The organism is Burkholderia sp. AU4i (genome assembly GCF_000466765.1).
In the GTDB taxonomy this organism is placed as follows: domain Bacteria; phylum Pseudomonadota; class Gammaproteobacteria; order Burkholderiales; family Burkholderiaceae; genus Burkholderia; species Burkholderia cepacia.
The window spans coordinates 57546-115216 of the sequence record NZ_ASSI01000063.1; the positions used below are offsets into that span (position 1 = coordinate 57546).

General features: G+C 68.8%; 50 protein-coding genes (1 of these 50 only partly in view). 27 read left to right on the plus strand and 23 right to left on the minus strand.

Translation table 11 applies throughout. The features are described from left to right. Window positions 1-169 precede the first annotated feature (169 nt). Window positions 170-2353 (plus strand): FUSC family protein, encoded by a 2184-nt coding sequence (locus tag L810_RS15310; protein ID WP_021159196.1) that lies wholly within the window; start codon window positions 170-172, stop codon window positions 2351-2353. Window positions 2354-2508: 155 nt separating this feature from the next. Then, complete coding sequence (locus L810_RS15315; protein ID WP_021159197.1) at window positions 2509-2721, plus strand: hypothetical protein; 213 nt, start codon at window positions 2509-2511, stop codon at window positions 2719-2721. 144 nt (window positions 2722-2865) lie between these two features. Here L810_RS15315 and L810_RS15320 read toward each other — a convergent pair whose 3' ends face one another. After that, complete coding sequence (locus L810_RS15320; protein WP_042974866.1) at window positions 2866-3975, minus strand: DmpA family aminopeptidase; 1110 nt, start codon at window positions 3973-3975, stop codon at window positions 2866-2868. A gap of 64 nt (window positions 3976-4039) precedes the next feature. After that, window positions 4040-5446 carry an APC family permease gene (locus tag L810_RS15325; RefSeq protein ID WP_021159199.1) on the minus strand — a complete coding sequence of 469 codons (1407 nt, stop codon included), beginning with the start codon at window positions 5444-5446 and terminating at the stop codon, window positions 4040-4042. A gap of 125 nt (window positions 5447-5571) precedes the next feature. Here L810_RS15325 and L810_RS15330 point away from each other — a divergent pair, with 125 nt between their 5' ends. Then, window positions 5572-6372 carry a helix-turn-helix transcriptional regulator gene (locus tag L810_RS15330; protein WP_021159200.1) on the plus strand — a complete coding sequence of 267 codons (801 nt, stop codon included), beginning with the start codon at window positions 5572-5574 and terminating at the stop codon, window positions 6370-6372. Window positions 6373-6475: 103 nt separating this feature from the next. Here L810_RS15330 and L810_RS47275 read toward each other — a convergent pair whose 3' ends face one another. The 3 genes from L810_RS47275 to L810_RS15345 form a co-directional block, all read right to left on the minus strand. Then, complete coding sequence (locus L810_RS47275; protein WP_021159201.1) at window positions 6476-6664, minus strand: hypothetical protein; 189 nt, start codon at window positions 6662-6664, stop codon at window positions 6476-6478. 13 nt (window positions 6665-6677) lie between these two features. Beyond that, window positions 6678-6983 carry a Panthothenate synthetase gene (locus L810_RS15340; protein ID WP_021159202.1) on the minus strand — a complete coding sequence of 102 codons (306 nt, stop codon included), beginning with the start codon at window positions 6981-6983 and terminating at the stop codon, window positions 6678-6680. A gap of 188 nt (window positions 6984-7171) precedes the next feature. Beyond that, window positions 7172-8611 carry a cytochrome P450 gene (locus L810_RS15345; RefSeq protein WP_042974882.1) on the minus strand — a complete coding sequence of 480 codons (1440 nt, stop codon included), beginning with the start codon at window positions 8609-8611 and terminating at the stop codon, window positions 7172-7174. Between the two features lie 87 nt (window positions 8612-8698). On the opposite strand from L810_RS15345, the gene L810_RS15350 reads away from it, so the two are divergent. Both L810_RS15350 and L810_RS15355 read left to right on the plus strand, forming a co-directional pair. Then, window positions 8699-9634 carry a helix-turn-helix transcriptional regulator gene (locus tag L810_RS15350; protein ID WP_021159204.1) on the plus strand — a complete coding sequence of 312 codons (936 nt, stop codon included), beginning with the start codon at window positions 8699-8701 and terminating at the stop codon, window positions 9632-9634. Between the two features lie 131 nt (window positions 9635-9765). Further along, window positions 9766-10596 carry a GntR family transcriptional regulator gene (locus tag L810_RS15355; RefSeq protein ID WP_021159205.1) on the plus strand — a complete coding sequence of 277 codons (831 nt, stop codon included), beginning with the start codon at window positions 9766-9768 and terminating at the stop codon, window positions 10594-10596. 17 nt (window positions 10597-10613) lie between these two features. Here L810_RS15355 and L810_RS15360 read toward each other — a convergent pair whose 3' ends face one another. Beyond that, window positions 10614-11858: a serine hydrolase domain-containing protein gene (locus L810_RS15360; protein WP_021159206.1), complete on the minus strand. Its 1245-nt coding sequence runs from the start codon at window positions 11856-11858 to the stop codon at window positions 10614-10616. Between the two features lie 314 nt (window positions 11859-12172). Here L810_RS15360 and L810_RS15365 point away from each other — a divergent pair, with 314 nt between their 5' ends. The 4 genes from L810_RS15365 (at window position 12173) to L810_RS15380 (ending at window position 15950) form a co-directional block, all read left to right on the plus strand. Beyond that, window positions 12173-13057, plus strand: a complete 885-nt coding sequence (locus L810_RS15365; RefSeq protein ID WP_021159207.1) for a LysR substrate-binding domain-containing protein — start codon at window positions 12173-12175, stop codon at window positions 13055-13057. Window positions 13058-13248: 191 nt separating this feature from the next. Beyond that, window positions 13249-14181, plus strand: a complete 933-nt coding sequence (locus tag L810_RS15370; protein ID WP_021159208.1) for an AEC family transporter — start codon at window positions 13249-13251, stop codon at window positions 14179-14181. 127 nt (window positions 14182-14308) lie between these two features. After that, entirely contained in the window at window positions 14309-15244 is a 936-nt protein-coding gene (locus L810_RS15375) for a DMT family transporter (RefSeq protein ID WP_021159209.1), read from the plus strand. Window positions 15245-15575: 331 nt separating this feature from the next. Next, window positions 15576-15950, plus strand: a complete 375-nt coding sequence (locus L810_RS15380; RefSeq protein ID WP_021159211.1) for a COG4315 family predicted lipoprotein — start codon at window positions 15576-15578, stop codon at window positions 15948-15950. Between the two features lie 130 nt (window positions 15951-16080). On the opposite strand, the gene L810_RS15385 is transcribed toward L810_RS15380, so the two are convergent. Together L810_RS15385 and L810_RS15390 are read right to left on the minus strand one after the other, a co-directional pair. Continuing rightward, complete coding sequence (locus L810_RS15385; protein WP_021159212.1) at window positions 16081-17598, minus strand: CoA-acylating methylmalonate-semialdehyde dehydrogenase; 1518 nt, start codon at window positions 17596-17598, stop codon at window positions 16081-16083. A gap of 49 nt (window positions 17599-17647) precedes the next feature. Beyond that, window positions 17648-19006: an aspartate aminotransferase family protein gene (locus L810_RS15390; RefSeq protein WP_021159213.1), complete on the minus strand. Its 1359-nt coding sequence runs from the start codon at window positions 19004-19006 to the stop codon at window positions 17648-17650. A 105-nt stretch (window positions 19007-19111) separates the two neighbouring features. Here L810_RS15390 and L810_RS15395 point away from each other — a divergent pair, with 105 nt between their 5' ends. Next, entirely contained in the window at window positions 19112-20065 is a 954-nt protein-coding gene (locus tag L810_RS15395; RefSeq protein ID WP_021159214.1) for a LysR family transcriptional regulator, read from the plus strand. Window positions 20066-20177: 112 nt separating this feature from the next. Here L810_RS15395 and L810_RS15400 read toward each other — a convergent pair whose 3' ends face one another. The 3 genes from L810_RS15400 to L810_RS15410 are packed head-to-tail and all read right to left on the minus strand — an operon-like array spanning window position 20178 to window position 22274. Then, window positions 20178-21434 carry an MFS transporter gene (locus tag L810_RS15400; RefSeq protein WP_021159215.1) on the minus strand — a complete coding sequence of 419 codons (1257 nt, stop codon included), beginning with the start codon at window positions 21432-21434 and terminating at the stop codon, window positions 20178-20180. After that, on the minus strand, window positions 21431-21766 hold the full coding sequence (locus L810_RS15405; protein ID WP_021159216.1) for a hypothetical protein: 336 nt from the start codon (window positions 21764-21766) through the stop codon (window positions 21431-21433). Before L810_RS15405 ends, L810_RS15400 begins: the two co-directional genes overlap by 4 nt. 37 nt (window positions 21767-21803) lie before the next feature. Continuing rightward, a complete protein-coding gene (locus L810_RS15410) occupies window positions 21804-22274 on the minus strand; it encodes a MarR family winged helix-turn-helix transcriptional regulator (RefSeq protein WP_021159217.1) in 471 nt (156 codons plus the stop codon). Between the two features lie 168 nt (window positions 22275-22442). On the opposite strand from L810_RS15410, the gene L810_RS15415 reads away from it, so the two are divergent. Beyond that, window positions 22443-22934, plus strand: a complete 492-nt coding sequence (locus tag L810_RS15415; protein WP_021159218.1) for a 2,4'-dihydroxyacetophenone dioxygenase family protein — start codon at window positions 22443-22445, stop codon at window positions 22932-22934. A 102-nt stretch (window positions 22935-23036) separates the two neighbouring features. Here L810_RS15415 and L810_RS15420 read toward each other — a convergent pair whose 3' ends face one another. Further along, window positions 23037-24185, minus strand: a complete 1149-nt coding sequence (locus tag L810_RS15420) for an epoxide hydrolase family protein (RefSeq protein WP_021159219.1) — start codon at window positions 24183-24185, stop codon at window positions 23037-23039. A 77-nt stretch (window positions 24186-24262) separates the two neighbouring features. Next, window positions 24263-25234, minus strand: a complete 972-nt coding sequence (locus L810_RS15425; protein ID WP_021159220.1) for a GlxA family transcriptional regulator — start codon at window positions 25232-25234, stop codon at window positions 24263-24265. Between the two features lie 136 nt (window positions 25235-25370). Between L810_RS15425 and L810_RS15430 the strand changes: the two genes are divergently transcribed. From L810_RS15430 to L810_RS15440, 3 genes are all read left to right on the plus strand, one after another. After that, window positions 25371-26171, plus strand: coding sequence for an SDR family NAD(P)-dependent oxidoreductase (locus tag L810_RS15430; protein ID WP_042974883.1), 801 nt, complete (start codon window positions 25371-25373; stop codon window positions 26169-26171). A gap of 338 nt (window positions 26172-26509) precedes the next feature. Continuing rightward, window positions 26510-28312, plus strand: coding sequence for a sensor domain-containing diguanylate cyclase (locus L810_RS15435; protein WP_021159222.1), 1803 nt, complete (start codon window positions 26510-26512; stop codon window positions 28310-28312). Window positions 28313-28441: 129 nt separating this feature from the next. After that, window positions 28442-28738, plus strand: a complete 297-nt coding sequence (locus L810_RS15440) for a hypothetical protein (RefSeq protein ID WP_021159223.1) — start codon at window positions 28442-28444, stop codon at window positions 28736-28738. A 21-nt stretch (window positions 28739-28759) separates the two neighbouring features. Here the strand turns inward: L810_RS15440 and L810_RS15445 are convergent, their stop codons facing one another. From L810_RS15445 to L810_RS15455, 3 genes are all read right to left on the minus strand, one after another. Continuing rightward, entirely contained in the window at window positions 28760-30127 is a 1368-nt protein-coding gene (locus L810_RS15445) for an MFS transporter (protein ID WP_021159224.1), read from the minus strand. An 87-nt stretch (window positions 30128-30214) separates the two neighbouring features. Then, the gene (locus L810_RS15450) at window positions 30215-31564 is read right to left on the minus strand and encodes an MFS transporter (protein WP_021159225.1); all 1350 of its coding nucleotides are present in this window, start codon (window positions 31562-31564) and stop codon (window positions 30215-30217) included. Between the two features lie 180 nt (window positions 31565-31744). Further along, window positions 31745-32704 (minus strand): MBL fold metallo-hydrolase, encoded by a 960-nt coding sequence (locus tag L810_RS15455; protein WP_021159226.1) that lies wholly within the window; start codon window positions 32702-32704, stop codon window positions 31745-31747. Between the two features lie 177 nt (window positions 32705-32881). Here L810_RS15455 and L810_RS15460 point away from each other — a divergent pair, with 177 nt between their 5' ends. Then, complete coding sequence (locus L810_RS15460; RefSeq protein WP_021159227.1) at window positions 32882-34531, plus strand: IclR family transcriptional regulator; 1650 nt, start codon at window positions 32882-32884, stop codon at window positions 34529-34531. Window positions 34532-35368: 837 nt separating this feature from the next. Here L810_RS15460 and L810_RS15465 read toward each other — a convergent pair. Further along, window positions 35369-35851: an Lrp/AsnC family transcriptional regulator gene (locus L810_RS15465; RefSeq protein WP_021159229.1), complete on the minus strand. Its 483-nt coding sequence runs from the start codon at window positions 35849-35851 to the stop codon at window positions 35369-35371. A 284-nt stretch (window positions 35852-36135) separates the two neighbouring features. On the opposite strand from L810_RS15465, the gene L810_RS15470 reads away from it, so the two are divergent. The 4 genes from L810_RS15470 (at window position 36136) to L810_RS15485 (ending at window position 40767) form a co-directional block, all read left to right on the plus strand. Continuing rightward, on the plus strand, window positions 36136-36783 hold the full coding sequence (locus L810_RS15470; RefSeq protein WP_021159230.1) for a LysE family translocator: 648 nt from the start codon (window positions 36136-36138) through the stop codon (window positions 36781-36783). Between the two features lie 120 nt (window positions 36784-36903). Next, the gene (gene kch / locus L810_RS15475) at window positions 36904-38079 is read left to right on the plus strand and encodes a voltage-gated potassium channel protein (RefSeq protein WP_021159231.1); all 1176 of its coding nucleotides are present in this window, start codon (window positions 36904-36906) and stop codon (window positions 38077-38079) included. Between the two features lie 125 nt (window positions 38080-38204). Then, complete coding sequence (locus tag L810_RS15480; RefSeq protein WP_021159232.1) at window positions 38205-38636, plus strand: YqaA family protein; 432 nt, start codon at window positions 38205-38207, stop codon at window positions 38634-38636. A gap of 139 nt (window positions 38637-38775) precedes the next feature. Beyond that, a complete protein-coding gene (locus tag L810_RS15485) occupies window positions 38776-40767 on the plus strand; it encodes a methyl-accepting chemotaxis protein (protein WP_021159233.1) in 1992 nt (663 codons plus the stop codon). Window positions 40768-40817: 50 nt separating this feature from the next. On the opposite strand, the gene L810_RS15490 is transcribed toward L810_RS15485, so the two are convergent. Beyond that, window positions 40818-42470 (minus strand): acyl-CoA synthetase, encoded by a 1653-nt coding sequence (locus L810_RS15490; protein ID WP_042974869.1) that lies wholly within the window; start codon window positions 42468-42470, stop codon window positions 40818-40820. A gap of 167 nt (window positions 42471-42637) precedes the next feature. Here L810_RS15490 and L810_RS15495 point away from each other — a divergent pair, with 167 nt between their 5' ends. The 7 genes from L810_RS15495 (at window position 42638) to L810_RS15525 (ending at window position 52457) form a co-directional block, all read left to right on the plus strand. Next, the gene (locus L810_RS15495) at window positions 42638-43393 is read left to right on the plus strand and encodes a Crp/Fnr family transcriptional regulator (RefSeq protein WP_021159235.1); all 756 of its coding nucleotides are present in this window, start codon (window positions 42638-42640) and stop codon (window positions 43391-43393) included. Between the two features lie 238 nt (window positions 43394-43631). Next, the gene (locus L810_RS15500) at window positions 43632-46799 is read left to right on the plus strand and encodes an efflux RND transporter permease subunit (RefSeq protein ID WP_021159237.1); all 3168 of its coding nucleotides are present in this window, start codon (window positions 43632-43634) and stop codon (window positions 46797-46799) included. A 39-nt stretch (window positions 46800-46838) separates the two neighbouring features. After that, entirely contained in the window at window positions 46839-48068 is a 1230-nt protein-coding gene (locus L810_RS15505; protein ID WP_021159238.1) for an efflux RND transporter periplasmic adaptor subunit, read from the plus strand. Between the two features lie 5 nt (window positions 48069-48073). Then, entirely contained in the window at window positions 48074-49585 is a 1512-nt protein-coding gene (locus L810_RS15510; RefSeq protein WP_081712861.1) for an efflux transporter outer membrane subunit, read from the plus strand. A gap of 28 nt (window positions 49586-49613) precedes the next feature. Continuing rightward, a complete protein-coding gene (locus L810_RS15515) occupies window positions 49614-50309 on the plus strand; it encodes a heavy metal response regulator transcription factor (RefSeq protein WP_021159240.1) in 696 nt (231 codons plus the stop codon). Further along, window positions 50306-51772: a heavy metal sensor histidine kinase gene (locus tag L810_RS15520; protein ID WP_021159241.1), complete on the plus strand. Its 1467-nt coding sequence runs from the start codon at window positions 50306-50308 to the stop codon at window positions 51770-51772. Before L810_RS15515 ends, L810_RS15520 begins: the two co-directional genes overlap by 4 nt. A gap of 97 nt (window positions 51773-51869) precedes the next feature. Continuing rightward, entirely contained in the window at window positions 51870-52457 is a 588-nt protein-coding gene (locus L810_RS15525; RefSeq protein WP_021159242.1) for a LysE family translocator, read from the plus strand. 36 nt (window positions 52458-52493) lie between these two features. Here the strand turns inward: L810_RS15525 and L810_RS15530 are convergent, their stop codons facing one another. After that, window positions 52494-53339, minus strand: coding sequence for a helix-turn-helix transcriptional regulator (locus L810_RS15530; RefSeq protein ID WP_021159243.1), 846 nt, complete (start codon window positions 53337-53339; stop codon window positions 52494-52496). 170 nt (window positions 53340-53509) lie between these two features. Between L810_RS15530 and L810_RS15535 the strand changes: the two genes are divergently transcribed. After that, a complete protein-coding gene (locus L810_RS15535; RefSeq protein WP_021159244.1) occupies window positions 53510-54304 on the plus strand; it encodes an SDR family NAD(P)-dependent oxidoreductase in 795 nt (264 codons plus the stop codon). Between the two features lie 27 nt (window positions 54305-54331). Here the strand turns inward: L810_RS15535 and L810_RS15540 are convergent, their stop codons facing one another. The 4 genes from L810_RS15540 to L810_RS15555 all read right to left on the minus strand — a co-directional run. Further along, window positions 54332-54706 (minus strand): hypothetical protein, encoded by a 375-nt coding sequence (locus L810_RS15540; protein ID WP_042974870.1) that lies wholly within the window; start codon window positions 54704-54706, stop codon window positions 54332-54334. 212 nt (window positions 54707-54918) lie between these two features. Continuing rightward, window positions 54919-55989, minus strand: a complete 1071-nt coding sequence (locus L810_RS15545) for an AI-2E family transporter (protein WP_042974872.1) — start codon at window positions 55987-55989, stop codon at window positions 54919-54921. Between the two features lie 124 nt (window positions 55990-56113). After that, window positions 56114-57223, minus strand: coding sequence for an NADH:flavin oxidoreductase/NADH oxidase (locus L810_RS15550; protein WP_021159246.1), 1110 nt, complete (start codon window positions 57221-57223; stop codon window positions 56114-56116). 141 nt (window positions 57224-57364) lie between these two features. Beyond that, window positions 57365-57671: the final stretch of a type 1 glutamine amidotransferase domain-containing protein gene (locus L810_RS15555; RefSeq protein ID WP_021159247.1), read on the minus strand. Its footprint extends 380 nt past the window's final position; the window shows 307 of its 687 coding nt (coding positions 381-687); its start codon lies beyond the right edge, outside the window; the stop codon is at window positions 57365-57367.

Here is a 57671-nt window from a genome sequence, read left to right on the forward strand (position 1 = left end):
TTTTCCTCCACTGGATGCGACAGATTGTTACTCCGGCTGCAACTATCGTTTCCCGGCAGCTGCGTTAATGCGCGGGCGCCGCGCTCCTACAATCGGCGCCTCATCAGTCGAACGGACCCGTTCGGACGTGCCGCGCACCTCGCCGGCCCCGTACCGGCCCCCTCTTTTCATGAAGCCACAACCTGCGATCGAGCGACCTTCCATCGAACCGGCACGATGGAGAGCATGGCTCGATCCACTCGGCGACGCGGCACGTGACTGGGCCGCAAGCGACGGGCTGATCTGGCTGCACCTCGGGAAAACCGTGTTCGCGGCGCTGCTTGCGATGGGCATCGCGATGCGCCTGGAGATGTCGCAGCCGCGCACCGCGATGACGACCGTGTTCGTGCTGATGCAGCCGCTGTCGGGGATGGTGTTCGCGAAGAGTTTCTACCGCGTGCTCGGCACGGCAGCCGGACTCGTCGCCGCGCTCGCGCTCGGCGGGCTGTTCGCGCAGCAGCCCGAGCTGTACATGGCCGGCATCACGCTGTGGATCGGCAGCTGCATCGCGCTCGCGGTGCGCAACCGCCACTTCCGCTGGTACGGCTTCGTGCTCGCCGGCTATACGGCCGCGCTGATCGGCCTGCCGGCCGTGATGACGCCGCAGACGCTGTTCCAGTCCGCGCTCACGCGCGCCGCGGAAGTCGCGCTCGGCATCGCCTGCTCGGGCGCGGTCAGCGCGCTGATCCTGCCGCTCAGCTCCGCGAAGGCGCTGATGCGCTCGCTGGGCACCCGCCATGCGACGTTCGCGGCGTTCACGGCCGGCGCACTCGCGGGCGACGTCGCCCGCGGCGATTTCGAGCGGCGCTTCGCGGATTTCGTCGACGACATCGTCGGCTTCGAGGCCAATCGCGCGTTCGCGTCGTTCGAGGATCCGCACATTCGCGCGCGCAGCCGCCGGCTCGCGCGGCTGAACAGCGAGTTCATGAACGCGTGCACGCGGCTGCATGCGCTGCACCAGCTCGTCAAGCGGCTGCGCGCGAACGGCTCGGACGCGGTGCTCGATGCGCTCGCGCCGCATGTCGATGCGCTCGCGCAGCGTTTCGCCGCGCTGCGCGACGAGCGGCAACGCGGCATCGCGCCGGCCGCCGGTGCACTGCTCGATCTGCGCCGCTTCCACAGCGCGTTGCCGAAAGCCGCGCGCGCCTCGCGGCGAAACATCGAGGAACATGCGCCCGGCGGCCTGCTCGACTTCGATACCGCGATCGAGCTGCTGTACCGCTTTATCGGCGAATACCTCGGCTACGCCGACACCTATGCGTCGCTCGATCAGGACGACCATGCGTTCGAGCGCTCGGTCACGCATTACGCGGTGAAGACCAATACGTTTTTCGTCGGCTTCGCATTCCTGCGCACGGTCGTCGCCGTCGGTGCGATGAGCGTGTTCTGGATCGCCTCCGAATGGCCAAGCGGCCCGCTTGCCGTGACCGCCACCGCGATCGCGTGCGCGCTCAGCTCGACATCGCCGCGTGCGCCGAAGTTCGTGGCGCAGATGAGCGTCGGCGCGGCATTCGCGACCGCCGTCGGCTACCTGTTCCTGTGCTACGTGTATCCGAACATCGACGGCTTTCCGCTGCTGTGCGCGGCGCTCGCGCCGGTGCTCGGCGTCGGCGCGTTTCTCGCGATGCGGCCGGGACTGTCCGGCTACGGGATCGGCTTCGCGGTGTTCTTCTGCCTGCTCGCGGGCCCCGACAACGCGATCGCGTATACGCCCGAGGTGCTGATCAACAACGGCCTGGCCGTCGTCATCGCGATGCTCGCGTGCTCGCTCGTGTTCGCGGTCGTGTTCCCGACTCACATGCCGTGGCTCACGGGCCGCATCGCGCACGACCTGCGCCGCCAGGTCACGCTGGCGTGCGACGGCGCGCCGGACGGCCTCGCGCAGCGTTTCCAGTCGAGCACCCACGACCTGATGGCGCAACTGCGCACGCTGCTCGTGCGGCGCACGCGGCAGCATCGCGACGCGCTGCGCTGGATGCTGTCGACGCTCGAAGTCGGCCACGCGGTGATCGACCTGCGCGACGAAATGAACGCGTTCCGCGCATCGAAACCGCCGCAGACGCTGCGCTGGACGGGCTCGGTCGACGCGGTGCTGCACGAGCTGCCGCGCTTCTTCGACGATCCGACGCCCGGCCATCACGCACGCACGCTGAAATCGGTGAATCTCGCGATCCGCGCCGCGCAGCACGCGCTGCAGGCGTGGTATGCGGTGCCCAACGAACGGCATCGCATGCAGCGCATCGTCGGCTGCCTGCACTTCATGCGCAGCGCGCTGCTGGACAAGGACGCGCCGTTCAACCGGCATCGCCATTGATGCCATCGATGCCCGTGACGATCGGTGCGTGCGCAACGGGATCCTTGTTCCGGATGGAAATATGCTCTACAGGCGCGGTGATTAATCTTTAAGCAGTGCGAGCCTATAGTTTCCTCACTGCCAGCGAGACTGGCACTCACCCAGGAGAAACCGAAATGAAGCCGCTGCACCTCGCCCTCGTTGCCCTGTCGCTCACCGCTGCCGTCGCTCACGCACAGCCGGCACCGGCAGACACCGCTCAGCAACAGGCGAACCGCGTCGAAACCGTGAAGGCCGCCGGCCGCGTCGATCGTACGCAATCGAAGCAGGAAGACCCGAACGCCTGCGTCGGCCCCGTCAGCTTCTGCAACATCTACTTCGGCAGCTGAGCATGACGCCGCGTCGTCACGGCCAGGCCCGCACCGCCCGCATGACCTGCGCGGGCGAGCGGCGGCCCGGCCGATCGCGGCCCGGCCGATCGCCGCATCGCCGCTCCACCCCACGCCGCTTCGATTGAAGCGGCGCATGCCGTTTCAGGCGCCGCGCCCCGGCCGCCAGCCCACCTCGCGCAACGCATCCAGCAAGCGCGCCTGCCCCAGCCCTTCGACCCGCGCACCGCGCGACTCGACGTCGCCGCCCGCGACGAGCGCGTTCACGATCGCTTCCTCCACCGCTTCCGCCGCCGCGACGAACAGCGCGGAAATATGGTCGTTGTTGACCATCTTCACGCCGGTGGTCGGCGCCCCCTTGCTGCCGTAGTTCGCCGCCGGCAGGCCGTCGTTGCCCGTTGCGAACGCAAGGAAGATGTCGCCGCTCGAATCCTCGGTGCCGCCGCCGACCCGCGCGAGCCCGACGCTGGCACGCTGCGCGAGCCGCGTGCATTGGTGGGGCAGCAACGGCGCGTCGGTCGCGATCGTCACGACGATCGAGCCCATCCCGGCCTCGCCCTGCGCGTCCGGCGCGCGGAACGGCGAAGGCACGTGCCGCAGCACTTCGCCGACCGGATAGCCGGCCACGCGCAGCATCTCGCGCACGCCGTAGTTCGCCTGGACGAGCGCGCCGACGGTCCAGCCGCCCGCATCGGCCGCGAGCACGCGCGACGCGGTGCCGATGCCGCCCTTGAACTCGTGGCAGATCATGCCCGTGCCGCCGCCCACGCCGCCTTCGGCAACCGGCCCCGTCTGCGCGGCGGCCAGCGCGCGCTGCACATGCGCGGCGCTCACGTGCTGCCCCCAGATGTCGTTCAGCAGGCCGTCATAGGTTTCCATCACGACCGGCATGCACCAGTACACGCGGCCCGCCGCCGCTTCACGTTCGTTCGCGACGAGTGCATCGCGCACCGCGCCGACGCTGTGCGTGTTCGTATAGGCGATCGGCGTGGTGAGCAGCCCGGCTTCGCGGATCCATTCGAGCCCCGTTGCATCGCCGTTGCCGTTCAGCACGTGCACGCCCGCGAAACAGGGCGAATCGTGCGCGGCGCCCGCGCGCGGCTCGATGACGGTGACGCCGGTGCGGATCGATGCGTCGCCGTTCTCCTCGTTCAGCGTGCAATGTCCGACCCGCACGCCCGGAACGTCCGTGATCGCGTTGAAGCGGCCCGGTGTGCCGAGTCCGATGCGGATGCCGAGATCCCTCGTGCGCATGATGCTGTTCCTCCAGTCTTTCAGTGGTTCGGTATATCGGTGTCGCATGGTGTCGATCCGTCGCTCAGAGCGCGCGGAATGCCTCGCTGTGTCGCGCCCACACCCCGTACATCACGAGTGCGGCGACCAGCAGGCCCCCGATGATGATCAGGTCGGTCGGTTTCGTTGACGTCGCCAGCGTCGTGTAGAGCGTGTACGCGGCGCCCGCCACCGCGACGAGCGGCGTCACGGGCCACAACGGCATCCGGTAATGATGCTCGACGTCGCGGCGCACGAACCGGCTCGCGAGCGCGGCCAGCCCGACGACCAGGTAGATCAGCAGCAGCAGGTCGACCGTGAACGCGGTCAGCTCGTCGAGGCTCGACACGAACACGAGCCCCGCCGACGGCACCGCCAGCGCGATCGTCGCGAGCCACGGCGATTCGAGACGCGGGTGGATCGTCGAGAAGGCACGGTTGCAGGTGCGCGACCAGAGCGCGTGCCGGCCGCTGCTGTACAGCAGCCGGCCCATCGTGATCACGATCGCGATGATCGCGTTGAACACCGACAGGAAGATCCCGCCGCTGACCACGCGTGACACGGCCGGGTTGCTGAGCGAACGCACGACATAGCCGATCGGGTCGGCACTCTTCGTCAGCTCGGTCAGCGACGGCGCGCCGAGCACGATCGCGGTGAGGGGAATCAGTTCGACGACGAGGATCACGAGCAGCGAGTAGATCACCGCCTTCGCGACGTTGCGGTTGCCGCCGCGCAGGTCTTCCGCGAGATACGCGGCCGATCCGAAGCCGTTGTAGCAGAAGATCGCCGTGCCGATCGCCGGAACGATCGCGGCCAGCGTCGCGGGCACGAGCGCGTTGCCGCTCGCGACGACCGGCGCGACCAGCGCGTCGGCGCCGCGATGCGGGGAACCGAAGCCGAGGCCCGCGATCAGCATCAGCACGCCGATCTCGACCACCAGGAACGCACCCGTGATCCACGCGTTCGTCTTGATGTTCAGCATGCCGAGCAGGTAGCTGAGCAGCACGATCGTCAACGCGACCGACTGGTTGCTGAAGTGCGTGCCGAGCGCATTGTTCAGGTACGGCGCGGCGCCGCTCGCGAGCACGGCCGGGATGAACACGCTGACGGACAGCACCGTGATGAAGGTCAGGTAGCCGGGCAGCGTGCCGAACACGCGCTTGGCCATCACGTACTCGCCGCCCGCGCTGCGGTGCGCGGCGCTGAGTTCCGCGTAGCAGAGCGCGAACGCGAGCGCGAGCACGCCGCCGAGCACGAACGACAGCACGGCGCCGCTGCCGGCCTGCTGGATCGCGAACGGCGCGATCACGAAGATCGAGCTGGCCGGGGTCACGCCCGATACGGTGATCATCACCGCATCGCGCACGCTGAGCGTCTGCGACAGCGCGCGCGGCGCGTCCTCCGTTGCAGGCGCCGCTTGCAGCGTGCCCGTCGATTCCGACATCATCGCCATTTCGTTTCTCCTGTTCCGCGCTTTTTTGAACGCCCATACTCGGGCCCGACTGATTGCGTGGCAGTCTAGGAAGCCAATTTCAGGACTGCTATTCCCCCTTCGTGTTACGCCCTTCCGGTGGTGGTATGGATCGTCTCTTTTCCGAAATCGCGATGCACCAGGCGCTCGGCCGCGCAATCAATCATCTCGGCCAGCCGCGCTTCTGGCGCTTCCTGGTGCTGCTGCTCAATGAAATGGTGCCGTTCGACAACGCACTTGCGACCGCGATCGGCCCCGACGGGGTGCCGCTCGTGCTGGAGGAATACGACACGGGCGGCACCGATGCCGCGTCGCCCGTGCCGCTTTACCTGAACGGCGTGTATCTGCTCGACCCGTTCCTGCAGGCCGCGCACGACGGGCTCGCCGACGGCTGTTACCGGCTCGAGGAAGTCGCGCCCGACCTGTTCCGGCAGAGCGAGTATTTCCTCAGCTATTTCCGCGACGCGGTGGGCGACGACGAGATCCAGATCCTCGTGCGGCCGAGCGCCGACATGCTGCTGTCGCTGTCGCTCGGCGCGGGCACGCGTTTCGACGTCGAGCCGCTCGGCAAGCTGACGGCCGCGATGCCGTGGGTGCTCGCGGCGATCCGGCAGCACTGGCAGCTGGTGGGCGACGCGGCACGCGCGACGCCCGACGCCGATCTCGGCGCGCGGGTCGAGCAGGCACTCGCCCGCTTCGGCGCGGGCGTGCTGACCGATCGCGAGATGTCGATCGCGAGAATGGTGCTGCGCGGCAACTCGTCGAAGGCGATCGCCGAGCGGCTCGCGATTTCGCCGGAAACGGTGAAGGTGCACCGGCGGCACCTGTACGCGAAGCTCGGGATTTCTTCGCAGCCCGAGCTGTTCTCGCGCTTCATTCAGGCGCTGGGGGAAGACGCGGCCGGATGACCGCCCCGATCCGGACGGATGGCAACCGGCGGTCTTCACGTTCCTGCCGGAACCCGGCGCCACGGCGGGGAATGCCGGCGGCGCAGCGTCCGACATGCGAGATTCAATGGAACGAACGGTTCTTTTTCGTATGCGCTGCCGCGGCGGCGCTGAGCGGCCTGCTGTTGCTGCTGCTGTTGCGACCGAAGGACAGGCAGGCGGCGAACGTCGAGCCGCCACCGGCTGCGCGATAGCCGGCGCGCGAACGCCGCGCGATGCCGCTCACCCGGTTTTCGGGCAGCAGCACGCGCATGCGCGGCTCCCCGCTACCGCCACTTCGCGCCGAGTTGCGCGAGCCCGGCGTTCCGGAGATCGTCCGGCAACATCACCACGCGGAACTCGCAGTCGGCATTCAGCATCAGGAACCACGGCTCCGCGAGCGCGGGGATCTGCGACGGGTCATCCACGTTGACGATCGCGACCGCCCCGCGACCGCCACCTTGCTCCGTGAAATACACGGCCTCCGGCTTGACCGCTTCGAGTATTCGCGAGATCACGTCGCCGACGCTGCCGTCCCGCACCAGCGTGTTGAACGGCTCGTGTGGGATTCGTATGTTGAGAAGCATGCGCATGACCATCCTCCTTGGGCGCCACCCGGCCTGGGCCCTTCAAGCATAGGTGCTGCGCGATGCCGCGCCAGTGGCGCCGAAAACGATTGCCGGCACGCCTTCACATTCCGACGATTCGACGACACCGCATCGCGCGCACGGTGTGCGCTCGCGCGATGCCGGCCCCGTCGAATCGGCCGCTCATGCCCCCGTCATTCGGAGACCGTATCGGCCGCCAGCCCGGTCGGCGCGATCGCCAGATGCAACGCCTGCCGCGGTCGCAGCGTCACGTTCAGCACCGCGCGCGGCGGCGCCATGCCGGGCGGCACCGACAGCACGTAGCGCTGCAGGACCATGGCGGCCACGACCGTCATCTCCATCATCGCCAGATGCTGCCCGAGGCACACGCGCGGGCCCGTGCCGAACGGCATCCAGGCGCCGCGCGGCAGCGCCGGCGCATCGTCGGCGAAGCGTTCGGGGCGGAACGTATCGGGCTCGGGGAACCATCGAGGATCGCGCTGCATCAGTTGCAGCGGCAGCATGAACAGCGTGCGCGCGGGAAACTGCCACGCGCCCAGCGCGATCGGCCGCGCTGCGCGACGGCTGATCAGGATCGGCGCGGACGGGTACAGGCGCAGCGTTTCGTCGAGCGTCTGCGACAGGTAACGCAACGACGTGCGCGTCTCCGAGGACGGCGCACGCCCCCCCAGCACGCGGGACACCTCGTCGCGCGCGGCGGCTTGCACGGCCGGATTCGCGGCCATGCACCATGCCCACCAGGTCAGCGCCCCGGCGGTCGTCTCGTGGCCGGCCAGGAACGCCGTCACGCATTCGTCGTGCACGGCCCGCAGCGGCCATTTCCGCGCATCGGCCCGATGCAGCCGCAACAGGCGTGACAGCAGATCGTCGGGCCAGGTACGCTCGGGCCGGTCGAGGCGCGCATGCAACTGCCGGTCGATCACCCCTTTCAGCACCGCCATCGCGCGTGCCGTGCGGCGCTTCCACGGCACCCAGCTCGGCGTGCTCACCGGCTGGTAAAACGCCGCGTTCGCCGCGGCGCTCACCACGCGCACCGCCTCTTCGGCCGCGCGCGCATCGCCGCCGATCGTATCGGAGAACATCGTGCGCATGATCACGTCCATCGCCAGCGACGTCAGCGCGCTTTCGATCGGCCACTCCGGATCATGCGCGGGCCATTGCGCGAGCGCATGACCGGCCGTCGCCGCGATCGCCGGAACGAACGCCTGAACCGGCTTCGCCATGAAGCCGGGCTGCAGCGCCTGCCGCTTGTCGCGCCACGCATCGCCCTCGGCGACCAGCACGCTTTGACCGTGGACCTCCGCGAAGACGCGGATGGCGCGCTCCCAGCGCCCGAGCGCATCGTGGTGCGTGACCAGCAGCTCGCGCACGAGCGCCGGATCGGTCACGACCACGGCATGCTCGGGCCACACGCGCAAGTGCACGACGTCGCCATACGTGCGCTGCCAGTCGCCAAGCGCGCCGATCAGGTCGCGCGACATCGTGCGCAGCAACCCCCAACCCGTCAGGCCGGCGGGCGGCCCCGGCGGCCATACGCCGGGCGGGTGAAGCACGGGCGCCGCCGCAGCGGTGCCCGCGTGGAATGGACATTGGGAAGAGGATCGTGTGTTCATGTGCCGGATTCTCCGCATCGGTGCGGCGGCGGTCTTGAACGCAAACGACATCGACACGCGTTGGCCCCGTCCCTATACTGCGGCGTCATGTTCTCCGGCCCGCCATCGATTCCGCTGTCATGTCCCGATCCGCTTGCCCGCGCGCCTCGCGTCGCGGGCGGCGGGCGGCTGCCGCATGCGCGGCTGCATCCCGCGCCTGCCGCGCTGCAGGGCGCGGTGGTCGCGATCGTTCTGTGCGACTCGCGCGGCGTCGCGTCGAGCGACGCGCAACGGCTTTCGCATTTTCCGGCCACGCCGCTCGTCTGCGTGTCGTGGTACCGGGATCTCGACGTGGGCTTCATCGAGCCCGCCCCCGACGGCCCGCGGTGGCGCCCCTTCGGCGCGGCGGCGACGCTGTCGGGCAGCCATTCGTCTCCCACCGTCGCGTGGGCGCCGACGGGCGGGCTGATCGGCATTATCTGTTTCACCGCCGACGCCGCGCGGACGTTGTTCGGCATCGCGCTGCCGGACATCCACGACCGCGTGCTCGATGCACACGCGTGCCTCGGCCGCGACTGGCACCCGCTGCTCGATGCACTGCTCGGCGCCGATGGCGACGCGGACGTGCTGGCGGCGATCGATCGTCATCTCGCGCCTCGCTGGCGGGCGCTGCGGCCCGCGACGCCGCTGTCTTCGCTTCGCAATGCGGGGCGCAGCTGGGTCGAGCGTCTGGCGCTGCAGGCACGCGAGTGGCGCGGCACGCACAGCCCGCGCCAGGTCGAACGGCGCATCAAGACCTACAGCGGCCGATCGCTGCGCGAATGGCAGGCGCTCGTCAGGACGGAAAGCGCGTTCTTCGCGGCGCGCGACCGGTTCGATGCCGGCACCGCGTTCAACTGGGCGACGCTCGCGCTCGACGAAGGATTCGCCGATCAGGCGCACCTGAGCCGCGAGGTCAAGCGCATCACGGGATTCTCGCCGAGCGAATTCACGCAGCGCTTCATCGAAGACGAATCGTTCTGGATGTACCGGCTGTGGGTGTGACGCACGGCGGCGTCACGGCCCGGCCTCGCGAATGGCGCCATACATTCCAAGAGTAGAATGTTGGGCATTGACAGGCGCATGCCTGCCCCGCCCGGTCACCCCGCCACCCGCACGATTCCAGGAGCCCGTGATTGAACCCGTCGTCGCCCGCCGAACGCAAAGGGGTCGCCCTTTATGCGCGGATTGCCAGCCTGCTTCGCGGACGAATCCATCAAGGCGAGTGGAAGCGCGGCGACCAGTTGCCGCCGATTCCCGAGCTGTGCGCGTTCTATCGGGCGGGCACGATCACGGTGCGCCAGGCGTTGGCCGAACTGAGCGCCGAAGGGCTCGTGAGCAGTGCCCGCGGGCGCGGCACGTTCGTCACGGCCGATGTCCTCTCTCCGCCGGATAACCCGGCGCTGCGCGCCGCGATCAACGATCCGCTGCAACTCGCACCCGGCCAGACCCTGCGCGTGCTGCTGCGCGAAGCCGTGACCGCGCTGCCCGCCGCGTTGCAGACGGGCCAACCCATGCGCGCCGCCTACATGCGGATCCGCACGCTTCAGTTGCACGACGGCGCGCCTTACGGCGTGATGGACAGCTACGTCGCGCGGGAAACCTACGACCGGTTTCCGAAGGGCAGCGACGCGCGGCGCAAGGTCGGCTATCTCGTCCGTCAATACAACCGTCTTCCGCTCGCGAAGGCACGCCAGGAAATCACGGCCGCCTATGCGGACCAGGAGACGGCCGACCTGCTCGCGTCGGACGGTGCCGACTTCAGCATGGCCGACATGCTGATTCGCATGCGCCGCTGGTGGACCGACGGCGACGGCTGCATCGTCCATGCGGGGCTCTACCTGTATCGCGCCGACCGTTTCGTGCTCGACATCACGCACGATCTCGACGGTAACGACCGGAGCGCCGACCTGATCCCGTCACCGCGTGCCGGAACCCGGAAAGGCACGCGCAAGCCGGCGGCCTGACCCGCCTGCCCCGCCCTTCAAGCCGCCGCGTCGCCATCGTCGTCGCACATCGCCCCGTAGACCCAATGCCGCAGGTCGCGGCGAATCCGGTATGTCGTCGACGGCAGAAGCTGCGTCATGAACACCACGATCAGGTCTTCGGCCGGATCGATCCAGAAAGCCGTGCTGGCGCCACCGCCCCAGAAGTAATCGCCGACGCTGCCTGGCTGCATCGTCGCGGCAAGGTCCTGCGTCACGGCGAAGCCGAGCCCGAACCCGAGCCCCGGATACACGGCCTCGCTGAACGTGGAGCGCGACATCCGGTCGAGCGTCCGGCCGCCCGGCAGATGGTTGATCGTCATCAGTTCGACGGTCTTCGGGCTCAGGATCCGGTGCCCGTCGATCGAACCGCGGTTCAACAGCATCCGGCAGAAGCGCAGGTAATCGCCGGCCGTCGACACGAGCCCGCTGCCGCCCGAAGCCAGCGCCGGCGGCCGGCGAAACGCGCTGGTCGCCGGGTCGTCCTGCAGCACGAGAGCGCCATCCGGGCCCGGGCAATAACACGCGCACAGGCGCTCGGCCTGCTCGTCCGGCACGAAGAAACCGGTGTCGGGCATGCCGATGGGATCGAACAGCGCATGCTTCAGGTAGTCGGCAAACGGCTGCCCGGAGATCTTCTCGACGAGATAGCCGAGCACGTGCGTCGCGACCGAATAATTCCACTCATCGCCCGGCGAGTAGTCGAGCGGCAGCCCGGCCAGATCCGCGATCATGCCGTCGAGACCGCCCGGGTTGCCCGGTTCGCCGATCGCGAGTTCGCGGTACGCGGCATCGACGTTCGTCCTGGCCTGGAAGAAATACGACAACCCCGCCGTGTGGCGCAGCAGATCCACCATCAGCATCTCGCGCGCGACCGGCCGGGTCTGGAACCCGCCGAGGCTCCGTGCGCCGGCCACGGCGACGCCCAGGTCCTTCCATGCCGGAATCACACTCGACACGGGATCGTCGAGCGCCACCCGACCCTGCTCGACCAGCGTCATGAACGCGACGCTCGTGATCGGCTTGGTCATCGAATAGATGCGGAAAATCGCGTCCTCGCGCATCGGCTTCGCGCGCTCGACGTCCATGGAACCGACGACGTTCACGTGCGCCAGCTCGCCACGGCGATGGATCATCGTCACCGCCCCCGGCAAGCGCCCGGACGCCACGTACCGTTCGTTCAGCCGCATGTCGAGCGCTTTCAGCCGCTGCGACGACAAACCCGGATATGCCACCTTGGTCATGCCCCTGCTCCTCTTTCCACTTCGGTCTCGACGCGCCGGAACCCGCGCCCGCCTCGCTTCGGGCAGCGCGCTTGTCCGGTCCAAACATTCTAAAAATAGAACTATATCATTTTGAAGAATGCGTGAACCGGCGCGACGCGTCGGCAACATGCGGCGCGTCTCATGTGGGCCGGTTGCCCGATTCGAGGCGCGCGGGCATGATGTCGCGAACCCTGGCGGCTGCCTTGCGAACCCCGTTTCCCCTCGTCGCATTGCGAATGCGCCGGCCGGGCTGCGTTTCGCACACGGCTGCCTCTTCCCACCTCAGCCCGCTTATGTCACTCCGCGCCTTCAGAACGCTGGTCGCCATCGCCCGATACCGGACTTTCGCGCGCGCCGGCGAAGCCATCGGCCTCACGCAATCGGCGGTGAGCCTGCAGATCAAGACGCTGGAAAGCGAATACAACGTGCAGTTGTTCGATCGCTCGCGCCGGCAGCCGGTACTCACCGAGGCCGGCAACATCCTGCTCGCGCAGGCCGAGCAGGTGCTCGCGCTGGTCGACCGGATTCCCGATGCGCTCAGCGACGAGAAGAAGCTCGTCGGCCGCCTGCGGATCGGCGCGATCCAGACCGCGCTGTCGGGCCCGCTGCCCGACGCGCTGCTCGCGCTGCGCGCTGCGCATCCGGGGCTGCGCGTGCACGTGTCGGCCGGCATGTCGGCCGAACTGGCGAACCGCGTCGCGGCGGGCGAACTCGATGCGGCGATCACGACACGCCCCGTGCGCCCGCATCCGGCGGAACTCACGTGGACCACACTGTACGAGGATCGCTTCTGGCTGCTCGCGCCGCCGAACCAGGCGGAACGCGACGCGGGCACGCTGCTCGGCGCACTGCCGTTCATCCGCTTCGATGCGCAGGCGTGGGCCGGCCGCATGATCGCCGCCGAACTGCGCCGCATCGGCGTGCGGGTGCGCGAGGAGATGGTGCTGGACAGCGCGGAAACGATCGCGCGCATGGTCGCGCGAGGGCTCGGCGCGGCGATCGTCGCGCTGCCCGATTCGACGCTTGCGCGCCTGCCGCCCGTCACGCGCTTGCCGTTCGGCCAGCCGCAGATGGGGCGCGCGGTCGTCCTGCTCGAACACCAGTCGCGTCCGGCCGAACGTTTCGCGCGCGCGCTGGCGGCCGAAGTCACCGCGTCATCGATGAGAATTTCTCATTGAACACCCGATAATTAACCATTATTCCTGTTGCTTGCGCGTGTTAACTTGGCGCCATCGTCACTCTTTCGCTTGCGTGTCGCCATGTTGCCCGCCGGATGGATGCCCGCCTCGTTCCGCCGTTTTGCGTGCCAGTCGCTCGCCGCGGCCCGCACGGCCTGCACGGTCACGCCGCCTCATGTGAAGGCGCCCCGATGATCGGCCCGATCCTGCTCGCGCTGGCGCCGGTCGCGCTGCTGGTCGCGTGCGGCCACGGCCTGCGGCGCACGGGCTTCATCGCCGACGCGTTCTGGCCGCAGGCCGAGCGGCTGTGCTACTACGTGCTGCTGCCCGCGCTGTTCGCGGACGGCCTCGCGAACGCGCGGCTGCAGTCACTGCCCGTTTTACCGCTCGCGGCGGCGCTGGTCGGTTCGACCGCACTCGCCGCGGCGCTTCTCCTGCTGGTTCGCCCGTTCGTGCAGGTCGACGGCGCCGGCTTCACGTCGGTGTTCCAGGGTGCCGTGCGCTTCAACAACTATGTCGGCACCGCGCTCGCGGCCGGGTTGTTCGGCGCAAAAGGCATCGCGCTCGCGGCCGTGTGCGTCGCGGCGATCGTCCCGACCGTCAACCTGATGTGCGTGCTCGTATTCGCGCGCTACGGCAGCACGCGGCTCGGCGCGGCGGCCCTCGTGCGCCAGATCCTGTCGAATCCGCTCGTCGTCGCGTGCGCGCTCGGGATCGCGTTGCAGGCCGGCGGCGTCACGTTCCCGGCGGCCGTCGAGCCGGCCGTGCGCGCGCTCGGCGCCGCGTCGATGCCGCTCGGCCTGCTGTGCGTGGGCGCGGCACTGAAATTCGATGCGGCGCGTGCGTGGCTGCAGCCAGTCTGCGTCGCGTCGGCGTTCAAGTTCATGGCGATGCCGCTCATCACGCTCGCCGCCGGCCGCCTGTTCGGGCTCGGCGATGCCGCGCTGACGGTCGCGCTGCTGTTCCAGGCGCTGCCGACGTCGTCGGCGTCGTACATCATGGCGCGCCAGCTCGGCGGCGACGCGCCGCTGATGGCCGGCATCACCGCGTTCCAGACGATCGCGGCGGCGCTCGCGATGCCCGTCGTGCTGACCGCGCTCGCGTCGGCACCCGCGTTTCGCTGACAACGCAACGACCGCCCATTTCCTCCTGAATCCAGCCTGCACGCGGGCCATCGCGCGATTCGGCATGACCGGCCGCGCGCGCTCGTTCACGCGTTGCCGCAGGCGCTCACCGAGAAAACCCCGTCACATGAACGCTCCCGCCCCACCCGCCGCCATCGCCGCTACCCGGCCGCACGCGGCCGTCTACGTGAAGCTCACGCTCGTCGCGCTGTTCTGGGGCGGGACGTTCATCGCGGGCCGGATCCTCGCCGCGACGATGTCCGCGACCTCGGCAGCCACCGGCCGCTTCGCGATCGCCGCGCTGATGCTGGTCGTGCTGACGTGGAAGACCGAAGGCGGGCTGCCGAAGCTGAGCGGCCGCCAGATCTTGACGACCTTCGGGCTCGGTGCGACCGGCATCTTCCTGTACAACGTGTGTTTTTTCGCGGCGCTCGCGCGGATGCCGGCGGGCCGCACCGCGCTGTTCGTCGCGTTGAACCCGGTCGCCACCGCCGTGCTGCTGTCGATCGTCGTGCGCGGGGAACGCCTGTCGCTATCGCGCTGGGCCGGCATCGCCGTCGCACTGGTCGGCGCGCTGGTCGTGATCAGCCGCGGCGCATTGCTGCGGGTGCTGACCGATCTCGGCAACACGTTCGGTGCCGGCGAACGCTTCATGCTGTGCGCGGTGCTGAGCTGGGCCGCCTATACCGTGATCGGCCGGCGCGCGCTCGACGGGCTGTCGCCGCTGGCGGCGACGACGTATGCGGCGCTGTGGGGCCTCGCGCTGCTGGTCGTCGCGCACCTGTTCGGCTCGCCCGCCGGCAGCGGCACGCCGCTGACGTGGCAGGCCGTCGCGTCGATGCTCTATCTCGGCGCGATCGGCACGGTGGTCGCGTTCGTCTGGTATTCGCAGGGCATCCGCGAACTCGGGCCGGCCCGCGCGGCCGTGTTCACCAACCTGGTACCCGTGTTCGGCGTGCTGCTGTCGGTCGCGCTGCTCGGCGAGCCGTTGTCGCCGTCGATGCTGGTGGGCGGTGCGCTCGTGATCGCGGGCGTCGCGCTGACCAATCGCGCGAAACGCTGATCGATGGGCGGGCGCGACGCGCACTCGGGGACGGATGTCGAATACCGGAACGACGCGCGGCGGCGATCACGGCCCATTGCGTGACGCAGACGGGCGGCCGATACCGATACGCCCCACGATACGCCCCCGATATGCCCGCCGATACGCCCCCGATGTTCTCGCAGCCCCGCCAAAAACCGCCTATCGTGAATGGAGCGCTCCGTTTGTCGCCATTCGACCCTGCGTCGCTCGCATCGGCGACGGCGCCGCGCTCCGGCACCATTCATCGCGATCCCGGCGCACGCTCGCCCGTGCACGATCGCGGCCGCCCACCGGATTACAGGAGGCCCTCATGAAAGCCGCGCTGCTCGTCAGCTCCGCCCTGCTCGCCATTGCATCCGCATCGGCGTCGGCTCAAGGCTCGATCACGAAAGTCGAAAACGGTTCGCTCGTCGCCGCGAACGGGATGACCGTCTACACGTTCGACAAGGACAAGGCCAACGCCGGCACCAGCGCGTGCACAGGCCAGTGCGAATCCTTCTGGCCGCCCTACAAGGCCAGCGCGACCGACGTTCCGGTCGGGCCCTACACGATCGTCAAGCGCGACGACGGCAGCCCGCAATGGGCATACAAGGGCAAGCCGCTGTACTTCTTCTCGAAGGACATGAAACAGGGCGACCGCAACGGCGACAACTTCAAGGACATGTGGCACGTGGTTGCGCCGTAAGCGTCGTTCCGCCGCGAGGACGTAAAAAAGCCCGCCCGGATCGTCGATCCGGACGGGCCTGCTCGCGATCGCGCCGGCCGCGTTGCACCGTCCGCCCGCAGGCGGCCGGTTCATGCGGCCGGGTAGCGCGTCAGCGGTTCGACGGGAAGCTGAACACCGTTCCTTCGCGCACGCCGGCCGACGGCCAGCGCTGCGTGATCGTCTTGCGCTTCGTGTAGAAACGCACGGCGTCCGGGCCATACGCATGAAGGTCGCCGAACAGCGACCGCTTCCAGCCGCCGAACGAGTGGTAGGCAACCGGCACCGGCAGCGGCACGTTGATGCCGACCATGCCGATCTGGATGTTGTCGCTGAAGTAGCGCGCGGCCTCGCCGTCGCGCGTGAACAGGCACGTGCCGTTGCCGTACTCGTGCGCGTCGATCAGCGCCATCGCCTCGTCGAGCGACTTCAGGCGGATCACGCCGAGCACGGGCCCGAAGATCTCGTGCTGGTAGATCGGCATGCCGGGCTTCACGTTGTCGAACAGGCACGGGCCGAGGTAATAACCGCCGTCGTGGCCGTCGACCTTCACGCCGCGGCCGTCGACGACGAGCGTCGCGCCCGCCGCCACGCCGGCGTCGACGAAGCCCGTCACCTTCTCGAAATGCTGCTGCGTGACGAGCGGGCCCATGTCGACGCCCGCGCCATTGCCCGGGCCGACCTTCATCTTCTCGATCTCGGCCTTCAGGCCCGCCACCACCTTGTCGCCCGTCTCGTCGCCGATCGCGACGACCAGCGGAATCGCCATGCAGCGTTCGCCGCACGACCCGTACGCGGCGCCCATCAGCGCGTTCACCGCGTTGCCGATGTCGGCGTCCGGCATCACGACCGCGAAGTTCTTCGCGCCGCCGAGCGCCTGCACGCGCTTGCCGTGCGCGCAGCCGGTCGAATAGATGTATTCGGCGATCGGCGTCGAGCCGACGAAGCTCACGGCCTTCACGCGCGGGTCGGTCAGCAGCGTGTCGACCGCTTCCTTGTCGCCGTTCACGACGTTCAGCACGCCGGGTGGCAGGCCCGCTTCGAGCGCGAGCTCGGCCATGCGCAGCGTCGACGACGGCGTGCGCTCGGACGGCTTCAGCACGAACGTGTTGCCGCACGCGACGGCCATCGGCCACATCCACAGCGGCACCATCACCGGGAAGTTGAACGGCGTGATGCCGGCCGCGACGCCGAGCGCCTGGAACTCGCTCCACGAATCGATCGCGGGGCCGACGTTCTTGCTGTGCTCGCCCTTCAGCAGCTCGGGCACGTAGGTCGCGTATTCGACGTTCTCGATCCCGCGCTGCAGTTCGCCCATCGCATCGGCGAGCACCTTGCCGTGCTCGGCCGTGATCAGCGCGCACAGTTCGTCGGCGTGTTCCTCGAGCAGCGTCTTGAAGCGGCTCATCACGCGGGCGCGCTTCAGCGGCGGCGTGTTGCGCCAGGCCGGGAACGCGGCCTGCGCGGACGCGATCGCGGCTTCGACGGTCAGCTTGTCGGCGAGCGCGACGCTCTTGTGCGATTCGCCGGTCGCCGGGTCGAACACCGGCTGGACGCGGCTGCCGCCGTCGACGCGCTTGCCGTCGATCAGGTGGCCGACGGTGGAGGTCACATTGCTGTCGTGTTTCATCGTTGAGGCTCTTTCGTGAATTCGGTTGTCGGTCGGTGCGCGCCGCGGCTCAGTCCACTTCGTTCAGTGCGTCGGACAGCGCGTTGACCAGGTTGTCGATCTCGCGCTTCTCCGAGATGAACGGGGGCGCCAGTTGGATCGTGTCGCCGCCGTAGCGCACGTAGAAGCCCTTGGCCCAGCAGCGCATCGCGATCTCGTACGGGCGCCGTGCCGGCTCGCCCGGCAGTGCCGCGATCGTCAGGCCGGCAGCCAGCCCGTAGTTGCGGATGTCCGCGATATGGCGCTGGCCCTTCAGCCCGTGCACGGCCGCCTCGAAATGCGGCGCGAGATCGCGCACGCGGGCCACCGCGTCTTCCTTCACCAGCAGGTCGAGCGCCGCGACGCCGGCCGCGCACGCGACCGGGTGCGCCGAATACGTGTAGCCGTGCGGGAACTCGAGCATGTACTCGGGGCCGCCCGCGGCCATGAACGTGTCGTAGATTTCCTTCGTCGCGACCACGCCGCCGAGCGGCTGCACGCCGTTCGTCACCTGCTTCGCGAAGTTCAGGATGTCCGGCACCACGCCGAATGCGTCGGCGCCCGTCATCGCGCCGGCACGGCCGAAGCCCGTGATGACTTCGTCGAAAATCAGCAGGATGTCGTGCGCGGTGCAGATGTCGCGCAGGCGCTTCAGATAACCCTTCGGCGGCACGACCACGCCCGCCGAACCGGAGAACGGCTCGACGATCACGGCCGCGATGTTCGACGCGTCGTGCAGCGCGATCAGGTCGAGCAGGCGGTCGGCCAGCTCGGCGCCGTGCTCGGGCATCCCGCGCGAGAACTTGTTTTCGGCGAGTTGCGTGTGCGGCAGGAAGTCGGCGTCGATCCCCTGGCCGAACAGCTTGCGGTTCGGCCCGATCCCGCCGACCGAGATACCGCCGAAGTTCACGCCGTGATAACCCTTCTCGCGGCCGATCAGGCGCGTCTTCGTGCCCTTGCCCTTCGCGCGCCAGTACGCGCGGGCCAGCTTCAGCGAGGTGTCGGCCGCTTCCGAGCCCGACCCCGTGAAGAACACGTAGTCGAGGCCGGCCGGCGTCAGTTCCTTGATCTTGTTGGCGAGCTCGAACGATTTCGGATGGCCGAACTGGAACGCCGGCGCGTAGTCGAGCTGCGCGACCTGGCGGCTCACGGCTTCGACGATTTCCGTGCGGCCGTGGCCGAGGCCCGTGCACCAGAGGCCCGACAGGCCGTCGAAGATCTTGCGGCCTTCGGCGTCCGTGTAATACGCGCCCTTGCCCGACACGATCATGCGCGGGTCGGCCTTGAACTGGCGGTTGGCCGTGAACGGCATCCAGTGCGCGTCGAGCCACGCGGCGTCGGTGCGGATGGTCGTGTCGTCCTGCTGCGCGGCGGTGGTGATGTCGGTCATGTCGGTCGGCGCGGCGCGCCCCTCCTTCTTGTGATGATGTTGCGCATTGTCGGGAGGCCAATTAGTCTCTTCAATATCGCAATATCAATGTTCACTTGCGCAACTATGCAAGCAAAGAAACCGAAGAGCCGCGCGCTGCTCGGGCAGCTCAGCGACATGGATCTCCGCCTGCTGCGGGTCTTCAAGGGCGTCGTGCAGTGCGGCGGGATGGCGGCGGCCGAACTGGAACTGAATATCGGCATCTCGACGATCAGCCGGCACGTGAAGGACCTGGAAACGCGCGTCGGCCTCGTGCTGTGCCGGCGCGGCCGCGCGGGCTTCACGCTGACGCCCGAGGGGCAGACCGTGTACGAGGAGACACTGCGGCTGCTCGCGTCGATGGAAGCGTTTAGAAGCAGGATAGACGGCATTCACGACCGGATGGGCGGCGAATTGCATGTCGCGGTGTTCGACAAGACGGCCACCAACGCGAACGCTCGCCTCGGCGACGCAATTCGCCAGTTCGCCGACGAAGCGCCCGACGTCGCGCTGAACCTGCATGTCGCGTCGATCAACGAGGTCGAGCGCGGGATCATCGACGGCAGCTACCAGGTCGGGATCATTCCCGCGCACCGCAACTCCGGCAGCCTCGTGTATTCGGAGCTGTTCGACGAACGGATGCTGCTGTACTGCGGCCGCCAGCATCCGCTTTACGACGCGCCGCACGGCAAGCTCACGTGGACGACGATCCGCAACCATGCGTTCGCGGGGCTCGGCTTCCATTCGCCGAACATGGAGCTGAGCCACCGCGCGAAGCTCACGCGCAGCGCGACCGCGTCGGATCAGGAGTCGATCGCGACGCTGATCCTGTCCGGCCGCTATCTCGGCTTCCTGCCCGACCATTACGCGGAAAGTTTTGAAAACAAGGGGCTGATGCAGCCGATCGCGCCGCACCGGTTCAATTACCGGTGCCGGTTCGTGAGCCTGCTGCGGCGCTCGCCGCGGCCGTCGCGGGCCGCGCTGCTGTTCCAGTCGTGTCTGGAAGCCGCGCACGCGGCGACGGCACGGCCGGCGGCGTAGGCGACTCACGCAAAGGACCGGGCTCCCGGCCGCCCGTCGTGCGGCAGCGTGCCGGCGATGAAGGGACCGACAAGCGCGGCGGCGGCACCAGCGCCCCGCCCGGTCGCCCCGGTCACACGCCGTCGAACCGGTCGCGCGCGCGGTCGGCTTGCGCTTGCGCGCGGCTGCGCTTCACGAAATGCGTCGCGACCAACGCCGCGCCAAAACCGGACATCGCACCGACGCCGAGCGCCCAGCGCGGGCCGAGATGGTTCGCGACCCAGCCGGCCACCGGCGCGCCGATCGGCGTGCCGCCGAGCGCGACCGCGAGGCGCAGCGCCATCACGCGGCCGCGCATCGCCGGCTCGGTGGACAACTGCATCAGGCTGTTGGTCGAGTTCATGAAGGTGATCGCGGCGATCCCGGTCAGCACCAGCGCGGCGGCGAACAGCCAATAGCCCGGCGCCAGCGCGGCGAGCGTGCAGCCGAGCCCGAACAGCGCCGCGCCGAACCACAGATGCCGGAAGCGCGGCTGCTCGCGGCGTGCGGCGAGCAGCGCGCCCGACACCGTGCCGACCGCCATCATCGACGACAGCACGCCGAACCCGCGCGCATCGACGTGGAACACGCTGGCCGCCATCGTCGAGATGAACAGCTGGAAGTTGAGCCCGAACGTGCCGATCAGGAACAGCATCACGAGGATCGCCTTCAGGTCGTCGCGCCGCCACACGTAGCGGAACCCGTCGAGCAGGCCGCCGCGCGAGCGGCCCGCCCGCAGGTTCGCGCGCAGTTCGTCCTCGCGGAGCAGCAACAGCGACACCAGCACCGCGAAGAAACTGAGCCCGTTGGCGACAAACGCCCAGCCCGTGCCGACCGACGCGATCATGAAACCCGCTGCCGCCGGGCCGATCATCCGCGCGGCGTTGAACGACGTCGAATTGAGCGCGACCGCGTTCGCGAGTTCGCGATCGCCGACCAGTTCGGCGACGAAGGTCTGCCGCACGGGCGCGTCGAACGCCGCCGCGCAGCCGAACAGGAACGCGAACACGTAGACGTGCTCGAGCCGCGCGACACCCGTGACCGTCAGCGCGCCGAGCACCAGCGCCAGCACGCCCATCAGCGCCTGCGTCACCATCAGCAGCTTGCGCTGGTCGAAGCGGTCGGCCGCGTAGCCGGTCCACGGCAACAGCAGCAACTGCGGCCCGAACTGCAACGCCATCACCGTGCCGACGGCCGATGCGTCGTGATGCGTGAGCTGCGTGAGGACGAGCCAGTCCTGCGCGGTGCGCTGGACCCACGTACCGATGTTCGACACCAGCGAACCGATCGCCCACACACGGTAGTTGAAACTGCGAAGCGAGCGGAACACGCCCGCCGCCGGCACGCTCATGGCCGCTCCCGGTCGGGCTCGTTGCCGCCGTGCAGTTCGCCGAAGTGCCGCGCGAGAAACAGGCCGAGCGCGAGGATGCCGAGGCCGAACGCCGCGACATCGGCCGTGACCCGGAGGTCGAAATCGCCCACTCGGCACACCAGCACATAAGCCATCACGAGGTTCGCGACGCCCCACACGACATTCACGGTGGACGACGACAACCCGCGCCCGGGCGGATTCGCGAACGGGGTCTGGAACGGCTCGCCGCGCAATCCGCTGACGAGATGGGGCACGACGTTCGCGAGGAACGCGCCGCCGAAGAAGTACGCGACGAGATGCGGGAAGTTCATGTTCGGGTTGTCCTTTCGGCAAGCGGGCGGATGCGGTTCAAGGGCGCGGCGTTTCCTGGAATTCGGCGAGCCGCTGCAGCAGCTTCACGGCGGACGCGAGCTCGGCCTGCTCGGCGGCCGACAGTTGCGCGTGCAGCGCGCGGAACAGCCAGTCGTCCTTGGCCGCGCGGTTGGCCTGCAGCACCTTGCGGAAACCGGGCGTGACCGCGATCAGCGTCTGCCGGCCGTCGGACGGATCGGGCTCGCCGCTGACGGCGCCCAGCGTCTCGAGCGTCGCGACCGTCACGCGCATCGACTGCGGACGCACGCTTTCGGCGCGCGCCAGGGCCGATACGGTCGCGGGGCCGTCGCGGTCGAGCCGCAACAGCACCGACTTCTGCGATGACGTGAGGTCGTTCGGGTGGATCTGCTCCCGCATCCGCCGCATCAGCTTGCCGACCGAGATGCGGAGTTCGCCGGCGAGACCGGCCAGTGGGAGCGCGTCGGAGGGCGGTAATGGCGGATTCATGAATTCAAGATAGCAGATGTACAGTCAAACTGTACAGTTTAGCTGCATATTTCATCCTGTAAGGATCGTCCCTTCACCTGCGCTCGAGCCGATGCGAAACGTCGCGTTCGGCCGCGCAGGCCGGCTCTGCGATAATGCGGGCTCCCCATTTCCGCTCCGCTTCCCGCCATGACGCAGCCGTCCGCTCCGCTCTCCACCGACCTGCCGCCGATCTCGTGCCTGCCCGGCGACGCGCTGCCGTGGCTGCCGATGAGCGCCGACCTGCCCGGCCTCGCAATCAAGTACCTGCACATCAACGCGGCCGAGGACACGCTCACCGCGCTGCTGAGGATGCCGGCCGGCGGGACGCTGCCGCGCCATCGCCACGACGGCGAGGTATTCGTCCATACGCTGCAGGGGGCGTGGCGCTACCTCGAATACGACTGGATCGCGCACGCCGGCTCGACGGTGCTCGAACCGGCCGGCTCGGTGCATACGCCGGAAACGCTCGGCGCACCGGGCAAGGACGTGATCACGCTGAACGTGATGCGCGGCGATCTGGTGCTGCTCGACGACGAAGGCCGCGAAACCGCGCGCGAGAACTGCCGCGTCGCGCTGCTGCGCCAGCGCAAGCATGCGCGCACGGTGCCGGGCGACGCGGCGCCGTTCGTCACGCGCTAAGACTGGCGGCATCGCCGCGTCGCGATGCGTGTGGTGCCGGCTCGCGCCGATGTGCGGGTGGCAGCCGGCGCGCTTCGCCAACGTCCCCGGCCTGCCCGCGCATTACCGAAACCGCCGGAAAAACCGCCGGACATCGTCGGCCAGCAGATCCGGCTCCTCCATCGCGGCAAAATGGCCGCCGCTCGGCATGTCGGTCCACTGCACGACGTCGAACACCCGTTCGAGCCAGCTGCGCGGCGGGCGGCCGATTTCCTTCGGAAAACGCGCAAACGCGACGGGCACCGCCACGCGCTGACCGGCCGCGAAGCGCATGGGCTGCAGCCGGTTTTCCCAATACATCTGCATCGACGAGCCGATGCAACCGGTGAACCAGTACAACGAGATGCCGGTCAGCAGCGTGTCTTGCGAAAACCGCCGCGCCAGGTCGCCGTCGCAATCGCTCCACGCGCGGAATTTCTCGGCGATCCACGCGGCCAGTCCGGCCGGCGAATCGTTGAGCGCGACGGCGAGCGTCTGCGGCTTCGTCATGTGGACATGCGCGTATCCGCCTTCCAGCGCGGCCCACTCGCCACGCTGCGTCACGAACGCCCGTTCCTCGTCGGTCAGCGGCAAGGCCGCGTCGGTCGGCGGCTCGTAGCTGCCGGGCAGGAAGTTCAGATGGAGGCCGTCCACCACGTCGGCATGCCGCGCGCCGAGCGCAATCGACACGCCTGCGCCGAGATCGCCGCCTTGCGCGCCGAAGCGGCGGTATCCGAGACCGGACATCAGTGCCGCCCAGCGGTCGGCGACCTGAAACGCCGACATGCCGGGTGCGGCGGGCGCCGGCGAGAACAGGAAACCGGGCAGCGACGGCACGACGACGTCGAACGCGTCGTCCGGATCGCCGCCGAACGCCGCCGGGTCGCAGAGGCGATCGATCAGCGCGTCGAATTCGAAGACGGAGCCGGGCCAGCCGTGCGTGATGACGAGCGGATAAGGCCTCGGCCCGACGCCGCGTCGATGGATGAAATGCACGCGCTGCCCGCCTGCGTCTGCGACGAACTGCGGCAGCCGGTTCAGCGCACGCTCCGCCGCACGCCAGTCGAAGCGTTCGGCCCAGTACGCGGTCAGCTCGCGCAACCAGGCGCCGTCGACGCCCTGCTGCCATGGCTCCGCGGGGGTCAGCGCCGGTGCGCGCATGGCGCGCAGGCGCCGGCGCAGGTCATCGAGCGCGTGATCGGGAATCGCAATGTCGAACGGGGCGGTGTGCATCGGGTCTCCTCGCGAAGCGGCTCGACGAGATTCTGCGCGATTTTTCCGGCGCGCGCAGAGCGGCTCGCGCGCACGCGTCAGCCCGCCTCCCGCTCGCCCGACCGCTCATCCGCCCGCGCGTCGCGCCGCACCGCCTGCGGCGGCACGCCGAACCCGCGCACGAACGCCTCGCGCATGTGCCGCCGGTCGCGAAAGCCGTTTTCCTTCGCAATCACGTCGAGCGAATGGCGGCTCTGCTCGATCATCAGCCGCGCGGACTCCAGCCGCAGCCGCTCGATCGCCTTCGCGGGCGACTGCCCCGTCTCGAGCGTGAACACGCGGCTGAACTGGCGCGGGCTCAGGTGCACCGCTTCGGCGAGATCCTCGACGGTCAGCGCGCGGCCGAGATGCTGCCGCGCGTAGTTCAGCGCGTTCTGGATCCGGTCGGATTTCGGCGCGAGATCCAGCATTTCCGAATGCTGCGACTGGCCGCCGGCCCGCCGCTGGTGCATCACGAGCTTGTGCGCGACCGACCGGGCGGCATCCGCGCCCAGGTCCTTTTCCACCATCGCGAGCGCGAGGTCGAGGCCGGCCGTCATCCCGGCCGACGTCCAGATCGGGCCGTCGACGATGTAGATCCGGTCTTCCTCGACGCGAATCTCCGGGTAGTCCCGCTGCAGGTCGCGGCCGAACGCCCAGTGCGTCGTCGCGCGGCGCTGCGCGAGCAGCCCGGCCTCGGCCAGCACGAACGCGCCCGTGCAGATGCCGGCGATCCGCCGCGCGCGCGCGTTGGCGCGGCGCAGGAACGCGACGACGCCGGGCGGCGCCGGCGACGCGACCGGATCGTTGACGCCCGCGACGATCCACGTATCGACGGCAAGCTGCCCGCGCAGCGCGTGCGTGGCGACCGGCAGCCCGAGCGACGAGCGCACGTCGCCACCATCGACCGAATAGTTGCCCATCACGTAGAACGGCTCGCTCATGCCTATGTTCGCGTACTCGAACACCGACTGCGCGGCGAGCGCCATGATCTGGAAGCCGTCGCTGATCAGAAAACCGATGCGGTGCATGTGCGTTCTCCCGTCCCCGGCCAGTGAGTTGGCCCGATGTCCTGAATCATACCCATCTACGTCATTTATGTCACAGCGATTCACGGCCAGAATGGCTTCACGCCATCCGGCCAATCCCATCGAAACGGAGCACATCATGACGCAAGCACATCGCGGTACCGCCCTCATTACCGGCGCCTCGTCGGGCATCGGCGCCGTCTACGCGGACCGCCTCGCGCGCCGCGGTTACGACCTGATCCTGGTCGCCCGCAACCGCGACCGGCTGGCCGCCCTCGCCGATCGCATCACGAACGACACGCAGCGCAGCGTCGAGATCGTCGACGCCGACCTCAACGACCGCGCGGCCCTCGCCGCCGTCGAGGCGAAGCTGAAGCAGGATGCGAGCATCACGCTGCTCGTGAACAATGCGGGCGTCGGCACGCACGCGCCGCTGCTCGACAGCGACGTCGACGCGATGACCCGGATGATCGACCTGAACGTGACGTCGCTCACGCGCCTCACCTACGCGGCGGTGCCCGGCTTCGTCGCCCGCGGCCGCGGTGCGGTGATCAATATTTCGTCGATCGTCGCGATCTCGCCGGAAACGCTGAACGGCGTGTACGGCGGCACGAAGGCGTTCGTGCTCGCGTTCAGCCAGTCGCTGCACCACGAACTCGCCGGCAAGGGCGTGCAGGTGCAGGCCGTGCTGCCCGGCGCGACCGCCACCGATTTCTGGCAGACGGGCGGCCTGCCGCTCGAGCATCTGCCGAAGGAAATCGTGATGTCGGCGTCCGACCTGGTCGACGCGGCGCTGGTCGCTTTCGAGCGCGGCGAACTCGTGACGATCCCGTCGCTGCATGCGGGTGACGAATGGGACGCCTACGAGGCCGCGCGCCGCACGATGGCCCCGCACCTGTCGGCCGATACGCCCGCGCCGCGCTACGCGACGGCACGCTGACCGCCCGACGTCCCGCAGGTCGAAGGCAGCAAGCGCGGCGCCCTCCGGGACGCGCCGCGGAACCCGGTGACAGGCAGCGAATCGCTGCCGATCGTCCCGGGGTCCGCGGCACGTTTCCCGGCACGTGCCGATCGGTGGATTCGTCTGCCGAAACATGCACCGGATTCGTTCCCGATCGGCGCAAATCGCGCATACCGACAGACGATTCCGGTTCGCTTGCCACGCATTCCGCGCAACAGTAAGCTCTGCGATTGCAGTCCCCAAGCGGCCTCGTCCGACCGGCATTCGTCCGATCACGAGGGCAATCGTCCGTTGCAAACTCGACCAAGCGGGTCCGTATGTTCATCACCGAGACCGGCGACGCGCCGGCCTCCGCGCGCGGTTCGGCCAACCTTCAGCCCGCGCTCCCGCCCGTGCCGGAACTGGCCACCGTCTGTCGTGTCGCGCGGGCGCATTTCGGTGCCGCTGGCGCGTTCATTGCGCACGCGGATGCCGATGCGCCACGCGTGCTCGCCGTCGACGGCGCGCTGCCCGATCCCCTTTTCGCCGATGGCTTGCCACCCCGGGGCGAGCCGGACCCGGCCGCCGATGCGCGGTTCGTGCCGGACGACACGAACGCGAACGCGAACGGGCAACGCGACGGCGGCCCGCCTCGCGCGCCAGGGATCGTCGCGGCCTGCGAACTGGCCGCGACCGATGGCGCGACGCTGGGCATGCTGTGCATCGTCGACGAAGCGCAACGCACGCTCGACGCGACGCAACGCACGCTGCTCCGCGACCTCGCCACGCTGGCGGCCAGCGCGCTTTGCCGCGCGACCGAAGCCGCCGCGTTGCGCGAACGGCTCGGCATCGTCGAGGAACACAGCACGCTGACCACGCTCGCGCTCACCGAAAGCGGCACCGGTGTGTGGGATCGCAACGTGGAAACCGGCGAGATCCATTACTCGCCGGCCTGGAAGGCGTTGCTCGGCTACGCGCCGCACGAGCTCGGCACCCGGATCGAGGATGCGTACGAACGGCTGCATCCGGACGACGTCGACGACGTGAAAGCCGCGATGCTCGCGCACTTCGAGCGCCGCACCGACCGCTACGCGGTCGAGCACCGCATCCGTTGCAAGGACGGCACCTACAAATGGATCTGCAGCCGCGGCAAGGTGATCACCCGCGACGCCTACGGCCGCGCGCTCCGGATGGTCGGCACGACCACGGACATCACCGCGCTGCGCGAGCTCGCCACGCGGTTGCGCGACTCGGCTGCGCTCGTCACGGATCTCACCGACCAGGTTCCCGGGCTCGTGTTCCAGCTGCGGCAAACGGCCGACGGGCACCGCTTCTTTACCTACGCGAGCGCGGGTGTCAGCGACATCTATGAACTGACGCCCGAGCAGGTCGCCCACAGTGCGGAGGCGGTCGAGACGCGGATTCATCCGGCCGACCTGGTCGCCTACCGGCTGTCGCTGCACGACTCGTCGGTGCGGCTGACCCCGTGGCGCCTCGAATATCGCGTGCTGCTGCCGGGCCAGGGCCTGCGCTGGCGCGAAGGCGACGCGCGCCCGCAGCGCACGGCCGACGGCGGCACGGTGTGGCACGGCTTCATCACCGACGCGACCGACCGCAAGCGCATCGAGGCCGAGCTGCACCGGATGGCCACGACCGATCACCTGACACAACTGTCGAACCGCCACGCGTTCATGCGGCAAAGCGAAGCCGCGCTGCGCAACGTGCGCACGACCGGCCTGGCCGCCGCGGTGCTGATGCTCGATCTCGATCACTTCAAGGCGCTGAACGACCGCTGGGGCCACCCGGTCGGCGATCGCGCGCTCCGGCATTTCGCGCGGCTTCTGCTCGCGGAAACCGGGCCCGACGGGATCGTCGGCCGGGTCGGCGGCGAGGAATTCGCGGTCGTGCTGCCGAAGGCGGATCTCGACACCGCGCTGGCATTCGCGCAGCGCGTGCAGCAACGCGCGATGGCGGCGCGGCTGATGCACGAGGACCAGCAGGTCACGCTGACCGTCAGTATCGGCATCGACGCGATGCGGGCGTCGGACTTCGGCGCGTACCAGCCGCTGTCACGCGCCGACAAGGCGCTCTATCTCGCGAAGGAACGCGGCCGCAACCGGATCGAGGTGTATCGAGCATAGCCGACGCGATGGCGCGACGGGCGACATCCGCGCCGCGTCCGCCGCCCGGTTTCCCGGCCCCCGTTGCGCGACCGGTTCGAAACCGATCGTGTAGACTTGCGCCCCTTGCTCTCCTCACCACGACTTGCCATGGACAATGCCAAACGAACCGCGCGAATCGCGACGGGTCTGCTCGTCGTCGCGCTCGTCGAGTTGCTGGCGCTTCTGATCGGCTACGTGTTCGCCAGTTCGATGGACGATCCGTACACCGGCGTACGCGTGCTGATTACTGCGCTGTTCTGGGCGGCAGGCCTCTCGGCCCTCGGCGTCATTGCGGCAATCGCCTGCCTGTCGATCGACCTGCAGGCGCGCGGCGGCGTGATCTACGGGGCGCTGGTGCTGCACGGCCTGCTCGTCCTGCCCGGGCTGTTTCTGTCCTTCCACTGAATCGCACCGCAGCCGCCGGCGTCACGCCGCCTCCGCACGCGGCACCGCCCGCACTCCCAGCAGCATCGCGACCGCGCACGCGGCCAACAGCGCGGCGATCATCAGCATCGCCGGATCCATGCTGCCGGTTCGCGTGCGGATCAGCCCGACGAGCCAGGGAGTGATCATGCCGCTCGACACGCCGATGCTGCTGATCAGCGCAATCCCGCCGGCCGCGCCCGCGCCGGAGAAATACGCGGACGGCACGGCCCAGAACACCGGATGCGCGGCGAAGATCAGCATCACCGCGACCGACAGCAGCGCCATCATCGCGACGATGCTCGGCAGGTGCAGCGTCAGCAGCGCAAGCGCCACCGCGCCGCCGAACGCGCATGCCGCGAAGTGCCGGCGCCGCTCGCGCTTGCGGTCGGAACGCCGCGCGATCGCGATCAGGCCGGCCGCGCCGATCGCGTTCGGCACGACCGACAACAGGCTGATCTGCACGACGTCGTGGATGCCGAATTCGCGGATCATCAGCGGCATCCAGAACAGCAGCATCAGGAGCGCGGTGGTCAGCGAGAAATAGATGAACGCGAACAGGTACGTGCGCGGTTCGGCCAGCACCTGCCGCAGCGAATGCGGCGCCGGCGTATCGGCACCGGCGGCATCGGCGGCACCAGCGACACCGGCGCGGTCGGCGGCCAGGTCGGCCGCAAGCCGCTGGCGATCGGCATCGGACAGCCAGCGCGCCTGCTCGGGACGATCGCACAGCCAGAACCACGCGATCACGCCGAGCAGGATCGCGGGCGCGCCCTCGATCGCGAACATCCATTGCCAGCCGTGCAGCCCGAGCACGCCCGACATCCCGCGCATCAGCCAGCCCGACAGCAGCCCGCCGACCATCCCCGCCACCGCGACACCCGCGTAGAAGATCGACAGCACCGACGCGCGCCGCCGCGCCGGATACCAGTACGTCAGGTAGAACACCACGCCCGGAAAGAACCCGGCCTCGAACACCCCGAGCAGGAAGCGCAGCACGTAGAAATGCTTCGCGCTGTCGACGGTGATCATCGCGACCGACACCGCGCCCCACAGGCACATGATCCGCGCGAACGTGCGGCGCGCACCGAAGCGGCGCAGCAACGCGTTGCTCGGCACCTCGAACAGCACGTAACCGACGAAGAACAGCACGGCGCCGAGGCTGTACATCGCGTCGGTCAGGCCGAGATCCTGCCGCATCTGCAACTGCGCGAAGCCGATGTTGCTGCGATCGAGAATCGACACGATGTAGCAGATGAACAGGAACGGCACGATCCGCGCGCCGATGCGCCGGTACAGCGCGTCGTCGTCCGGTGCGGCGGCGCCGGACGCGACGGCACGCGCGGCGTCGGCTTGAAGAGGGGCTGACATCGATCGTCTCCTCGATGGATTCGGGTGCGGGGCGAACATGGGGCGCCGGTCGCCGCCGCCCGCGCGCGGCAACCGGCCGTCGCGCGGTCAGTCGCGCGGCGCGGCTTCGCCCTTCACGCCGAGCATCAGCGCGACGCCGCTCGCCACCAGCAACGCGGCAAGCAGATACACGGCGAGATCCATGCTGCCGGTGCGCGTGCGGATCATCCCGATCACCCACGGGCTGACGATGCCGCTCGTGATCCCGATGCTGCTGATCAGCGCGATCCCGGCCGCGGCCGCGTTGCCCGACAGGTAGCGGGTCGGCACGGCCCAGAAGATCGGCAGCGCGGCGAAGATCAGCGTCGCCGCGATCGACAGGCACGCGAGCATCGCCGCGAAGCTGTGCAGGTGCAGCGTCAGCGCGGCGAGCGCGATCCCGCCGCCGATCGTGCAGCACGCGAAGTGCTTGCGGCGCTCGCCGGTCCGGTCCGAACGGCGCGCGATCAGGACCAGCCCCACCGCGCCGACCGCGTTCGGCACGACCGTGTACAGGCTCACGGCCACGACGTCGGTCACGCCGAAATCGCGAATCATCAGCGGCATCCAGAAGTTGAGCGTCAGCGACGCGCAGGTCAGCGAGAAATAGATGAACGCGAACAGGTACACGCGCGGATTGGCGAGCGCGGCCACGAGGCTGCGCCCGTCGTGCGCGTGGCCGTGGCCGCGGCCGTCGGCGCACAGCGCGGCGACCCGCGCCTTTTCATCGGCCGTGAGCCACGTGGCATCCTGCGGCCGGTCGACCAGGAACGTGAACGCGGCGAACGCGAGCAGGATCGCCGGCGCGCCTTCGATCGCGAACATCCACTGCCAGCCGTGCAGGCCGAGCACGCCGCCCATGTCGCGCATGATCCAGCCCGACATCAGGCCGCCGAGCACGCCGGCCACCGCGACGCCCGCGAAGAACACCGAGATCGCGGCCGCGCGCCGGTTCGCGGGGAACCAGTAAGTGAGGTACAGCACGATGCCGGGAAAGAAGCCCGCTTCGAACACGCCGAGCAGGAACCGCAGCACATAGAAATGCGACGGCTGCGACACGAACATCATCCCGGTCGACGCGATGCCCCACAGCAGCATGATCCGCGTGAAGGTGCGGCGCGCGCCGAAACGCGCGAGCAGCATGTTGCTCGGCACTTCGCAGAACACGTAGCCGACGTAGAACACCGCGGCGCCGAGGCCGTACATCGCGTCGCTGAAGCCGAGATCGTGCTTCATCTGCAACTGCGCGAAGCCGATGTTGATGCGGTCGAGGAACGATACGACGTAACAGAGGAACAGGAACGGCACGATCCGCCATGCGATCTTGCGGAACAGCAGCGCGTCGTCCGTGGCGGCGGATGCGGAAGCCGAAGCGCTCGCGTGCGCGAGCGTCGCTTCGGCATGAAGCGATTGGGGCATGTCTCTCTCCAAACAGGCTGCGCGATTCGCGCGCGCAGCCGTCTCCCAGGGCGTACGTGCGCCCTGCTTTCTAGTGAGCTCGGATCACGGCGGACGGCAAGACGGCGGAACGCCGCGGCCGGTCGCCGCTTCAGAAAAAAGGCGAAGCGCCCTGCCGGACACCCCGCCTGTGCAAGCCGCTCAGTCCTGCAACGCGGCCCACATTTCCTTGTCGCGCTGCGCGGTCCAGATGCGCGGATGCGTGATGCCGCTCGCTTCGTCGAACGCACGCGACACGTCGAACGGCAGGCAGTGCTCGTAGATGAACACGTGGCCGAACTTCGGGTCCATCGCTTCGCGCGTGAGCGCCATCGACGCCTTCAGGTCGAGCTTCTGCTCGACGGCCTTGCGGCCCTGCGCGAGCAACGTCGTGACGAAATCCTTCGTGTAGTCGAGGCCCTTGTTCACGTCGGCCGGGTTCAGCAGCGCGGGGCCACGGCCCGGCACCAGCTTCTCGGCGTTCAGCGCGCGCAGCGCCTCAAGCGTGGCCGGCCACTGTTCGAGCTGGGCATCCCCGCAATAGCACGCGGCGTCGTATTCGACGAGGTCGCCCGAGAACAGCACTTTCTGCGACGGGATCCAGACGATCGTGTCGCCCTTCGTGTGGCCCGAGCCGACGTGCATGATCTTCACCTCGAGCTTGCCGAGGAACAGCGTGAACTCGCGTTCGAACACGAGCGTCGGCCAGGTCAGGCCCGGCACCGTCTCGACACCGGCGAACAGGCGCGGGAAACGCTCGATCTCCGACTTCATGTCGGCCTCGCCGCGCTCGACGATCATCTCGTACGTGCCACGGCTCGCGATCACGTGCTGCGCGCCTTCGTCGAAATACGCGGACGCGCCGAGCACGCGCACCGCGTGGTAGTGCGACAGCACGACGTGCTTGATCGGCTTGTCGGTCACGCTGCGGATCTTCGCGATCAGGTCCTGTGCCATCGCGGGCGTCGCGGTCGTGTCGACGATCAGCACGCTGTCGTCGCCGATGATCACGCCCGAGTTCGGGTCGCCTTCGGCGGTGTACGCGTACGCGTTCTCGGACAGCTTCGTCCAGGTGACTTTCTTCTCTTCCAGATCGGCTTGGGAGGCGAATGCTTTGGCCATGTTGCGTTCCGTGGCTGCGAGCCATGTGTTGAGGGGAGTGAGCGGATCATCTTCTCGCGCCGAATATTTGTCAATGACAAAGTCGCTTGCTATTGTCTAATACGGGTAAACCTGCGGGCTGGCGCGATAAATGGCGTCGGATACCATGCGGGGTTTCGTCAACGGAAGAATCATCGCGTGCAGAACCACGAAGTCAGCGCAGACGATGCGCCGCCCAAGGCGCAGCGCGGGATCCAGAGTGTCGAGGTCGGCGGCCGGCTGCTCGACGCGCTCGCGCGCCGGCGCAAGCCGCTCGGGCTGTCCGAGCTGGCCGCGGCGGCCGACCTGTCGACCGCGCAGGCGCACACCTATCTCGTCAGCCTGACGCGGCTCGCGCTCGTGAAGCGCGACGCGCTCACCGGCAATTACGAGCCGGGCCCGTTGTCGCTGCGGCTCGGGCTGATGTCGATCGAGCGCCAGCCGGCCTATCGCGCGACGCTGCCGCACGCGGCACGGCTCGCGGAAGCGGTCGGCCTGAGCGTCGCGCTGTCGGTGCCGGGCGCGCTCGGGCCGACGATCGTGCGCATCGAGCACGGCGGTTATCCGCTGCACGTGAACCTGCATGTCGGTTCGGTGATGTCGCTCGACACGACGGCCACCGGCCGCGTGTTCCGCGCGTTCGGCGACCCCGCGCAACTCCGCGCGATGGCCGCCAGCCAGGCCGGCGCGGCCGACACGCTTGCAGGCGGCGAGCAGCCCGTGCCGGATACCGGCGTGCCGCAGGCCGAACTCGATGCGATCCGCGCACGCGGGATCGAGCGCGGCGTCGACCTGCCGAGCCCCGGCGTCAGCGCGATGTGCGTGCCGGTGTTCGACGCGGCGGGCGCGCTGCAGCTCGCGTTGACGGTGATCGGTTCGACGGGCTCGATCGACGTCGCGTGGGACGGCCCGATCGCGGCGGCACTGCGCGACGCGGCACGGCAGGCGAGCGCATCGCTCGGCGAGGCGCACGACGCCTCGCCGCCCGCACCCGGCGCAGCCCCGGCCGCTGCGCGCGTGCCGCCCGCGCTGGCCGACGATGCGAAGGCGCAGCGCGGGATCAACGCGCTCGACAGCACCGGCGAGTTGCTGCTCGCGCTGGTATCGGCGGGCCGCGCGCTGCCGCTGCGCGATCTCGCGGCGGCGGCCGGCATGCCGGCCGCGAAGGCTTTTCCGCATCTCGTCAGCCTCCAGAAGATCGGCCTGCTGAGCCGCGACGACGCCGGCTGCTTCGGCGGCGGCCCGCTCGGGCAGGCGCTCGGCCTGATCGCGATGCAGCGCGTGTCGCCGACGCGCGACGCGGAAGCCGAGATCGTCGCGCTGGCCGGCGCGACCGACATGAGCGTGGCGGCCGCGACGCTCGGGCCGCTCGGCCCGACGGTGATCCGCCTCGAGGAATCGGCGCGGCCGCAGCACGTGAGCCTCCAGGTCGGCACCGTGATGTCGCTCGTCAATACGGCGATCGGCCGGATTTTCGCGGCCGGCATGTCCGACGACGTGCTGGCCGACCTGCTCGCCGACGAGCCCGTGCGCCTCGCGGGCCGCATCGCCCCGCCGGCCGACGACGCATTCCGGGCGCGGCTCGCGACGATCCGCGCGGACGCGCTCGATTTCACGTTCGACGCGCCGGTGCCGGGCATCGGGACGGTCGCCGCGCCCGTGTTCGATCACACCGGCAGCATCCGGCTCGTGATCGCGATCATCGGCTCGTCGCGCGGCTTCCCGCGCGGGCCGGACAGCGATCTCGCGCAGGCGTTGCTCGCCGCGACGCGGCGGCTGTCGTGGCGGTTCGGGTGGATCGGCCGGTAAGCCGACGCCTGCTTTCGCCATCCTCCGCAGCGCCCGAATCCCCCCTCTCTTGTTTCATGCGAGCCGTGCCGGCACGGCCTCGTCGCGCGCCAGCACGGCCACGCCAGGGCGCCCGATATTCATGTTGCGAAGCAGCAACACAAATTGTCAGTAATTCTCATATAACGAAATCGCATTTCACAAAGCGGAGGTGTTTCGCTATGATTAGGGTTATCCCTAACTCGCCACCTATATGGGGCTTCGTCATGCAAACGTCTAATGTCTCCGACCGTTCCACCGAATCCGCTGGCTGGCTCGCACGTATGGGCGAGCTGATTGCAGAAGCTTGGGCACTCCACCTCGAGACCTGCGAAGTCATCGCTGAAGCACACGCACGCCTGCCGCGCTGAGCGGTACGACCGGCCCACAGCCGGCCTCACGATGCCGTCCTGATCCGCTTGCCCGGATGCGCGCCGCAAGGCCGCGGCACCCGGCAACGCCCGGCGCGGCAAACAACGTGGAAACCGGCAAGCGTTGCCCCGGCTGAATGCGCTCCCGGTGTCGGGAGCGTGTCGAGGTTGCTTTAAAGCCGATGCGGGCGCCAATCCGCCTCGACGCGATATCGAATCGGCTTCGGCGCGGTTTTGTCTGAAGGTTGCCCGGACGGGCAGCCGTTATCCAGCCAGCACGTGGGAAGGCTGAACCCTCGCGGACGGAAGATTCATCCGCGTTGCCGGCGGCGATACCGAACCGCGCCGCGCGGCTACTCCCCCGCGCGATTGCCGGCTTTCTGCGCGGCATACGCGCAGCCACTGGCGCCGTTGTTGCAACGACGGCCGCATCTCACCCCTGCCTTCCTCACACCTGAATCGACGGCACGTCCTTCATGCAGCGCAGTGCAAACATCGAGCGGCTGTGACGGATGCTCGAAATCTTGTACAGCTTTTCGCGCAGGAAGCGCTCGTAGCCGGCCGTGCCGTCCACCGCGACCTTAATCCAGTAGTCGTACTCGCCCGACACCAGATACGCCTCGAGGACCTCGGGCAGCGCGGCGAGCTCCTCGCCGAAGCGGGCGAGCGCGTCGTCCTCGTGGCGATCGAGCGTGACTTCGAGGATCACGATGTCCGCATAGCCCAGTTTCCGCTGGTTGACGAGCGCCACATAACCGTCGATGTAGCCGTCCACCTCGAGTTGCCGTGTGCGGTTCCAGCACGCGGTGGTCGACATGCCGATCTGTTCGGCCAGTTCGGCGTTCGACAGGCGCGCGTTTTTCTGCAGTGCACCCAGGATCTTGCGGTCCTGGCTGTCGAGCGTTTTCGGCGAGCGTTCACGTGTGGCCATGGCAGGAAGAATCTTCTACTGAAAAGCGCGATTCTATCTGAACGACATTCCGGATTTGTGTCGGTTTGTGTGGAAATGCGGAAGCCTTTTAATCCGGCCCCTTGATATATTTTCTCCATGCCTGTTGTCCGGCACGCTCCCCGCGACAACCCCTTCGCAGCGGAACGCACGGCCGCAATCACGAGTTGCGGTGCCGGCCAGCAGGCATGCGATTCCCCGCCGCCCGCGCGCCTATCCGGCCGCGCGGCTTCGGCGCCCGTGTTCCTGTTCCTGCCCTACCCGTCATGTCGTTCAGGCTTTACCTCTCGTTTCTCGCTGCTTCCGCCGTTCTCGTCTACGCTCCCGGCCCCGTCAACCTCCTCACCATGAACCAAGCGCTGCGCACCGGCTGGCGCCGCGCGCTGCCGTGCGTCTGGGGCGGCACGCTCGCCGTGCTGCTGCAACTCGCGCTGACCGCGCTGTGCCTGAATTCGCTCGTGCATCTCGACGAGCGCGCGCTGACCGTGCTGCGCTGGGCCGGCGCGGCCTACCTCGTCTGGCTCGGCTGCAAGCAATGGCTCAGCCGCGCGCCGGCCGGCGGGCCCGCCACCGCGGCCGGGCCTGCCGGGGCTGCAACGCCGGACACCGACTCGCACCGCGCGCTGTTCTGGCGCGGCCTCGCGACCTCGGGGCTGAATCCGAAAACGCTGCTGTTCTTCCCGTCGTTCTTCCCGCAGTTCATCGTCCCTGACGCCGACTGGAGCCTGAACCAGCAGTTCCTGCTGCTCTCGGCGACCTTCGCGGTGCTGTTCGCGGGCGGCGTCGCGTCGATGGCGCTGTTCTCGCACCGGCTGAGCCGCGCACTGCAGCGGCCCGCGCGGATGCGCGCGATGAACCGTGTCACGGGCGGGCTGCTCGTCGGGATGGGCGCGATCATGGCCGGCTGGAACTGAACGGCCGCCGCTACGCGCGTCGTCGCAACCGCCGCCGGCCCCGCGAAAAAGCAGCCGATCGCGGAATGCTTTAGGGTAGCGCCTGGTTCGTTGGACATGCCCGGCCTGCCGGGCGACTGAATGAAGCACGTCACTACCCGCCTGCGGCGCCTGTTCGCGCCGATCGGCCTGCACTGGTATCTCGCCCTTCTCCTCGCGCTCGATGCACTGATGGTGCTGCGCCCGGTCGTCGACAACGCGAAGCTCGGCCGCCACGGCGCGTGGCTTGCCGATGCGCTGAACCTCGTCGACAACGCGGGGCTCGTCGTGCTGCCGCAGGTCGTGATCGCGGCCGGCCTCGCGACCATGGCCATCGGCATCTTGCTGCGCGCGCGCGTCGCATGGGTGCTGTCGATCCTGCTGCTGGTCGCGGCCGCCGCGCTCAGCGCGCTCGGCGGCTATCCGAGCCACGGCGTGTTCGCCTACACGGCCGTGCTGGTCGTCACGCTGCTTTATTACTGGCGGCATTTCGACCGCGCGAGCATCGCCGCGAGCAGCCTGTTCGCGTTGCTGAGCATCGTGTCGCTGCTGATCTACGCCACCTTCGGCGTGCTGTATCTCGGCGACGAATTCACGCCGCCCGTCCACGACCTCGCCACCGCCGTCTATTTCTCGATCGTGTCGATGTCGACGGTCGGCTACGGCGACATCGTTCCGCACGCGCCGACCGCGCGGCTGTTCACCGCGTCGGTGATCGTGCTCGGCATCACGGTGTTCGCGACGTCGATCAGCGCGGTCGTCGGCCCCGTGATCGGCGGCAATCTGAAACGGATCGTCAAGGGAGGCATTTCGAACGTGATCCGCAAGCATCATTTCCTGATCGTCGGCGCGACGCCCGTCGCGCATGCGGTACACGACGGGCTGCGCAAGCGCGGCTACGCGGTGACCGTCGTCGTGCCGGCCGGCGTCGAGCACAACTACGCGGCGGCGACCGACCTGATCGTCGGCGACGCGACCGACCATGCGGTGCTGGAAAGCGCCGGCGCGGCGACCGCGCGCGCGGTGCTCGCGTTGCGCTCCGACGACGCCGAGAACGCGTTCATCATCCTCGCGATCCGCGAGATCGCGCCGTCGGTGCGCACGGTCGCGCTCGTGAACCAGCAGCGCAACCTCGAACGGCTGCGCCTGTTGAAGCCCGACATGGTGTTTTCGCCGCAGCAGCTCGCGGGCGAACTGCTCGCGAGCACGCTCAACGACGAACCGGTCGACAAGTCGATGATCTCGCACCTGCTGTTCGGCACGGCCGATGCCGCATGACCTGTCGGGCCCGTGACCGCATGGCCGCGTGACCTCATGACCTCGTGACCTCATGACCTCGCGACCGCATAGCCTCGAGACCGCATGACCCGCGGCGGCCGGCATGCGCCCGGTACAATCGCGCGATGTCCGAATTGCTCACTTACGGCGGCCTGTTCGCCGTGTCGATGGTCGCCGCGACCCTGTTCCCGCTCCAGTCCGAAGCCGTGCTCGCCGGCCTGCTGCTCGCCGGGCGCGAACCCGTATGGGCGCTGGTGCTCGTCGCGAGCATCGGCAACGTCGCCGGCTCCGTGATCAACTGGGCGCTCGGGCGCGGCATCGAGCACTTCCGCACGCGCCGCTGGTTTCCCGTCAAGCCCGCCGCGCTCGCACGCGCCGAGCGCTGGTATGCGCGCTACGGCCGCTGGTCGCTGCTGCTCAGCTGGGCGCCCGTGATCGGCGATCCGCTGACGATGATCGCCGGCGTGCTGCGCGAGCCGCTGCCGAGCTTTCTCGCGATCGTGACGATCGCGAAGGTCGGCCGTTACCTGGCCGTCGCGTGGCTCGTCACGCACTGACACCCGCGTTCCCGCCGCACCTGCCTGCGTCGCCATCGACGACGCGCCGCTAAAGAATTCGCCGCTGCTGCCGTATTAAACGGTCGATCAGCGGTGACGCGTGCGTTCCGCCCCTCTCCCTCCCCACTCAGGAAGTTTCATGAGATTGACCCAATTGGGCCGGGTGAGCGTCGGCGCGCGTCTTGCCGCGCTGGCGTGCGCGCTCGTCGCCCTGCTGTTTACCGTGTTCGCATGGACGCTCGCCCATTTCGCCGGCCGGCAACTCGCCGAAGAGGCACACCTGCGGATCGCCGACAACGAGCAGTCGATCCGCGCGATGGTCGACCTGTTCGACAAGGCGCTGACCGCCGAAGCCGATCGCTCGATGTCGCTGTTCGCGAGCTTCCTGCCGGCCGAGTTTTCGCTCGACCCGGCGCGCACCGTCGACATCGGCGGCGTCGCCGCGCCGACGCTCGTCGCGGGCGGCCAGCCGCTCGACCTCGACTATTCGATTCCCGACCAGTTCCTGAAGAAAAGCGGTGCGATCGCGACGATCTTCGCGCGCGACGGCGACGATTTCGTGCGCATCACGACGTCGCTGAAGAAGCAGGACGGCGCGCGCGCCGTCGGCACGAAGCTCGACCGTGCGGGCCCCGCGTACGCCCCGCTCGTCGCCGGACGCGTGTACACGGGCCTCGCGAAGCTGTTCGGGCGGCCGTACATCACGCAATACAAGCCGGTGACCGATGCGACCGGCCGCGTGATCGGCGCGCTGTTCGTCGGCCTGGACATCGGCGCCGAGCTCAAGCTGGTCGAAGACGGCATCCGCGCGCTGAAGATCGGCAGCAACGGCTACTACTTCGTGCTCGACGCATCGCAGGGCCCGTCGCGCGGCACCTTCGTCGTGCATCCCGATGCGGCCGGCGCGCCCGCCGACGACACGCGCGCGCCCTACGCGCAGATGCTCGCGGCCGGCACGGGACGGCTTGCCTACACGTCGACCGACCCGGCCGCGCACGACAGCGGGCCCACCGCGAAATTCGTGTCGTTCACGACGATTCCGCAGTGGCAATGGCTCGTCGGCGGCATCGCGCTCGACGACGAACTGCTCGCCGGCATGCGCGCCACCCGCAACCGCTTCCTGATGATCGGCGCGTTGCTCGTCGCCGCGTTCGCGACGCTGTTCGTCATCGTGGTCCGCCGTGTCGTGAGCCGGCCGCTCGATGCGGCGGCACGCGCCTCCGAGCGTTATGCGGCGGGCGATCTCAGCGTGCGCATCCGCGATGACGCAGCCATGCGCGGCAACGCGGGCCACGCCGGCAACGACGAGATCGGCCGGCTCGTGCAGGCCGTCGACGGGATCGGCGACGGCCTCGCCCGGATCGTCGAGCAGGTGCGCAACAGCTCGGCCGACATCGCGCGCGGCACGGTCGACATCGCGGCCGGCAGCGGCGACATGGCCGCGCGGATCGCGACGCAGGCGAGCAGCGTCGAACAGACCGCGGCCAGCATGGAGCAGATCACCGCCGCCGTGCAGCAGAGCGCCGAGCACGCGGCGCAGGCCAACGCGCTGGTCGCCCACGCGTCGGCCGCCGCGACGAACGGCGACGCCGCGGTGCAGCGCGTGGTCGCGACGATGGACGACATCGGCCGCGCAACACGCCGGATCGCCGAGATCACGGGCACGATCGAGGGCATCGCGTTCCAGACCAACATCCTGGCGCTGAACGCGGCCGTCGAGGCCGCGCGCGCGGGCGAACACGGCAAGGGCTTCGCGGTGGTCGCGGCCGAGGTGCGCACGCTCGCGCAGCGCAGCGCGGCTGCCGTGAAGGAGATCGACGCGCTGAGCGCCGAATCGTCGACGACCGTCGAACAGGGTTACCGGATCGCGGACGCCGCGCGCGGCACGATGCGCGACATCGTTGCGCGCGTCGACCAGGTCAGCACGCTGATCGGCGAGATCAGCGCCGCATCGCGCGAGCAATCGACCGGCATCGAACAGGTGAACCTGGCCGTCACGCAGATCGGCGACGCGACGCAGCGGAATGCCTCGCTGATCTCGGACGCCGAACGCGCGGCCGTCGCGCTGCGCGACCAGGCCGCGCAGCTGGCGGACGCGGTCAGCGTGTTCCGGCTCGAGCGGCACGCGTGACCGGAGCGGACGAGAGACGACGGACGATCGACCGCGGCCGGGCAACCCGCCTACTTCTTGTCGCCCGCCAGGTCGATCGCCTTGTCCGAGCCGACCGCGTTGCGCAGCTGGAATTTCTGGATCTTGCCGGTCGACGTCTTCGGCAGCTCGCCGAACCGCACGACCTTCGGCACCTTGAAGCCTGCGAGCAACTGCCGGCAATGCGCGACGATCTCCTCTTCGGTCGCGCTCGCGCCTTCGCGCAGCTCGACGAACGCGCACGGCACCTCGCCCCATTTCGGGTCGGGCATCGCGACGACGGCGGCGACCGCGACGGCCGGATGCCGGTACAGCGCATCCTCGACCTCGATGCTCGAGATGTTCTCGCCGCCCGAGATGATGATGTCCTTCTTGCGATCCTTGATCCGGATATAGCCGTCCGGCGTCAGCACCGCGAGATCGCCGGTATGGAACCAGCCGCCGTGGAACGCGTCGTCGGTCGCCTTCGGGTTCTTCAGGTAGCCCTTCATGCAGATGTTGCCGCGGAACATGATCTCGCCGAGCGTCTCGCCGTCGGCCGGCACCGGCGCCATCGTGTCGGGATCGAGCACCGTCGCGCCCGCTTCCAGGTGGTAGCGCACGCCCTGGCGCGCATTGAGCCGCGCACGCTCCTCATCGGGCAGTTCCTCCCAATGCGCCTGCTTCGCGCACACGGTCGCCGGGCCATAGACCTCGGTCAGCCCGTACACGTGCAGCAGGTCGAAGCCGATCTCCTTCATCTTCGCGATCACGGCCGGCGCGGGCGCCGCGCCTGCCACCATCGCGTGCACCGTGTGGTCGATGCCTGCGCGGAATTCGGCCGGCGCGTTCGCGATCGCGCTCTGCACGATCGGCGCACCGCAGTAGTGTGTGATGCGTTCGCGGCGAATCAGGTCGAACACCGTCTTCGCGTCGAACTTGCGCAGGCAGACGTTCACGCCCGCGCGTGCCGCGACGGCCCACGGGAAGCACCAGCCGTTGCAGTGGAACATCGGCAGCGTCCACAGGTAGACGGCGTGCTTCGGCATGTCCCATTCGAGGATGTTGCTGATCGCCGCGAGATACGCGCCGCGATGGTGGTAGACGACGCCCTTCGGATCGCCGGTCGTGCCGGACGTGTAGTTCAGCGCGATCGCATCCCATTCGTCGGCGGGCGGGGTCCACGCGTAGTCGGCGTCGCCGCTTGCGACGAGCGCTTCGTAGTCGGTCGCGCCCGCGAAGCGTGCGGGGTCCGCCGGCATCGCATCGGCCACGCTGACGATCTTCAGGCCCGGCACCTCGAGCGCCGCGCGATGCGCGAATTCCGCATATTCGGTGTCGACGATCAGCACCTTCGCCTCGCCATGGCGCAGCATGAACAGCACCGACGACACGTCGAGCCGCGTGTTGATCGTGTTCAGCACGGCGCCGGCCATCGGCACGCCGAAGTGCGCCTCGACCATCGCCGGGATGTTCGGCAGCATCGCCGCGACCGTGTCGCCGCGGCCGACGCCGAGCCGCGCGAGCGCGCTCGCCAGCTGCTTCGCGCGCGTGTAGGTCTCGCCCCAGGTGCGCCGCACGTCGCCGTGCACGATCGCGAGGCGCTCGCCGTAGACTTCGGCCGTCCTGACCAGGAAGTCGATCGGGGTGAGCGGCACGTAATTGGCGTCGCGGCGGCCGAGCCCGGCCTCGAACATCTGCGTCATGATCCTGTCTCCCGTGTCCTGTCGACCGGGGTGGATCCACCCCGGATCGTTTTGATGTGGTTCAATTGCCGACAGCCTAACGGGCGCTATTGTGAGCCGTCTGTCATCGAAACGACAGAGTGCCTTTCCCGCGCTGCGCGTTATCCCTATCCTCGCAAACCCGACCCATGCACGACCCTCTCGCCGCACCGCCCGACGCGCCCGTCCACCCGGCCGACGCCCTTTCCGCACCGGGCCCGCTGCCGGCGCTGTCCACGCTGTTCGGCCAGTGCGCGTGGTTCCGCACGCTCGCGCCCGAACACCAGGCGCTCGTGCTCGCGCAATCGCGCGTCGAGCAGTGCGAGGCCGGCGACGTGATCGCCCATCGGCTCGCGCCGTCCGAATACTGGATCGGCGTGCATCGCGGGCTGCTGAAGCTCGCGATCTTCAACGCGTCGGGGCGCGGCTGCACGTTCTCCGGCGTGCCGTCGGGCGGCTGGTTCGGCGAAGGCAGCGTGATCAAGCGCGAACTGCGCAAGTACGAGGTCGTCGCGATCCAGCGCTCGACCGTGCTGTTCGTGCCGGTCGACACGTTCCACGCGCTGCTCGACACGAGCCTGCCGTTTACGCGCTTCGTGATTCACCAGCTGAACAACCGGATGGGCGAATTCATCGCGTCGATCCAGAACAGCCGGCTGCTGGACGTCGACGCACGCGTCGCGCAGTCGCTCGCGCAGCTGTTCAATCCCGACCTGTACCCGGATACCGGCCCGTCGCTGTCGATCTCGCAGGAGGAACTGGGCATGCTCGTCGGCGTGTCGCGGCAGCGGATCAACCAGGCGCTGCAGCAGCTCGAGAAACTCGGCGTGCTGCGGCTCGCGTACAACCAGATCGACGTCGTCGACCTCGGTGCGCTCGCGCGTGTCGGGATGGAGCAGATCTGAACACGGGCCCATAAGCGGAACCGCCGCAGGCGCAGCCGGCCCGTCCGGTATCGCGACCGTTTTGCGGCCGTTTTCAGGCCAGCTCGCCGCGCGGCATTTCCTCTGCCGAATCGGCGTCGGGCCGCCCACCGCAACCTGACAATTCCGCCAGTTTCGCGACAGTAACCCGTTCCACGCCGACGCCTATCATTCGGGTTCCCTTTACCGACGCCTGATCACCGCCTGTCCCGCTGCCTCCATGTGGATCGTCAATCTTGCGCTCAGGCGCCCCTACACGTTCATCGTCATGGCCATCATGATCGTGCTGGCCACCCCGCTTGCGCTGATGCGCACGCCGGTCGACGTGCTGCCCGCGATCAACATTCCCGTGATCAGCGTCATCTGGAATTACAGCGGCTTCTCCGCGACGGAGATGACGAACCGCATCACGTCCGTGCACGAGCGCATCCTGACGACGACCGTCAACAACATCCAGCACGTCGAATCGACGTCGCTGCCCGGCATCGCGGTCGTGAAGGTGTTCCTGCAGCCGGGCGCGAACGTGCAGACGGCGATCGCGCAGACGGTCTCGTCCGCGCAGGCGATCGTGCGGCAGATGCCGCAGGGCGCGACGCCGCCGCTCGTGATCACCTATTCGGCCTCGAGCATCCCGGTGATCCAGCTCGGGCTGTCGAGCAAGACGCTCAGTGAACAGTCGCTCGCCGACATCGCGCTCAACTTCCTGCGCCCGCAGCTGATCACGGTACCGGGCGTGCAGATCCCGTTCCCGTACGGCGGCCGCACGCGCGTGGTCGCGATCGACCTCGATCCGCAGGCGCTGCTCGCGAAGGGGCTCACGCCCGCCGACATCGTCAACGCGGTCAACGCGCAGAACCTCGTGCTGCCGACCGGCACCGCGAAGATGGGCCAGACCGAATACCGGATCGACACCAACGCGTCGGCCGATACGGTCGCCGACATCAACAACCTGCCGGTCCAGACCGTCAACGGCGCGACGACCTATCTGCGCGAGGTCGCATCGGTACGCGACGGTTTCGCGCCGCAGACCAACGTCGTGCGCCAGAACGGCCAGCGCGGCGTGCTCATCTCGATCCTGAAAAGCGGCGACGCGTCGACGCTCAAGGTCGTGTCGGACCTGAAGGCGCTGCTGCCGAAGGTGATCCCGACGCTGCCCGAAGGGCTCACGATCACGCCGCTGTTCGACCAGTCGGTGTTCGTCGACGCGGCGGTCCAGGGCGTGATCCACGAAGCGCTGATCGCCGCCGTGCTGACCGCGATGATGATCCTGCTGTTCCTCGGCAACTGGCGCAGCACGCTGATCATCGCGATCTCGATTCCGCTGTCGATCTTCACGTCGCTGATCGCGCTGTCCGCGCTCGGCGAGACCATCAACATCATGACGCTCGGCGGGCTCGCGCTCGCGGTCGGCATTCTCGTCGACGATGCGACCGTCACGATCGAGAACATCGAGCGGCACCTGCATCTCGGCACGAACCTGCACGACGCGATCCTCGAAGGCGCGGGCGAAATCGCGGTGCCCGCGTTTGTGTCGACGCTGTGCATCTGCATCGTGTTCGTGCCGATGTTCTTCCTCACGGGCGTCGCGCGTTTCCTGTTCGTGCCGCTCGCGGAAGCCGTCGTGTTCGCGATGCTCGCGTCGTACGTGCTGTCGCGCACGCTGGTGCCGACGCTCGCGATGCTGCTGTTCCGCCCGCAGCAGGCGAGCGCCGGCCCGGATCGTTCGACGTCGCGCTTCGCACGCCTCCATCACGCGTTCAACGAAGCGTTCGAGCGGCTGCGCGCGTGGTACATCGTGCTGCTCAGCATCCTGCTGGTGCGCCGCCGCTTCTACGCGACGTGCTTCCTCGGCTTCTGCGTGCTGTCGACCGGCCTCGTGTTCGTGCTCGGCCGCGACTTCTTCCCGAACGCCGATTCGGGCAACATCCGCCTGCACATGCGCGCGCCGACCGGCTACCGGATCGAGGAAACCGCGCGCCTCGCCGACCAGGTCGAGCGCGTGATCCGCGAAACCGTGCCGCCCGACGAGCTCGGCGCGATCGTCGACAACCTCGGCCTGCCGGTGAGCGGCATCAACCTGTCGTACAGCAACGCCGGCACGATCGGCACGCTCGACGGCGAACTGCTGATCGCGCTGAAACCGGGCCACCGCGCGACCCAGCATTACGTGCAGGCACTGCGCAAGGTGCTGCCCGAGCGCTTCCCGGGCGTCGAGTTCTTCTTCCAGCCGTCGGACATCATCACGCAGATCCTCAACTTCGGCCAACCGGCCGCGATCGACCTGCAGGTGCTCGGCAACGATCTCGCGAGTAACATGACTATCGCGAGCAGCCTGATGAAAAAGTTCAGGCAAATCCCCGGCGCCGTCGACGTGCACGTGCTGCAACGCAACGACGAGCCGACCCTGCTGGCCGACATGGACCGTACGCGCATGCAGCAGCTCAATCTCTCCGCGCAGAACGTCGCGCAGAACATGCTGATCTCCCTGTCCGGCAGCTCGCAGACGACGCCGTCGTTCTGGATCAACCCGCGCACCGGCGTCCAGTACCCGCTGCAGATCCAGACCCCGCAATACAACATCTCGTCGGTCGACGACCTGCTCGGCACGCCGATCTCGGCGAGCGGCCGCACCGGCATGCCGCTGCAACTGCTCGGCAACCTCGTGCAGGTGCGCAGCACCGCGAACCCGGCCGTGATCACGCACTACAACATCCGCCCGGCGATCGACGTGTACGTGAGCGTCGAGGGCCGCGACCTCGGCGCGGTCGCGGGCGAGATCGACCGCATCGTGTCGGACGCGCGCGCGACGCTGCCGCGCGGCACCGAGCTGACGATGCGCGGCCAGATCGAGACGATGCGCACGTCGTACCTCGGCCTCGGCGCGGGCGTCGCGATGGCGATCGTGCTCGTCTACCTGCTGATCGTCGTCAATTTCCAGTCGTGGCTCGACCCGCTGATCATCATCAGCGCGATGCCGGCCGCGCTCGCCGGCATCGTATGGATGCTGTTCATCACCGGCACGCACCTGAGCGTGCCCGCGCTGACGGGCGCGATCATGACGGTGGGCGTCGCGACCGCGAACAGCATCCTGGTCGTGTCGTTCGCGCGTCAGCGTCTCGAAGCCGGCGCGCCGCCGCTCACGGCCGCGCTGGAGGCCGGCGCGACGCGGATCCGGCCGGTGCTGATGACGGCGCTCGCGATGATCATCGGGATGGTGCCGATGGCGCTCGGTCTCGGCGAAGGCGCCGAGCAGAACGCGCCGCTGGGCCGCGCGGTGATCGGCGGGCTGCTGTTCGCGACCGTTTCGACGCTGCTGTTCGTGCCGCTCGTGTTCGGCGGCGTGCATGCGCGGCTGGCCCGCCGGCGCGCGCGCCAGGCCGGACACTGACTTTCTTTCGCCCACTACCCGGTTGAATTGGTTGAATTCATGGAAGAGAAACATCACAGCGCCGTCGGCATCCAGGTGGACGAACACGGCATGCACCTGCCGACACGCACGTCGGTGTCGCGACGCGGACGCATCGTCCTGATCGTGATCGGCGTGCTGCTGGCCGCCGGCGCCGCGCGCACGATCGTCGTCAACGTGCTGAACCGCAACCGGCTCGACACGGTCGCCGAGCAGAACACGCGCCAGTACGTGACCGTTGCGCATCCGGTCGATGCGGCCACCGGCGGCAAGCTGTCGTTGCCCGGCACGCTGCGCGGCTTCGTCGAGGCGCCGATCTATGCACGCGCGAGCGGCTACGTGCTGCGCTGGCAGGCCGACATCGGCGCGCACGTGAAGCAGGGCCAGGTGCTCGCCGAACTCGACACGCCCGAGCTGAACCAGGAACTCGCGCAGGCCACCGCGCAGCGCCAGCAGGCGCAAGCCGCGCTCGCGCTCGCGAAGACGTCGTTCGACCGCGCACAGCAGTTGCGCCAGCGCGATGCCGTCTCGCAGCAGGAACTCGACGACCGGCAAGGCGCGTTCAACCAGGGCACCGCGAACCTCGCCGCGGCCGACGCGAACATGCGCCGCCTCACCGAGCTGAAAGGCTTCCAGCGGATCGTCGCGCCGATCGACGGGATCGTCACGCAGCGCAACGTCGACGTCGGCGATCTCGTCAGCTCCGGCAACGCGGGGCGTTCGCTGTTCACGGTCGTGCAGGCCGACCGGCTGCGCCTCTACGTGCAGGTGCCGCAGGCGTACGCGCAGCAGGTGAAGGTCGGCCAGCACGTGAGCGTCGCGCAGGCCGAGCTGCCGGGCCGGACGTTCGACGGGACGATCACGCGCACGTCCGAGGCGATCGACGTCGCGACGCGCTCGCTGCAGATCGAGATCACGCTGCCGAACCCGGACGGGCGGCTGCTGCCCGGCGCCTACGTGCAGGCCACGTTGCCGATGACGCCGGTCGGCCGCCTGCAGGTGCCGGCCAATACGTTGCTGTTCCGCGCCGAAGGCCCGACGGTCGCGACGGTCGATGCGAACGGCCAGGTGCGCCTGAAACAGGTGACGGTCGTGCGCACGATCGGGCAGACGCTCGAGGTCGACGGCCCGCTCACGCCGAACGACCGTCTCGTCACGAACCCGAGCGACGCGCTCGCCAACGGCGATCAGGTGATCGTCTCGGCGCCGGCCGCGAAGCCAGCATCGAGCGCCGCGGAGGCGAAGTCGTGATCGCGATGCGCATCCGCCGGCGGCACGCCGCCGTCTCCGCCACCGCCGTTGCGCTCGTCGCCGCCCTCGCCGGCTGCACGGTCGGCCCCGACTACCAGCGGCCCGACGTCGTCACGCCGGCCGCGTGGCGGCTCGATCCGGCCGATGGGTACTGGCACCCGGCCGCGCCGGCCCGCGCGCCGCTCGACCCGGCATGGTGGACCGCGTTCGGCGATCCGCAGCTCGACGCGCTGGAAGCCGAAGCGCTGCGCAACAACCAGAACCTGAAGGCCGTCGCCGCGCGCTACGACCAGGCGAAGGCGACGCTCGCGTCGGTCGCCTCGGCGCAGTATCCGGCCGTCGGCCTGAACGCGAGCGGCCAGCGCTTCAAGATCTCGGCCGACCGGCCGCAGACCAACTACGCGACGCAGAGCATGTCGACCGTGCAGAACGACGTCCAGGTCGGCGCGAGCGTCAGCTACGAGCTCGACCTGTTCGGCCGCGTGCGGCGCAGCGTCGAATCGGCGCAGGCCACCACCGAACAGGCGCGCGACGATTTCGCGAACGCACGCCTGGTGCTGACCGCCGATCTCGCGTCGAGCTATTTCGCGCTGCGCGAATTCGACACCGAGATCGACGTCGTCAACCGCTCGATCGACCTGCAGCAGAAGGCGCTCGACTACGTGAGCGCGCGGCACGACCTCGGCGCGGTGTCGGGCCTCGACCTGCTGCAGCAGCGCGCGCAGCTCGACGCGACGCGCACCCAGGCGCAGCTGCTGCTCCAGCAGCGCGTGCAGGTCGAAACCGCGATCGCGACACTGGTCGGCACGCCGGCCCCCACCTTCTCGATCGCGCCGCGCGTCGTGCCGATCAACGCGCCCGCGCTGCCGACCGGCCTGCCGAGCGACGTGCTGCAGCGGCGCCCCGACGTCGCGTCGGCCGAGCGCGCGATGGCCGCCGCGAACGCGCAGATCGGCGTCGCGCGCGCCGCGTATTTCCCGCGCATCATGCTGTCGCCCGACATCGGCTGGGACGCGACGCGCTTTGCCGGCCTGTTCACCGTGCCGGCGTTGCTGTGGTCGGTCGGCGGGTCGCTCAGCCAGCCGCTGTTCGAAGGCGGCAAGCTGAAGGCCGGCGTCGATTTCGCGCAGGCCGGTTATGTCGCCGCGCAGGCCAGTTACCGGCAGACCGTGCTCACCGCGTTCCAGGAGGTGCAGAATGCGGTCACCGGATTGTCGGTGCTCGCCGAGGCCGCGCAGCAGGCCTCCGCGGCCGTCGACGACGCGCGCAAGCTCGTGTCGCTCGCGCAGGATCGTTACGCGGGCGGCCTGACGCCGTTCATCGACGTGCTGACGGCCGAGCAGCAGTTGCTGACGAGCGAGCGGCAGGCCGTGCAGATCCAGGGCCAGCGCGCGGCGCTCGTCGTGTTTCTCGCGAAGGCGCTCGGCGGCGGCTGGGACGGCCAGGCGGCAAGCGGCCCGGCGCCGGCCGAGGTCGCCGCAGCCCCGGCACCGGCGCCAGCGCCCCCGGGCCCTTAACCGGATTACGCGGACAACGGATTCGAACATGAAAGTCCTGATCGTCGAAGACGAACCGAAAGTCGTCGAATACCTGAAGAGCGGCCTGACCGAGGAAGGCTGGGTCGTCGATACCGCGCTCGACGGCGAGGACGGCGCGTGGAAAGCCGTCGAATTCGACTACGACGTGGTCGTGCTCGACGTGATGCTGCCGAAGCTCGACGGCTTCGGCGTGCTGCGTGCGTTGCGCGCGCAGAAGCAGACGCCCGTCATCATGCTGACCGCGCGCGACCGCGTCGACGACCGCGTGCGGGGCTTGCGCGGCGGCGCCGACGACTACCTGACCAAGCCGTTCTCGTTCCTCGAGCTGATCGAACGGCTGCGCGCGCTGACGCGCCGCGCGCGCGTGCAGGAATCGACACTGATCTCGATCGGCGACCTGCGGGTCGACCTGATCGGCCGCCGCGCGACCCGCGACGGCACGCGGCTCGACCTGACCGCGCAGGAATTCCAGCTGCTCGGCGTGCTCGCGCGGCGCAGCGGCGAGGTGCTGTCGAAGACGACCATCGCCGAACTCGTGTGGGACGTGAACTTCGACAGCAACGCGAACGTCGTCGAGACGGCGATCAAGCGCCTGCGCGCGAAACTCGACGGGCCGTTCGCGGACAAGCTGCTGCATACGATCCGCGGCATGGGCTACGTGCTCGAGGCGCGCGAGGACGGCGATACCGAGAGGCCGGCATGAAACGCTCGATCGTCCTGCGGCTGTCGGCGATGTTCGGCATCGTGTCGCTGCTCGTGTTCACGCTGGTGGGCTGCGGGCTGTTCGTGATGATGGAGCGCCAGCTGTTCGCCGAGCTGCGCGCGACGCTCGATACGCGCACCAAGGTCGCCGAGATGATCGTGTCGCACGCGCTCACGTCCGAACGCGGGCGCCTCATGCAGGAAAAGCTCGCCGATCTCGAACCGCCCGACGGCTCGACGCGCTACCAGGTCGACAGCACGAATCCGGATTTCCGGTTCGGCAAGCCCGTCGACGGCGTGCCAGTCGGCGCGCCGTTCGGCGCATTCCAGCGCTACGCGCTGAACGACAGCAGCTACGACGTGATGACCAAGACCGTCACGGTGGCCGGCAACGGCGAGCGGCCGACACTGAGGCTGATCGTCGCCAGCTCGTGCGAGCGCACGCAGCGGATGCTGCGCCGCTTCGGCTGGACGCTCGCCGGGCTGATCGCGATCGCGACGATCATCACGCTGCTGCTGAGCCGCGCGGTGGCCCGCTTCGGGCTCGCGCCGCTCGACCGGCTGTCGCAGGATGCATCGGCCATCAGCCTCGCGAACCGCCGCCAGCGGCTGCACACCGACGCGCTGCCGGCCGAGCTGCGCGACCTCGCCACGTCGTTCAACGGCGCGCTCGATCGCATCCAGCAGACCTACGCGCGGCTCGAGGCGTTCAACGCGGACGTCGCGCACGAACTGCGCACGCCGATCAGCATCCTGATCGGCCAGACCCAGGTCGCGCTGACCAGCCGCGACCGCACCGTCGAGCGGATGCGGCAGACGCTACAGTCGAACCTCGAGGAATTCGAGCGGCTGCGCGTGATCATCAACGACATGCTGTTCCTGTCGCGCAGCGACCGCGGCGAACGGGCAACCGACCTGAAGGACGTGTCGCTCGCCGACGAGGTGCGGCGCATGCTCGATTTCCTCGAAATCCCGCTCGACGAGGCGCAGCTGCGCGCCGAGCTGCACGGCGATGCGCGCGCGGCCGTCGATCCGTCGCTGTTTCGCCGAGCGATGACGAACCTGCTGATCAACGCGATCCAGCATTCCGCGCCCGGCGCGACGTTGCACGTGACGATCACGCGCCGCGACACGCTCGTCGAGATGGCCGTGTCGAACCCCGGCGAGCCGATCGATCCGGTGCAGCGCTCGCACGTGTTCGAGCGCTTCTACCGGCTCGAGGAAGCCCGCGCGAACAGCAAGGAGAACCACGGGCTCGGGCTGTCGATCGTCAAGGCCGTCGCCGAGATGCACGGCGGCAGCGTATTCGTCGCGTGTTCTGGTGGCGTCAATACGTTCGGCTTCTCGGTGTCGACGGAACCCTGCGCGGGCGGACCGCTGCGCGCGGGAGATGCAACCGATGCAACCGGCGTGGTCGACTCCACCGGTTCGCGGCCGGCGCACGCGCCGCGGGCGCTGCACTGAAGGCGGCTGCGCCCGGCGGAGGGCAGTTTTCTTCAATACCGGCACGCGCGGCTTCTTTAGTCTCGATGCGACTTTGACATTCGCATGGAGGCAATCAATGAGCATGCTGGTTTCGATGGCCGCGTTCGCGCTGGCGTCGTCGATCACACCCGGTCCCGTCAACATCGTCGCGCTCAGCGCGGGTGCGCGCCACGGTCTCGGCGCAAGCCTGCGGTATGCGGCCGGCGCGACGCTCGGCTTCGTCGCGCTGTTCCTGCTGATCGGCCTCGGGCTGCACGCGGCGCTCGCGCGCTGGCCGATGCTGACGACGGCCACGCAATGGTCGGGGATCGCGTTCCTGCTCTATCTGGCGCTGCGGCTCGCGCTCGACGACGGCCGGCTGTCGGCCGACCCGGACGTGGCCGGCCCGTCGGCGGCGTCCGGCGCCGCGATGCAGTGGCTCAATCCGAAGGCATGGCTCGCGTGCGTGGCCGCGATGGGCGCGTATGCGGCCGACGGCGACCGCGCGCAGGTCTGGCAGTTCGCCGCGCTGTATCTCGTGATCTGTTTCGCGTCGATCGCGTGCTGGGGGTATGCCGGCGCATCGCTGCGGCACCGGCTCGCGAACGCGCGGAGGATGCGCGTGTTCAACCGGCTGATGGCGCTGCTGCTCGCGGGCAGCGCACTCTTTCTGCTCGACACGTAGGGCGCGCCCCGCCCGGCTCGCCGCTCAGCTCGTCGCTCAACTCGTCGCGCTGCGGTACTGGCCGGGCGTCGCGGCCGCGATCCGCCGGAACGCGCGCTGGAAATGGGCCTGGTCGGCAAAGCCCGCGTCGAGTGCAACGTCGGCGATCGGCCGGCCGCGGCGCAGCTCCGTGCGGCCGTACTGCACGCGGCGGTCGATCAGGAACGCATGCGGCGTCATGCCGTAGCGCGCGTTGAACGCGCGGATCAGGTACGACGGCGACAAATCGGCGGCCGCGCATATCGCATCGAGCGTGACGCCCTCGCGGCAATGCGCGGCGATGTAATCGGCCGCGCGCGCGAGCTTGGCGTTGTCGTCCCCGGCGCGCGGGCCGGGCAGTTCGCGGTCGAGCGCGCCGTGCAGCGCCGTGAAGAATTCGACCGCAGCGCTCTCCTTGCCGAGCGGATCGACCGATGGCGACACGAGCGTGCGATAGAAACCGCCAAATTGCGCGAACAGGTCGTGCCGTTCGGTCAACTTCGGCGAAAAGCCGTGAAAATCGCGGTTCGGATCGCGGCCCAGCGAATGCTGCAGCCGCGCGAGCCACGGCACGTCGACATAGACCATCCGGTACGCCCACGCGTCGGGGCCGTACGGGTTGCACGCATGCACCTGTTCCGGATCGATGATCACCAGCGCGCCGCGCCCGACATGCTCGTGCGTCGCGCCGTTCACGTAGGTGCTCGTGCCGCCGACGATCGCGCCCACCGAAAACGTGTCGTGCGTGTGCTTCGCATAGCAGATCGCGCGGCCGTCGTCGACGGTGCGCGCTTCGATGAACGGCAACGCGGCATCACGCCAGAACGGCGACGGATCGATGGATCGGTTGGCGGTACGGCTCACGCGGCGGGCTCCCGGTTCGGACGGCGAACGCTCACCGTACAAGACTGTGCGGCGCCGCGCAACCGGATCCATCCACTTCGACGCGGGATCTCGCCGTTTCGCCTAAGCTTTGTGTTCCTGCCGCCGCGGCGCACGCGGCGGTTTTCGTTCACTCCTCTCCCGTCACGCTCATGCACATCGATCTGAAAGGCAAGACCGCGCTCGTCACCGCTTCCACCGCCGGCATCGGGCTCGCAATCGCCGAAGGGCTCGCACGCGCCGGTGCGCGCGTCGTCGTCAACGGCCGCAGCGACGCGTCGGTGCAGTCCGCGCTCGCGCACCTGCGCGCGGCAGTGCCCGGCGCAAGCCTCGAGGGCGTCGCCGCCGACCTGTCCGACGCGGCCGGCGTCGCGCGCATCACGCAGCACACACCGGAGGCCGACATCCTCGTCAACAATGCGGGCATCTACGGCCTGAAGGCGTTCTTCGAGATCGACGACGCCGAGTGGGAACATTACTTCCAGATGAACGTGATGTCCGGCGTGCGGCTCGCACGGCATTACCTGAAGGGGATGATCGAACGCAATGCCGGGCGCGTCGTGTTCATTTCGTCGGAATCGGGCTTGAACATCCCGGTCGACATGATTCATTACGGATTCACGAAAACCGCGCAGCTGTCGATCGCACGCGGCCTCGCGAAGCTCGCGACCGGCACCAGCGTGACCGTCAACTCGGTGCTGCCGGGGCCGACGATGTCGGACGGCGTGCGCGCGATGCTGAAGGAAACGGCCGACGCATCCGGCCGCAGCGTCGACGACGTGGCCGTGGAGTTCGTGCGCAGCCATCGTTCGAGCTCGATCATCCAGCGGCCGGCGACGCCCGAGGAAGTCGCGAACCTGGTGGTCTACGTGTGCTCGCCGCAGGCTTCGGCGACAACCGGCGCCGCGCTGCGTGTCGATGGCGGGGTGGTCGATACGATCGCGTAACGGCCGGCGCCCGCGGGCCGCCGCGCACTAGCGCGAAGCGGCCTTGCCCGACTGGAGCGTGCCCTTGCGGTCGGCGTTCATGCACGAATCGAAGCCGTGTTGCGTGACGATGCCGGCCCTGTCGAACACGACAAAATATTCGCGGTGATCGTTGCCGTGCTCGATGAAGTAGTTGTAGCAGACGCCGCTGCCGTTGCGGACCATCCACACGCTGCGCGGGTTGCCGGCCGCGCGGACGACGTCGGCGCGCGTCGCGCCGTGCCGCGACGCGGCCCGCGCGAGCGGCGTGCGTGAATACGAAAATGGCAGCCACGAGTCGAACCACGCGCAGCCGTGCAACATCAGGCAGCTGGCGGCCAGGGACAGCGTCGCTGCGGGACGGGCCATCGAAATCAATCGCATGCTTGAGGAAATCTGCTGCGCCGCGCCGGCGCGATCGAAAGCCCCATGCTACTCGACCTTTGGGTCCGGATCGAAAAGAAATGTAGAGATCTTTATACGAATCCCTGCATGGTCATGCCCGCGCGCCAGCCGGTCGTTGCGGCCCGCGCATGCTTGTACACGCATCGAACCCGCCGCGCCGACGCGTCAAATCGGCACAACGTCGCGCATCGTCACGCGATCCACTCGGCCCACAGCATCGTCAGCACCGTCATCAGCGCGGGGCCGACGAACAGCCCGATCAGGCCGAACGTCTCGGCACCGCCGAGGATGCCGAACAGCACGAGCAGGAACGGCAGTCGCGTGGAGCCGCCGATCAGCACCGGCCGCACGAAATGCTCGGCGACGAACACGACGACGAAACCGAGCACGGCCACCACGACGGCCCACACCGTCGCACCCTGCACGAACAGCCAGAGCGCCGCGCCGCAGAACACGATCGGCGCGCAGAACGGCAGCATCGCGGCGATCGCCGTGACGAGGCCGAGCAGCGCCGCATGCGGGACGCCGGCCAGCGCATACGCGATGCCGAGCAGCGCACCCTCGCCGAGCCCGACGACGACGAGCCCCGTCACCGTGCCGTACACGGCCTTGACCATCCGGTCGATCAGTTCCGCGCCGTTGTGCCCGAACGCGCGCCGCGCGCCCTGCAGCAATGCGCCCGACAGCTTGTGGCCCGCGCGCAGGATCACGAACAGCGTGACGAGCATGAAGCCGAATTCGAGCAGCACATGCGCGACCTTCGTGCCGAACTGCCGCCCGAACGCGAGGAATTTCTCGCTGTTGACGCTGTGCATCGCGCTGGCCGCATGCAGCGGATGGCCGAGATTGGCCTGCCACCATTCGGTGATCTGCGCCGAGCCGTAAGGCAGCCGGCTGACGACGTCCGGCAACGGAATGCCGCTGTCCTGGACCGACTTCAGCCACTCGCGCAGGTCGTGCGCCTGCCCGATCGCCTGGATGGTCGCAACCGCGACCGGCAGCACGACGAGCAATGAGATCGCGGCCGTGATGACGGTCGCGATCAGCGTCGGCCGGTCACGGAACAGCCGGTGCGATTCGAAGCATTTGAGCAGCGGCCACATCGCGATGGCGATCACGCAGGCCCATGCGATGGCGGGAATGAAGTCGCGGATGATCCACAGCGCGAGCACCAGCAGCGCCGCATACAGCACGGCGCGGGCAATCTGCTGCGCGCGCGGCCGTGCGGCGGAGTCGTGAGACGACGGGACATGTGCGCCCATGGCACCTCTGTCGAAAGGAAAAATGGCGGTTCGCGCAGGCAACCGGCCTGCATGAACCGCCATTCTATCCATCGGCGCCGGATCGGCGACGCGCAAGATGCGCGCGCCGTGTCGTCAACGCGGCTCAGGCCGCCTTGTCGGCGATCCGGTAGCGCTCGAGCCAGTGCGCGTACGGCGCGGGCAGCGTCCACGACGGACGCTCGACGCCGAGCTGCCTGGCCGCGTAGTACGGCCAGTGCGGATCGGCCAGATGCGCGCGCCCGACCATCACGAGATCGAGCTGCGCTTCCGCCACCACGCGGTTCGCCAGTTGCGGCGTGTCGATCCCCCATGCGGACGACACCGGCAGCCCGGCCTCGCGGCGCACGCGCTCGGCGATCGGCGCGAGGAACGCCGGGCCCCACGGAATCTGCGCGGCGGGCGTCGAGAAACCGACCGACACGCTCAGCATGTCGAGCCCTTCCCGCTTCATCCGCTGCGTGAGCGCGATCGACTCGGCGAGCGTCTCTTCGTCGCGGCCGTCGTATTCGATCACGCCCAGGCGCGCGGTCAGCGGCAGGTGCTCGGGCCAGACCTTGCGCACGGCCGCGAGCGTGTCGACGAGGAAGCGGCCGCGATTCTCGGCCGAGCCGCCATATTCGTCGGTGCGGTGGTTCGAATGCACCGAGAAGAAGCTCTGGCCGAGATAACCGTGCGCAAAGTGCAACTCGAGCCATTCGAAGCCGAGATCGCGCGCACGCTTCGCCGATGCGACGAAATCGGCCTGCACGCGGGCGATGTCGTCGTGCGTCATTTCACGCGGCACTTTCGGGAGGTGCGCGCCGAACGGCACGGCCGACGGGGCGATGGTCTGCCAGCCGCGCGGGTCGCCTTCGGCAATATGGTCGTCGCCTTCCCACGGGCGGTTCGCGCTCGCCTTGCGGCCCGCATGCGCGATCTGGATGCCGGGCACTGCACCGGCCGCCTTGATCGCCGCGACCGACGGCGCGAATGCTTCGGCCTGCGCATCGGTCCACAGCCCCGCGCAACCCGGCGTGATGCGCCCTTCCGGCGACACGGCCGTCGCCTCGGCGATCACGAGGCCCGCGCCGCCGCGCGCGATGCCGGCCAGATGCACGTGATGCCAGTCGTTGACGACGCCGTCCTCGGCGACGTACTGACACATCGGCGGCACCGCGATACGGTTGCGCAGCGTGACATCCTTGAGTTTGAACGGTTCGAACAGGGCAGACATCCACGGCTCCTTTGCTTGGTTCTGCAAAACGACGGGAAACGCGCCGTGCGGTGCGCACGACGGAACGATTCGGGCCGTCGCCGGACGGCTTGCGCCCGGCGACGAATACGGTGCGGCGCCGGCCCGGCCGGCGCCATCGGCTCAACGGTGGCCGAGTTGCGCGAGCAGCGCCTCGGCGGCGGGCGCCGACGACGCGGGGTTCTGCCCCGTGATCAGCAGCCCGTCGGTGACGATATGCGGCGCCCAGTCGGCGCTGCGTTCGAATTGCGCGCCGTTGGTCTTCAGCATGTCCTCGACGAGGAACGGCACGACTTCCGTCAGTTCGACGGCCGCTTCCTCGCTGTTGGTGAAGCCCGTCACGCGCTTGCCGCGCACGACCGATTCGCCGGTCTGCGGATTCTTCACGTGACGCAGCACGCCCGGCGCGTGGCAGACGGCCGCCACCGGC

Excerpts from the sequence above, each read along its gene's own strand:
- L810_RS15310 (WP_021159196.1), top strand. The coding sequence starts at position 170 with ATGAAGCCACAACCTGCGATCGAGCGACCTTCCATCGAACCGGCACGA.
- L810_RS15315 (WP_021159197.1), top strand. The coding sequence starts at position 2,509 with ATGAAGCCGCTGCACCTCGCCCTCGTTGCCCTGTCGCTCACCGCTGCC.
- L810_RS15320 (WP_042974866.1), bottom strand. The coding sequence starts at position 3,975 with ATGCGCACGAGGGATCTCGGCATCCGCATCGGACTCGGCACACCGGGC.
- L810_RS15325 (WP_021159199.1), bottom strand. The coding sequence starts at position 5,446 with ATGGCGATGATGTCGGAATCGACGGGCACGCTGCAAGCGGCGCCTGCA.
- L810_RS15330 (WP_021159200.1), top strand. The coding sequence starts at position 5,572 with ATGGATCGTCTCTTTTCCGAAATCGCGATGCACCAGGCGCTCGGCCGC.
- L810_RS47275 (WP_021159201.1), bottom strand. The coding sequence starts at position 6,664 with ATGCGCGTGCTGCTGCCCGAAAACCGGGTGAGCGGCATCGCGCGGCGT.
- L810_RS15340 (WP_021159202.1), bottom strand. The coding sequence starts at position 6,983 with ATGCGCATGCTTCTCAACATACGAATCCCACACGAGCCGTTCAACACG.
- L810_RS15345 (WP_042974882.1), bottom strand. The coding sequence starts at position 8,611 with ATGAACACACGATCCTCTTCCCAATGTCCATTCCACGCGGGCACCGCT.
- L810_RS15350 (WP_021159204.1), top strand. The coding sequence starts at position 8,699 with ATGTTCTCCGGCCCGCCATCGATTCCGCTGTCATGTCCCGATCCGCTT.
- L810_RS15360 (WP_021159206.1), bottom strand. The coding sequence starts at position 11,858 with ATGACCAAGGTGGCATATCCGGGTTTGTCGTCGCAGCGGCTGAAAGCG.
- L810_RS15365 (WP_021159207.1), top strand. The coding sequence starts at position 12,173 with ATGTCACTCCGCGCCTTCAGAACGCTGGTCGCCATCGCCCGATACCGG.
- L810_RS15370 (WP_021159208.1), top strand. The coding sequence starts at position 13,249 with ATGATCGGCCCGATCCTGCTCGCGCTGGCGCCGGTCGCGCTGCTGGTC.
- L810_RS15375 (WP_021159209.1), top strand. The coding sequence starts at position 14,309 with ATGAACGCTCCCGCCCCACCCGCCGCCATCGCCGCTACCCGGCCGCAC.
- L810_RS15380 (WP_021159211.1), top strand. The coding sequence starts at position 15,576 with ATGAAAGCCGCGCTGCTCGTCAGCTCCGCCCTGCTCGCCATTGCATCC.
- L810_RS15385 (WP_021159212.1), bottom strand. The coding sequence starts at position 17,598 with ATGAAACACGACAGCAATGTGACCTCCACCGTCGGCCACCTGATCGAC.
- L810_RS15390 (WP_021159213.1), bottom strand. The coding sequence starts at position 19,006 with ATGACCGACATCACCACCGCCGCGCAGCAGGACGACACGACCATCCGC.
- L810_RS15395 (WP_021159214.1), top strand. The coding sequence starts at position 19,112 with ATGCAAGCAAAGAAACCGAAGAGCCGCGCGCTGCTCGGGCAGCTCAGC.
- L810_RS15400 (WP_021159215.1), bottom strand. The coding sequence starts at position 21,434 with ATGAGCGTGCCGGCGGCGGGCGTGTTCCGCTCGCTTCGCAGTTTCAAC.
- L810_RS15405 (WP_021159216.1), bottom strand. The coding sequence starts at position 21,766 with ATGAACTTCCCGCATCTCGTCGCGTACTTCTTCGGCGGCGCGTTCCTC.
- L810_RS15410 (WP_021159217.1), bottom strand. The coding sequence starts at position 22,274 with ATGAATCCGCCATTACCGCCCTCCGACGCGCTCCCACTGGCCGGTCTC.
- L810_RS15415 (WP_021159218.1), top strand. The coding sequence starts at position 22,443 with ATGACGCAGCCGTCCGCTCCGCTCTCCACCGACCTGCCGCCGATCTCG.
- L810_RS15420 (WP_021159219.1), bottom strand. The coding sequence starts at position 24,185 with ATGCACACCGCCCCGTTCGACATTGCGATTCCCGATCACGCGCTCGAT.
- L810_RS15425 (WP_021159220.1), bottom strand. The coding sequence starts at position 25,234 with ATGCACCGCATCGGTTTTCTGATCAGCGACGGCTTCCAGATCATGGCG.
- L810_RS15430 (WP_042974883.1), top strand. The coding sequence starts at position 25,371 with ATGACGCAAGCACATCGCGGTACCGCCCTCATTACCGGCGCCTCGTCG.
- L810_RS15435 (WP_021159222.1), top strand. The coding sequence starts at position 26,510 with ATGTTCATCACCGAGACCGGCGACGCGCCGGCCTCCGCGCGCGGTTCG.
- L810_RS15440 (WP_021159223.1), top strand. The coding sequence starts at position 28,442 with ATGGACAATGCCAAACGAACCGCGCGAATCGCGACGGGTCTGCTCGTC.
- L810_RS15445 (WP_021159224.1), bottom strand. The coding sequence starts at position 30,127 with ATGTCAGCCCCTCTTCAAGCCGACGCCGCGCGTGCCGTCGCGTCCGGC.
- L810_RS15450 (WP_021159225.1), bottom strand. The coding sequence starts at position 31,564 with ATGCCCCAATCGCTTCATGCCGAAGCGACGCTCGCGCACGCGAGCGCT.
- L810_RS15455 (WP_021159226.1), bottom strand. The coding sequence starts at position 32,704 with ATGGCCAAAGCATTCGCCTCCCAAGCCGATCTGGAAGAGAAGAAAGTC.
- L810_RS15465 (WP_021159229.1), bottom strand. The coding sequence starts at position 35,851 with ATGGCCACACGTGAACGCTCGCCGAAAACGCTCGACAGCCAGGACCGC.
- L810_RS15470 (WP_021159230.1), top strand. The coding sequence starts at position 36,136 with ATGTCGTTCAGGCTTTACCTCTCGTTTCTCGCTGCTTCCGCCGTTCTC.
- kch (WP_021159231.1), top strand. The coding sequence starts at position 36,904 with ATGAAGCACGTCACTACCCGCCTGCGGCGCCTGTTCGCGCCGATCGGC.
- L810_RS15480 (WP_021159232.1), top strand. The coding sequence starts at position 38,205 with ATGTCCGAATTGCTCACTTACGGCGGCCTGTTCGCCGTGTCGATGGTC.
- L810_RS15485 (WP_021159233.1), top strand. The coding sequence starts at position 38,776 with ATGAGATTGACCCAATTGGGCCGGGTGAGCGTCGGCGCGCGTCTTGCC.
- L810_RS15490 (WP_042974869.1), bottom strand. The coding sequence starts at position 42,470 with ATGACGCAGATGTTCGAGGCCGGGCTCGGCCGCCGCGACGCCAATTAC.
- L810_RS15495 (WP_021159235.1), top strand. The coding sequence starts at position 42,638 with ATGCACGACCCTCTCGCCGCACCGCCCGACGCGCCCGTCCACCCGGCC.
- L810_RS15500 (WP_021159237.1), top strand. The coding sequence starts at position 43,632 with ATGTGGATCGTCAATCTTGCGCTCAGGCGCCCCTACACGTTCATCGTC.
- L810_RS15505 (WP_021159238.1), top strand. The coding sequence starts at position 46,839 with ATGGAAGAGAAACATCACAGCGCCGTCGGCATCCAGGTGGACGAACAC.
- L810_RS15510 (WP_081712861.1), top strand. The coding sequence starts at position 48,074 with ATGCGCATCCGCCGGCGGCACGCCGCCGTCTCCGCCACCGCCGTTGCG.
- L810_RS15515 (WP_021159240.1), top strand. The coding sequence starts at position 49,614 with ATGAAAGTCCTGATCGTCGAAGACGAACCGAAAGTCGTCGAATACCTG.
- L810_RS15520 (WP_021159241.1), top strand. The coding sequence starts at position 50,306 with ATGAAACGCTCGATCGTCCTGCGGCTGTCGGCGATGTTCGGCATCGTG.
- L810_RS15525 (WP_021159242.1), top strand. The coding sequence starts at position 51,870 with ATGAGCATGCTGGTTTCGATGGCCGCGTTCGCGCTGGCGTCGTCGATC.
- L810_RS15535 (WP_021159244.1), top strand. The coding sequence starts at position 53,510 with ATGCACATCGATCTGAAAGGCAAGACCGCGCTCGTCACCGCTTCCACC.
- L810_RS15540 (WP_042974870.1), bottom strand. The coding sequence starts at position 54,706 with ATGCGATTGATTTCGATGGCCCGTCCCGCAGCGACGCTGTCCCTGGCC.
- L810_RS15545 (WP_042974872.1), bottom strand. The coding sequence starts at position 55,989 with ATGGGCGCACATGTCCCGTCGTCTCACGACTCCGCCGCACGGCCGCGC.
- L810_RS15550 (WP_021159246.1), bottom strand. The coding sequence starts at position 57,223 with ATGTCTGCCCTGTTCGAACCGTTCAAACTCAAGGATGTCACGCTGCGC.